Source organism: Rhodococcus sp. MH15, assembly GCF_019266045.1.
GTDB classification, from domain to species: Bacteria; Actinomycetota; Actinomycetes; order Mycobacteriales; family Mycobacteriaceae; genus Rhodococcus_F; species Rhodococcus_F qingshengii.
Window position 1 is genome coordinate 403,700 of the sequence record NZ_LPNP01000071.1, and the last position, 57,671, is coordinate 461,370.

The following is a 57,671-nucleotide window of genomic DNA, read 5'->3' on the forward strand; positions in this document are numbered from 1 at the left end:
CGCCCTGGAGCGTGTATCGAGCGAGCTCGGAGTTGGTGGTGCTGTCCACGAGACGGCAGAAAGCGTTGGAGACCTGCTCGAACGTGTGTCCGCGGTACGAGGTCACGGTGAAGATCACGGTGGTCACGTGAGCCGGGACCCGCTGCAGATCGACGAGCATGACCTCGTCGTCGCCGTCTCCGTCGCCGGTCAGGTTGTCACCCATGTGACGGACCGAGCCGTCCTTGGACGTCAGCTGACCGTAGTAGCAGACGTCGACGAGGTTGCCGTCGGCGTACAGGAGCGCCGAAGCGTCGAGGTCGACGTCGGCGGTACGGCTTCCGAACAGGCCGCTCTTCTTGATCGGATCCCAACCCAGACCCATCTGGATCATGGTGAGCGCGACGCCGCCCTCCTTGCGGAGTGTGACCTTCTGGCCCTTGGTCAGGCTGACGGGGCGTCCCTTGACCAGGCTCACCTCGGGCTGCTGCGCCGGCGGCTGGTTCTGCACGGGAGGCGCCGGGGGTGCCTGGTTGTACGTCGGCTGCTGGTTGTACGCAGGCTGTTGGTTGTAGGCAGGCTGCTGCGCCGGCGGGTAGGCCGGCGGCGTCGGTCCCTGGTTGTAGGCCGGCGGCTGGTTGTACGCGGGCGGGGCCGGCGGAACCGGCGGCGCGTTGTACGAAGGCTGCTGCTGCGGCGGCTGGTTGTACGCCGGCGGTGTAGGAGCGACGGACGAGGGCGGGGTGATCGGCGCCGGAGCCGCGACCGGAGTGGGAGGCGGCGGTGGTGCATCGTCGACGGACACACCATGATCGGTGACCAGCGCGGCAAATCCACCCGCGTACCCCTGGCCGACGGCGCGCACCTTCCACGCACCCTGGCGTCGGTACACCTCGAGCGCGATGACGATGGACTCGGTGGTGAGGCCGTCGATCACGTACTCGTACAACACGTTCCCGGCCGCATCGGAGACCCGAGCGGTCGGTGCAGCAGTGCGCCCGAAGTTCGACGAAGCGTCGTCGAGCGTGATGACGGCGCGAACCTGCTCGATATCGGCGGGTACGCCGGCGAGTGAGACTCGGAGTGAGGCAATGCCACCCGGGTTGGGTACCAATTGCACGCCGGGTCCGGTCGGCTGGTTGAAGAAGACGAAGTCGGCGTCGGAACGAACTTTTCCGTTGCTCGTCACGAGGAGTGCAGACAGGTCAGCGGCCGCAGCCAGCTGAACCGAGACAACTACATCCGAGACGTCCAGCGGGCCGTTCTGCCCTTTGGCAAGCGATACAGACAACTAAATCCCCTTCATAGAGAGCGTGTATTACCCGAGCGCGGAAGAGAACCACCGCAAGATCTCCGCGCTCGCTGCGATACCGGACCTTTCTGTCACAGTAACGGTCGGCCGTTGCCAATTCAGTTCTTCCAGCTCACCGTGCCTGGGCCGGATCGCGAAATCGGAGTATTCGAGCATGTCCGCATCCAATGCGCCGTCACCAGCCGAGATCACGACGGCGGACTGATCCAGATCACCCGACTCGACCAGTCTGCGGCGCACCTCTGCCAGCGCGCGTGACTTCGAGACCGCGTCGGGCATCGTGTAGATCTTGCGGCCTTGACGCGAGACATTCCAGCCCCGCGTCACGCACCACCCATTCCATTCGGTCTCGAAATCACTCGGCATCACGGCCAGATCGACGACCAGGTACGGAAACAGATCGTCGGCAACACGAATGGAGCTGACCCAACTCGAGTCGATCCGCGATTCCAGTTCGGCCTGAACCTGCGGCAACTCGGCGCCGGACTTACGGGTCGAACGGTCGATCTCGTTTCGCCACTCGCGATCGGCCTCGCCGTCCACCAGGATGTTTCCGCCGTTGCTCGTGATCGCGTACTTCCACGGTCCGCCGGGAAGATCGATCCGCTGAAACTGTGCGATGGTCCGGGTCGTCGTCGGAATCACCGGAACCCGCGAGCTGAGCGCAGTCAGCAGTTCGATCGATTCGACGCTCATGTGCGAGAGCGGACCGCCGTTGTAGTACTCGACGCACAGCGGGCTCGGTGCCGAATCCAGGTCGGAGCCACTGGGATCGCCGCCGATCGCGGCCTGCGAATAGATCATCGTGCGGTCCAGATCCGTGGCGATCAGGACCTGGGACGCAGCGGTGTCCACACGGCTCACGTGATGTCCTTGATCAGGCCGACACACGAGTAGGCGAGATCCGGGACGACCTCGACCGGGACCCCACGGGCCTGTGCCAACAACCGGATGTGTGCGTGCTCCGGGGCTTCGAGTTCGCGCACCAGAACCTTCCAGGGAAGCCGGCGCAGCAGCACCCTGGTTGTTTCTCCGACACCGGGTTTGACGAAGTTGACCGTCGAGATCCCGTACTCGGCCTGCACCTTCTCCACCGACTCCCAACCGGCCCAGGTCGGCGTCCGATCGGAATCGAGCACTGCAGCAAGAGAATCCGCTGCGTCGCCGCGAACCGAATCGAACTCGGCCGAGACCACGTCGAGCAACCTGTTGGAAACGTCGACGTCGGCGAGGTCGGCGTAGAACTTGGCGCCGTGGAAATCGCCGGGCCCGATGAGGGTGTCGTTGAGGACAGTTCGTGAGACCAAGCCGGACACCGTCGAATTGAGGCACGCCGACGCGATCAGGAAGTCGTCACGGGTCCCGTACGTTCGCACGCAGTGTCCGGGGTCGGCGAGAACAGCCAGATCGGAGTCGAACTTCGCTCCGCCTGCCTCGTGGTACTCCGTCAACGCTGCGTCGAGTTCGCGGGCGATGGCGCCCTTGCCCGTCCAGCCGTCGACGAAGACGACGTTCTCCGAGTCGTGATGGTGCGCAAGATAATCGAGTGCGACGGAATCGATTCCTTTGCCACGGACGATGGACACCGCATAGTGCGGCAACGTCAACCCGCGGGTCTGCTGGGCCCAGCGCCGCATCAGAATCCCGATCGGTGTTCCGGCCCGGGCGAGTGAGACCAGCGTGATGTCACTCCCCCGCTCGGCCAAGACCAGGTCCATCACGGTCCCGACAGCGCGCGCCAACCGTGGAGCGCTCTCGGCGAGCACCGTCTCGAAAAGATCCCGGTATGCCTGATCGGGTTGGTACTCGATGGGGAGAGACTCGGCATAGTGCGCCTCACCCGACTGAATACGCTTCTCGCGCACGGATACATCCGCTTCGAGATCCACGTGCGAGAGATCCTTGAGCAGCCACTTCACTTCGCCCGGCGCGTACGAACCGAATTCGGGCCCGACCAATGGTTCGTTCATGACGAGCTCCCTGCTCTGGAATCTCGCAGCGCCGACGGATCGGCCCCGCGAACGGTGGCGACCAGGACGTCGGTGCCGGAGTTCCGCAACACCTCGACCACTCCGTCCATCGCCGTCAACCGATCGGTGTCGGCGGGCTCGTCGATGACCAGCAACGCAAGGGCGTCGACCGCCGCATCAGGCCACTGCGCGTTGTAGACGAATCGAGGGTCGTTCTCACCCAGTTCGGGCGCCGGAAAGGTGAACCCGCGACGCAGCGGGTATCCCGGCACGTCGACGACGTACGCGGGTGAGCGCGTCGTGGTCTGGTAACGAACTGCTCGCCCAGAGCTTTCCAAGCCCGCAGCGATGCGCAGTGGCAGGTACATCAACTCCTCGTGACCGATCACGATCACAGCACGCGACGCGTCGATCGACGATTTGAGAATGGACACCGCTGCCTCGACGGCTGACTCGAATGCCGCGGTGTCGCCATCGAGAAAGCCGTGCCTGCCACCGTCGGGGACATGTGCCGGCCACGGCAGATCCATCTGAGACAGCGTGCCGCGGCGATCACCGACCGGATTGAGATCGGGAGCATCCAGCGCCGTGACGCGCTCGGTCAGGCCGTCGGGCAGGACCGTCGAACCCGAAGCGAGAGAGACGTAGTCGATTCGTACATTCAACTCTGCCGCCGCGGCTTCGCCGGCGACTCGGTGTTCCTCGGTTCTCATGTCCACCAGCGAGGCCACGACGTAGCGGCTTCGCGGGCATTGCCCGTGCAGCGCCCGGATGGCATCGATCGCGGTGGCGCCGGTGGAGATCTCGTCGTCGACGAGGACCAGAGGCAGGTCGTTCTCGAACAGTTCGGCGGACGTCGGCTGCATCAGATGGCTCGTGGCGTGCGAGTGCCCCTCCTCGAATCCGGCGAGCGTCGTAGCCCCTGGTACGTCTCGGCGCGTGGAGTGCAGGTAGCAGTGAGCGTGCAGGCGAGCTGCGACGCAGTGGCCCAAACCTGTTGCGGTTTCGGCAAACCCGAGAACGACGACGTCGACACCCTCACCGAGGGTGGTCCGCACCAGATCGCCGAGGTCGTCGGCAGCGCCGATGACCACGGACGGCTCGGTGGGCACGTGCTTTCCCAGCACGGTGGACACCAGCAGATGAGCGCGACGCGGATTCCGCCGAAGTCCCGGGATCACCAGATCGGGCACCGAATGCCCGAGTGACGAATCACCGTGAACGAGGTCCAAGCCGAATTCTGCTGTAGCCCAGGGAACGTCCTTGGACTGGACAAGCTCTGTCATCGATCGACCAACGCCGTCAGCAACTCGACGAACGTGATTCCCTTGTTGGTCACACCGAACACGTGAGCTCGGAGCGCAGTCTGATGGGCCCAATTGCGGTGCGGCTTCATCTCGTTCATCTTGTTCCGGTAGCCGGACGCCTGAACTCCCCCGGCGTCGGCACCGAGAATGTCGAGGGCATCGTGATATTCCTCGTGCGTGACAGCGGACAGTGCATTGACCGCTGCGACGTGCGACGGGTGGATGACCGTCTTGCCCTGGATTCCGTTGGCTCGGTCCAGCGCGATCTCACGGAGCAGACCGTCCAGGTCGCGGCTGACGAGATGCTGACGGAACCGGACGGCGTCGTGTTCCTCGAACGGGGTGGCGCGCAGCATCGGCCGGAACATGCGTTCGTGATCGGCGAAGTACTCCCACACGGGCCCGGTGATGACAAAACCCGAACCGTCCGCGCGCCCGAGATAGTTGACGATGTCGGCGATGACGTCGACCACCACGCGCACGTCGTAGATGGTCAGATCGCGGTCACGACGGATGCCGAAGGTGCTGCACATGTCGGTGGCGCCGATGCGGACGGCAAGGATTCGATCGCGGTGTTGCGCGAGAATCCCACTGATGGTGCGCAACTCGAGATCGCGAGTATCGCGGTGCACAAGCGCGGGTGATTCGAGTACCGGCATCGCGTAGAGATGCTTGCCCAGCAACTCGGATGCGTCCGCGACGGCGTCGAGGAACACGGGGCCGGACTCGCTGCCGAACTTGGGGATTACGAACCCGGTGAGCGCGGCGCGCCCCTCGGTCAACGACGCGGCGACCTTGTGGATGTCCGCGACTTCACGAACCCGCACGAACAGCAGCATGCCGACGGCGTCGGTGGACGCGATCTTGTCGAGAGCGTCAACCGCGTTCGCTCGCGCCGACTCCACCTCGTGATCCGCGACGGCGTCCTCGAGATCAAGCACCATCGAGCTGACGCCCTCGGACGCACGCTTGACCACGATGTCGGCCAACCCGGCTCGGGTGGCAGGAACGTAGAGAGTTGCACCCAGAGCAATCGCGAGCAGATCCCTCTCGTCGGAATCCGCGAACGATCGAGGCGCATGCAGGAACAGTTGCTCCCGCACGTCATCCTCGAGATGTTGAAAGTGCTGCATTTCTCTTCTCTCTGTAACCGCAATCAAGTCCATGAAACGACCCCCTGTGACAACGCGTCGAGCAACTCCGATCCCCCGATCGGCCCGACCATTCAGTTTTTGCCGGCTCGCGCCCGCATCTTCTCGACAACTTCGGTGATGAACGTCGATACCGAGTCCAGCTGTAATACATACGACCAGTAGTCCGGATGAGTTCCCGACAGTGACGCACTCGCTCGCTCGATCCGTGCTAGTTGAGCATCGAGTACGGAGCCCCACTCCGCCACCAACCCTTGGTTAACAGCGAACATCTGGGCGTCTTTCAGCCGGAAACGAACCTCACGTTCCTTTTGGCTCGGATCTGCCCGGACTGCACGCAGAGTAGCGAGACGGTCCGTCACGGCGTCGGCACACGCTTCGGCGTCGGCGAGGTGCACGCGGGCTTCGGCCATCAAAGCCAGTGCATGTTCGGGGTTTCCCGCAGCCAGCGACTGCTTCGCTTCCTTGAGATCGATGTCGGCCTGATCGATATGCGCTCGGCTGCGACTGCTGTTGTCGACGAGGTCAGCAGAACTCGCGGCGTTGAACTCGCGCAGCAATGCGGAGTACGCCGGATCCAGGCGGTCCACTCGAGTGCGCACTGCCGACAACCTGGTCGAGACCGAGGAAATCGTCATCTCGGCACGGTGCTGGGTCGACGGGGCTTCTGCCAATGCTTCCTCGAGCGCCGATACCGCTTCGCGGACACTCTCGGCCCGCGTGCGGACTGCGTCGGCGCGACCGGATGAGCGCGCATTGTCGAGCGCTGCAACCGCGTCGTCGAGGTGTTCGGAGGCCGTCACCACCGACGGGTACTCGCGATAGCGCTGATCGGTGGCAGCCAGTTTTTCCCGGACGGCGTTCGCCAGGGTTCGGGCCTGCTGGCCGAGGACGGGAATGGCGGACATCGTGACCGTCGCCTGCTCGAGGTGCGCACGATGCCCGTTGTAGAAGGCGTCGACGCCCTTTGCCGCCTCGACGAGTTCGGCTACCGACTTTTCGAACGCCGCCCGAGCACCGTTCGGGTTCTGGTGGAGTACCTGATCGTTGCCATAGCGCTCGGATGTGTCGAGGTAGTCCGACGCAGCCTGGAAGCACCGATCCCGAACGGGTTCCCACGCAGCGCGCAGCCCTCGCTCGGGGTACAGCTCGGCGGAAGCGTCGACTGCTGCCGACGCGATGGTCTGCCGCTTGTCCATGTCGAGGAACGCCGAAACCATGGCCGTCTGCGCCTCCCGCGCACGACTGACCGACTCCCCCACTCTTGCCCCCCGATTGAAGCGCTCCGACCATCTTCCCACCACGATTGAATCCTACGGGTCCAGCACTTCGCTTCTCGGTTCGTAAGTCTGCTGTTACGGCGAACACACCGGAACTGCGGTTAGGGTGGTGGAGGTAAACACACTCCCAAGACGACTTCGCGTCGTAGTGGGCCTTGTCTCTCCTCTTGAAAGGACCCCTGAATGGGCGTCAGCTTGACCAAAGGCGGCAATGTCTCTCTCACGAAGGAGGCCCCGAACCTGACTGCAGTGGTCGTCGGCCTGGGCTGGGACGCACGTTCCACCACCGGAGCTGCTTTCGACCTCGACGCCAGCGCAATCGGCGCAGGCTCGAACAAGAAGGTCCTCTCCGACCAGCACTTCATCTTCTTCAACAACCTCCGTTCGCCCGACGGCTCGATCGAGCACAAGGGTGACAACACGGACGGCGAAGGCGAAGGCGACGACGAGCAGATCGACGTGAACCTCGCAGCGGTTCCTGCCGAGGTCGAGAGCGTTGTCTTCCCCGTTTCGATCTACGACGCAGAAGCTCGCTCGCAGTCCTTCGGCCAGGTCCGCAACGCGTACATCCGCGTCGTCGACAAGTCGAACGGCAACGAGCTCGCTCGTTACGACCTCTCCGAGGACGCTTCCACCGAGACCGCCATGGTCTTCGGTGAGCTGTACCGCAACGGTGCAGAGTGGAAGTTCCGCGCAATCGGCCAGGGCTACGCGTCCGGCCTCGCGGGCATCGCGCGCGATTACGGCGTCAACGTCTGATCTTCGCTCTCGACGAGCTGACTCGGGGAAGGTTCCGCAGTAGTCTGTGGAACCCTCCCCGTTTTCACGTTCGGATGCGGTGAGAGACCGCTTGCAGTAACCACTCTGCATTGACCAACTAGAAAGGGCCACGCTCCGTGGTACTGCGAATATTCGGTTTATCCATCGCAATTTCGATCCTCGCGATGATCGTTGCGTTCATCTACGGCGGACCCGAGGCACTGTTCCTCGTCATCATCCTGTCGATTCTGGAAATCTCGCTTTCCTTCGACAACGCCGTCATCAACGCCACTGTTCTGCAAAGAATGAGTGAATTCTGGCAGAAGATCTTCCTCACCATCGGCGTCATCATCGCCGTCTTCGGTATGCGTCTGGTGTTCCCGCTCGTGATCGTCTGGGCTGCATCCGGTCTCGGACCCGTAGCTGCACTCGACCTCGCACTGAACCCGCCTGCGGACGACGCCGCGTACTTCGCCAACGGCGAGCCGAGCTACGAAACCATCCTCACCGACGCTCACCCGCAGATCGCTGCCTTCGGTGGCATGTTCCTGCTGATGCTCTTCCTCGGATTCATCTTCGAAGAGCGTGAGATCACCTGGCTGTCCTGGCTGGAGAAGCCGCTCGCTCGCATCGGCAAGCTCGATCAGCTCTCCGTCGTCGTGGCCGGCATCGTCCTGGTTCTCAGTGGTTCTTTCCTCGCTGCTGACGACAAGGTCTCCACCGTCATGATCTCGGGCGTTCTGGGCATGATCACCTACATCGCGGTCAACGGATTGGGTGAACTGTTCAATCTGCCGGAAGAAGGCGAAGAGGAAGAAACCGCCAAGTCCGGCGGCCCCACGCAGCTCGCGAAGGCGACCGGTAAGGCCGGCTTCTTCCTGTTCCTCTACCTCGAGGTCCTCGACGCGTCCTTCTCCTTCGACGGCGTCATCGGCGCATTCGCCATCACAGCAGACCCGATCATCATCGCCCTCGGCCTCGGCTTCGTCGGCGCGATGTTCGTCCGTTCCATCACGGTCTTCCTGGTCCGCAAGGGCACGCTCTCCGATTACGTCTACCTCGAGCACGGTGCGCACTGGGCCATCGGCGCTCTGGCCGTCATCTTGATGGTGTCCATCGGCGTTCACATCAACGAGATCATCACCGGCCTGGTCGGTGTCTTCTTGATCGGCGCTGCTTTCATCAGCAGCCTCATTCGCAACAAGCGAATCGCGAACGCAGATCCGAAGTTGGACGAGAACACTCCGGCAACTGTCTGACGTTCTTTTTCACGAAACGCCCGCGACCAATTGGTTGCGGGCGTTTTGTTTGTTATGCCTGAATTGAAACTCTCTGCATTCCCAGCCGCGCGCCAATTGTTCCGCCGCGCGCCAAATTCAGCCTGCGGCTGAACAATTGCCCTGCGGGTGCGAAAAACCTATTCGTAAGGGAAACCATGAACGAGATAGTCATAGAGCGCGCAACGGACGAGGACGCCGCGGAAATCCTTGTTCTACAACGCTGTTGCTGGGTTTCGGAAGCAATCTCCAACAACAGCATGGACATACCCCCGCTCCACGAGGACCTACCCACGGTCCGAGCCTGGGTTCAGGAGTCGACTGTCTGGACCGCACGACGCGGCGGCCGGCTCGTCGGGGCCGTGCGAGGAACCGCGGACGGAACCGCATGGCAGATCGGTCGCCTCATGGTGGCACCGGACTTGGCGGGCAACGGCCTCGGCCGACGCCTCTTGCAGCACGTGGAACAGAACGCTCCGGAGCACATCACACGTTTCGAGCTGTTCACCGGAAGCAGGAGCCTGCGGAACATTCGCCTGTACACCCGAGCGGGCTACTCCCAATTGCCGCCGGACCCCAGCCACATCCCCGGAGTCGTCTACCTGTCCAAGCCGAACGCCATCAACTCCGACTGAACGGCGATACTGACTTCTGTGGTGAACATTCGCGTCGCAGCGCAGACAGACTTGCCGTTCTTACGTGAGCACGACTCACACATCGCAGCCGAGGAACTCGCGTCAGTGATCCAACGCGGCCGGATACTCGTCGCCGAGGACAACGGTAATCCAATCGGCTGGCTGCGCTGGGGCTTGTTCTGGGACGAGATTCCGTTCATGAACATGCTGACCGTCCTGTCTTCGAACCGCGGCCAAGGCATCGGGCGCGCTTTGGTCACAGATTGGGAAAAACGCATGAGCCGCGCGGGACACTCGCAGGTCCTCACCTCCACACTCGCCGACGAATCAGCCCAGAACTTCTATCGCGCAATGGGATACACCGACGCGGGAGTTCTGTTACTCCCAGGCGAGTCCTCCGAAATCTTCCTACGTCGAGACCTCGATACGACGACCGATCTGACCGATCCCCACATTACCCACGAGTAATATATGGTGGTCGTCACACCACGATCTCAGGGTGGGGCGTGGCACACCAATGTGGAGGACGAGTATGTCGTCAAGGGTTTTATCTCGCGCAGTTGTCGGAGTACTCGCGCTTGCACTGACAGGCGTCGGCGCACCGGTAGCGCTCGCGCAGCCAGTCCTTGCCAAGTCCCCCGATGACGGTTTCTACAGCTACGAGGGCGCGGCACCCCTCTCGTCGTACGCCCCGGGTGCGGTACTCGAGACTCGCACCGTGCCGTACACCGTGCTCAACATCCCGACCCCGATACAGGCAGTCCAGGTTCTCTACCGATCAACCGACGCCCTGGGACAGCCGTCCGCCAACGTCACCTCGATCCTGCGCCCGGCCAACGCCCAACCGAACAAAGTTGTTTCGTACCAGTCCTTTTACGATTCGCTGAACCCCGACGACAGCCCGTCGCGAGCCATCGCGGGTAACACCCCGATCGGCGACTGGACTCCCAGCGGACGCAACTTCAACATCGGCGGTACCTTCACGTCCATCGAGGCAGCCTTGTTCGGGCCGCTCTTCGCATTGGGCTACACGATCGTCGTCCCGGACACCGAGGGCCCGGATGCAAACTTCGCTGCCGGACCCGAATACGGGATGATGACGCTCGACGCTCTGCGTGCCGCCCGCGATGTCCCGGAAACCGGAATCACCGACGACGCAGAGATCGCGCTGATGGGTTACTCCGGCGGAGCGATCGCCACCAACTGGGCTTCGATACTCGCTCCCGCATATGCACCGGAGATCAACGACAACTTGATCGGTGCCGCGCAGGGAGGCGTGCTGGTCAATCCGGCCAACAACCTTCGCTACGCGAGCGGAAGCATCGGGTGGGGCGGCGTTGTCGGCATGGCAGTCGTCGGCGTTGCGCGTTCGTACGACATCGATTTCGGGAAGTATCTCAGCGACCGTGGACGCGACGTCATGGCTCGACTCGAAGACGCGTCCATCGGCAATGTGCTGGCACAGTATCCCGGACTGACCTGGCAGGATCTGGTCAAACCCGAGTACGCCGATCCCAATACGGTTCCCGAGTACGTCGATGTCGTGAACAAGATCAACATGGGCACCGCGGCGACACCGACCATTCCGATGTTCATCGCGCAGGCGGCCAACGGCACCATCGAGGGCACCCAACCCGGCGGCCCCGGTGTCGGAGCGGGAGACGGCGTGATGATCACGGGCGACGTCCGCACCCTCGCACGCAAGTACTGCGACGCCGGCCTGGCGATTCAGTACGACCAGTACGACACCATCAGCCACTTCCTCGGCGCCATGCTCTGGCTCCCCGGTGCGCTCGCCTGGGTCGACGACCGCTTGAACGGCAAGCCTGCACCGTCCAACTGCGCGAACATTGCACCGGGGAACTCACTTACGCCGCAAGAACATGCGCGCTGACTGACAGCGACCCCGAATCTACTTCGACGGCTCCACCTCCCAGCGAACGTGAGTCACCAACGGTTCCAGGCTAAGCCGGCTGACGGCGGATTCCAGGAGTCCGTCGTCACGCTCCGCGGCAGCCAGTTCGGCCACCACCCGCACGCGGTCGCTGTCCGGGATGTCGAAGGACTGCACTGACCGGAGCTGAAACTCGGGCCTCGAAATGGACTGCACGGTAAGACCTCTGATGTGAGCTTCGGCGTCGCCGTGACAGGTCACCTCGAAGGTGTAGTCCGCGGGTGGTTCTTCGCGTCCGGTTCGGGCAGGCTGGTGATCCATCATCCGACCCAACGGCCTCAACAGCGTGTTCGCCAACATGATTGCGCCGGCACCGAACACCGCGACCCAGTACATTCCGCCGCCTGCCAGTGCGCCGACGGCGGCAGTGGCCCACAGAGTGGCGGCAGTGTTCAGGCCGGTGACCGACGCACCCTGCTTCATGATCACTCCAGCACCGAGGAAACCGATCCCCGAGACGATCTGCGCTGCGACGCGCGTCGGATCAGCGTCCGGGCCCTGAAACCCGTACGCGCCCATGATGACGAAGAGCGTCGCACCCAAGCTCACCAACGCGTTGGTTCGCAGACCCGCCATCCTTGCGCGCCATTGCCTTTCGATCCCGACGGCAGCGCCGAGGACGAGCCCGAGCGCTATCCGCACAAGGATGACGTGGATTTCCACGGTGAACTCCTAGAGCCAGGTCGCGAATCGACGGATGAACATTCCTTTGGCCACCTGCGTGACGACGCAGTATGCCCCGAGGGTGAGGACCAGCCACGGGAAGTAGTTCCACGGCAGTGAAACCAACCCGAGGGAATGACCCCAGGACGTGAACGGGAACACCAGCGCGAAGACGCAGGCAGCGCCCGTGCTGAGCAGTACCGGCAGCGATGCACGCGACTGGATGAACGGGATCTTGCGGGTGCGGATCATGTGAACGATCAGCGTCTGCGAGATCAATGACTCGATGAACCAACCCGATTGGAACAGCGCTGCATGCTCGGGAGAGTTGGCGGCGAACACGAACCACATCAGCGCGAACGTCGAGATGTCGAAGATCGAACTGATCGGGCCGATGAACACCATGAACCGGCGAAGGCTCTTGGTCTCCCACTTGCGGGGCTTCGCGAGGAAGTCGTCGTCGACACGGTCCCACGGGATCGTGAGCATCGAGAGATCGTAGATCAGGTTCTGCAACAACAGAACTACGGGAATCATGGGGATGAACGGCAGCAGGGCGCTGGCGACGAGCACCGAGAAGACGTTCCCGAAGTTCGACGACGCAGTCATCTTGATGTACTTCTGAATGTTTCCGAAGGTACGACGCCCTTCGATGACTCCTTGTTCGAGTACGCCGAGGTCCTTCTCCAGCAAGATGATGTCCGCGGATTCGCGGGCGATGTCCGCCGCTGTGTCGACGGAGATGCCGACGTCCGCCGCCCGAAGTGCGGGTGCGTCGTTGACACCGTCACCGAGGAAACCAACCGTGTGGCCGACCCGGCGCAGCGATTCGACAATGCGTGCCTTCTGCATCGGATCCGTCTTCGCGAAGACGGTTGTCCGCTGCACCAACTCGTCGAGGGCGTCGTCGCTCAACGCTTCGATCTCGGCGCCGGATACAACGGTCCCCACGTCGATACCGACTTTGCCGCAGACGGTTTCGGCGACCAGTTCGTTGTCACCCGTCACTACCTTGACCGCGACTCCGTGGCTCGCGAGGGCTTCGATCGCCCCGGCCGCAGATTCCTTCGGCGGGTCGAGGAATGCCAGCAGCCCGACCAGGGTCATGCCCTCTTCGTCGGCCGTCGAGTACTCGCGGCGCTGCTCTTCGACGACTGTCTTGGTTGCCACCGCAAGCACTCGCTTGCCTTGACCGTTCAGCTCCGCGACCAGACGGTCGACTCGGGCCAGCCATCCCGGTGTCAATTGGTGGGTCACCCCGTCCAGTTCCACCGATTCACAGATCGAAAGGAGCTCTTCCACTGCACCTTTGGTTACGATCAGATCGGCGTCTCCGTGGTCGACCACCACGGAGAGTCGACGGCGCTTGAAGTCGAAGGGAATCTCGTCCACCAACCCGTGGCGACGCGAGATCTCCTCGACCACTTCGGGACCGGCGGCCTCGATCACCGCGTCGTCGAGAAGACTGCGCAATCCGGTCTGATTCACGGAATTGACCGCCGCTAGCCGCAATACGTCCTCGGACTTACGTCCGGCAGTATCGAGATGCTCACCGAGAACGATGCGGTCCTCGGTGAGAGTTCCGGTCTTGTCCGTGCACAGAACGTCCATGGCACCGAAGTTCTGAATCGCGTTGATCTGCTTGACGATCACCTTCTTGCGCGACATGTGGAGCGCACCCTTGGCCAGGTTCGCCGTCACGATGAGCGGCAACATTTCCGGAGTCAACCCCACCGCGGTGGCGACGCCGAAGAGTAGTGCTTGGCTCCAGTCCTTGGTCAGTCCGTTGATGATGAACACCGCGGGAACCATGATCAGCATGAACTTGATCAGCAGATAGCTGACACTGCGCACCCCGACGTCGAAGCTGGTTTCGGGTCGCTTGGACGCCAATTGTGCTGTCATGGCACCGAAGTAAGTCCGCTTGCCGGTGTGCACCGCAACGGCGGTGCCACTGCCCGACACGACGGAAGTACCCATGAACCCGATGTTCTCGGCTTCGAGCAGCCGATCGACGTCGATCCCCGACGACGGGTCCGCCGACTTCTCGGCCGGCATCGATTCACCGCTGAGCATGGACTGATTGACCTGTAGATCCTTGGCCCGAATGATGCGGACATCGGCCGGGATCATGTCGCCGGCGGCAAGCTGGACTACATCACCTGGCAGTAACTGCTCGATCGGAATCTCAGCCGTGACCACGGTGTTGTTGATCTTGCGGGTGGCCGCGACGGTCGTCGTAACCATCGCCTTGAGCGCCTCGGCGGCGCGGCTCGAACGGTATTCCTGCCAGAACCTCAGTGAGACACTGACAAAGATCATCAACCCGAGAGTGATGATGCCCTCGTAGGAGGGACCGTCTTCCGGGTCTGCCCACACCACGTCGGTCCCGACCATGATCAGGGCGAGGAATACCAGGATCAAGATGAACGGGTTCTTGAAGGCCCCCGCGAACTGCACGATTGCCGGCGCCGGGCGGTCGTGGCGGACATCGTTGCGCCCGTATTGCCGACGAAGATCGTCGATCTGATCGTCGCGAAGGCCGTTGGCCGTCGTGGTCAGATCGGCGAGGACGGTGCGCGTGTCCGAGGCCGAGTAGTCGACCAATTCCTGTGCGCTTTCCTTTGCCAGGACTGTTGAATGTGTTTGTTGTGCACTGTTTCTCGTGTGCCGTGGCCGCAATGCGAGAACGGAAAATGACATGACGAATCTCCTCGGCTGCCCGAACACGCCGGACCATGCCAGTGCATGAGGGCAGCAGAATGCGCTGAGCGACAATGGAAGTCGTCAGCGGACGCGGCAAAGCCGCGCAGACGAAGCCGAGGATGCAAAGAGTCAGTGACTGAAGAGCAAAAGACCGGGGTGAGCATCGTCGGCAAGAACAGAAGGATGGGTCGAATATCGACTCGGCGGGTCGTCCACGATGGTCACCTCCTGAAAGTTCGGGGCGTCCGATGACGCCACAATTGTGTGCGCACAGCACACGCCAGGAGAACCGAATATCGACGTACTCTCGCCTTCGCCGGAAGAAACCGGCATCAAGCTGCGAAAACACCTCCACGTCCGAGTTTTGGCACTGCACGACGTGTCCCGATCGCGACCGGGAAGCCACTTTGGATCACCCCTTAAGCCGGGGAGATCTGTCCTAACCTTGGGCGTCTCTCGACGTCGTGAGATCAGTGGCCTGTGTTCGTGCAGAAGCCTCACCTAACGAGGTACTGCACCCAGAGGGTAGTTCTCAAATCCGTTGCCTGTCAACCGAGCAACTCAGACGGCGGACAATCCTGCCCGTGCGACGGCGCCGGCGAAGAGTGCCGTCACGGCGGCACCCATCACGCTCTGATCAACTTCTTCCGGATCCACCGAGTGTTCGAGAACGAGCCCGGATATCAAGGCCATCAACGAGATTGCAGTGGTCCGCACATCGAAGGAATCGTCCACTCCCCATTCACGGGCACGTTCACCGATCAACTCCACGAGTTGACTGCGCAAGTGGCGACGCTCACGTAAGTACGCCTGAGCGATCTGCGGATCACGCCCGGCGAGCACTCCGAATTCGAGGACGAGAAGCGACCACCCCGGGTCGTCGACCATCCACGTGGCAATGGCCTCGCCACCTTTGCCCGCCGCGTCGGACGGGTTCATCCCGGCGATCTCGGCGAGCACCCGGCCGGCCAGTTCGAGAGACCGCTGCGCGAACAGTTCGGCGAACAGATCCTGTTTCGATTCGAAGTTGGAGTAGACGGCCCCCTTGGTGAAGCCCGCTCGGCGAGCAACTTCAGTGAGACGTGCAGCACTGAATCCGCGCTCCGCAAACTCTTCCGCCGCAGCGTCGAGCAGTCTTTGCCGCACCACGTCACGTCCGGGGCGGGTTACCGGCGTCCAGTCCGGTTGACGAGATTCAGTCACGATACCTAGAGTATTCAATACCTCGGGTATTGACAAGCTCTTTACTTTCGACAAGATCAGGACTCTTCGTGACCACTACGCATCCGGCACACGCCGCACCAGACAACAGCTCCACCCACGACGAACACCACCACGACAATCTGCTCGTGAAGTACGGCGCACCCAAGGTGATGGCCGCGTTGTTCGTCGGCGTGCTCCTGCTGCAGATGGGCTTCATCCTCAGCTACGTCGCCGCCTTCCATCAGCCGACTCCGCGAGACATCGAAATCGCGGTCATCGCCGATCAGGGCACACCCGACGGCATGGATCAGCAGATCGCCGACAAACTCAACGCCATCGACGGCAGCCCGCTCGACGCTCAGGTGGTCGACAGCACGGCGACCGCTCGCCGCATGATCAACGACCGAGAGATCCAGGGCGCGTTTGTCATCAACCCGGCCGGGCCGGACACCCTGATCACCGCGAGCGCGGGCGGCAGCTCCATCGCGACGTCACTCGAAGCGGTGTTCACGAAGGTCGAGGCGACACAGGACCGACAGTTCGTCGTCCGCGACGAGATCCCCGTCGGAGCACACGACAACCGCGGCCTCTCCGGCTTCTACCTCTCGGTCGGCTGGGTCGTCGGCGGCTATCTCCTTGCGGCAGCCATCGGACTGTTCATCGGTGCGCCGAAGACTCTCCGCCAGGCAAGCGCACACACGGGCGTGATCGCGATCTACTCGATCATCTCGGGAGCCCTCGGCGCCCTCATCACCTCACACGTACTCGGAACCTTCGCCGGCCACTGGTTCCCGCTCTGGATCCTGGGAACAGCCGTGGTGTTCGGCACCGCCATGTTCACACTCGGATTGCGCGCCGCCATCGGCGTTCTGGCAGTCCCGCTGGCTATCGCCGTCTTCGTGATCCTCGGCAATCCCAGTGCGGGAGGCGCATTCGGCTCCAACGTGATTCCCTCGTTCTACGCCGCCATCGGCCGGTGGATCACACCCGGCGCCGGCACCGAAGGCGTGCGGAGCATCGTCTACTTCAACAACGTCGGCGTCGGCCAGCCTGCTCTGACGCTGTTCCTGTACGCGCTGATCGGTGCGGTCATGCTGTTCGGCTTCACGATCCGTCGTAACCGAAAGTCCACCGACACGACGCCGACTCCAGCTGTGGCGAACGCCGACTAGTCCTAGTCTGAACTCATGACGAGCCTCCTCCACCCCAACGCCTCGCACGTCGCCGAAACACTGATCTCGCGGGGTCACCACGGCGTCATCGTCACGCAGCCCGACGCCACGCACACCGCGGCCGAGGCAGCGGCGGCCGTCGGGGTGGAGGTAGGCGCGATCACCAAGTCACTGGTGTTCCTTCTCGACGACGATCCGGTCCTGCTGCTGGTCTCCGGCGCGCATCAGGTGAATCTGAAGGCCACCGGCGAACGCCTCGAAGGCAAGCTCACGCGGGCGCCGCTGGAGATGGCGAAGTCCGCGACGGGCCAGCCGATCGGTGGGGTCGCTCCGCTCGGGCATCCCACCAACCTGCCGACGTACATCGATACCGCCCTCGAGCAGTACCCCGAGTTGTGGGCAGCCGCCGGGCACCCCAACACGGTCTTTCGCACGACGTACTCCGAACTCCTCCGAATCACCGCCGGCCTCGCCGTCGACATGGACTGAAGCACTTCATCCAGCCCGGTCCGAAACCACTCAGACGTGCGTCCACCTATAGTTGGACGCACCATGTGCACTGCAACCAGGACCCCGGCCGGCAACCACTGGCGTCGACGGCACGTAGATCTGTGCCGCACCGACGCCTGTCTGTGTATGCCGAGCGCAGTCACCTCGACCACACCGCACACCTCGAGTTCCAGCCGGAGAGTTCCCGTTGTCTGACAAGCCGAATGCCGTTTCCAGCCACACCACCCCCGACGTCCCCGAAGTAGCGGTGACGCCCGAGTTGTCCACCGGCATCTGCGCCGGTGACTACCGCGCTGCGCTTCGCCGCCACCCCGCCGGTGTCACCGTCGTGACCCTCGATTCGGGTACCGGCCCGGTGGGTTTCACCGCCACCTCGTTCTCGTCCGTCTCCCTCGAGCCGCCGCTCGTCTCGTTCAACATCGCGGAGACGTCGTCGAGCATCAATGCACTCAAGGCAGCCGAGTCCTTGGTGATCCACCTTCTCGGCGAACATCAGCAGCATCTGGCCCAGCGCTTTGCGCGTAGTGCCGATCAGCGTTTTGCAGACGAGTCACTGTGGGCAGTGCTCGACACCGGGGAGCCGGTGCTGCACGGCACCCCCAGCTGGATGCGCGTCAAGGTCGACCAGCTGATCCCTGTCGGCGATCACACGTTGGTCATCGGTCTCGTCACGCGGGTGCACGCCGAAGAGGACGACGAATCCGCTGCCGCGCCCCTGCTCTACCACGAGGGCAAGTACTACCGCCCGACTCCGTTGGGTCAATAGACAACTGTGCGCCTTTATTAACCGCCCGCGGTTAATAAAGGCGCACAGCAAGTTAGAGCGCTACGTACTTGGTATCGAGATACTCGTCGATACCCTCGGTTCCGCCTTCACGGCCGAAGCCCGATTCCTTCACCCCACCGAACGGCGCGGCAGCATCGGAGATCGCGCCGCGATTGACGCCGACCATGCCGGTGTCCAGCTTGGCCGAGACGCGCATCGCCCGGTCGATGTCGCGGGTGTAGAAGTACGCCACGAGGCCGTATTCGGTGTTGTTCGCAGCCGCGATCGCTTCGTCTTCGGTGTCGAAACCGACCACTGCCGCAACGGGTCCGAAGATCTCTTCCTTCAGCAGGCGCGCATCGGCGGGCACCTGGTCGAGGACCGTCGGGGTGAAGAAGAATCCGGGGCCTTCGGGTGCCGATCCACCGGTGCGAACGCGAGCACCCTTGGACACGGCGTCGTCGACGAGTCCGGTGACGGTTGCGAGCTGCTTGGTGTTGATCAGCGGTCCGATGTTGGTGCCCTCGGCGTCACCGGCGCCCACCTTCAAGGCCGCAACCTTGGCGGTGAACTTGTCGGTGAACTCCTCGCGCACCGAGTTGGCGACGTAGATGCGGTTGGCCGCGGTGCAGGCCTCGCCGCCGTTGCGCATCTTCGCGAGCATTGCGCCGTCGACAGCTGCGTCGATGTCGGCGTCGTCGAAGACGATGAACGGCGCATTGCCACCGAGTTCCATCGACGTGCGGAGCAGCTTGTCAGCAGCATTGCGCACCAACAACTTTCCGACGCCAGTGGAGCCGGTGAAGGTGACCTTGCGCAGACGCGCATCTTCCATCAGCGGTCCACTGATGGAGGCCGCGTCGGACGTCGGGAGGATCGAGAGCACACCGTCGGGCAGACCGGCATCGGCGAACACCTGACCGAGGAGCTGCATGGTCAGCGGCGTGTCCTCGGCGGGCTTGACGATGATGGTGCAACCGGCAGCCAGCGCCGGTCCGATCTTGCGTGTGCCCATGGCGAGCGGGAAGTTCCACGGGGTGATCGCGAGGACCGGTCCGACGGCTTCCTTGGTGACCAGGATGCGACCGTTGCCGGCCGGAGCCTGCGTGTAACGTCCGCCGATGCGTACTGCTTCCTCGCTGAACCAGCGCAGGAATTCGCCGCCGTAGTTGACCTCACCGCGGCTCTCTGCCAACGACTTACCCATTTCCAGGGTCATCATCAGCGCGAAGTCCTCGGCGCGGGCGTGCAGCAATTCGAAGGCGGTGCGCAGAATCTCGCCGCGTACACGTGCCGGAGTGGCCGCCCAGTCTTCCTGCGCCGCAGCGGCGAGGTCGAGCGCACGGATACCGTCGGCAGCGGTGGCGTCGGCTACCTGGGCGAGTTCCTCACCCGTTGCCGGGTTGTAGACCGCGAAGGTCTTCTCGGCCGGAACGAGCTTGCCGCCGAGCCAGAGACCCTTGGGTACCGAGTCGAGAAGATCCGAGACGTTGGACATGTCAGTTCCCCTGTGCTGCAGTGCGGATGGCGGTCTCGAGGACGGTCAACGCGTCGTCGAGCAGCTCTTCGGAGATGACCAGCGGCGGGAGCAGACGGATGACGTTGCCGTAGGTACCGCAGGTGAGGATCACGACGCCGGCAGCGAGGCATTCGGCGGCGATCTTCTTGGTGATGTCGGCGTCCGGCTCCTGCCCACCGGGCTTGACCAGCTCGATGGCGAGCATGGCGCCGCGACCGCGAACGTCGCCGATGACGTCGAGTTCCTTTGCCAGTGCGTTCATTCGGCCGACGACGGTCGACTCGATGGTGCGTGCGCGGCCACAGAGGTCGAGCTCACGCATCTGGTCGATGGACGCCAATGCAGCGGCGCAGGCGACGGGGTTACCGCCGTAGGTGCCACCGAGGCCGCCGGGGTGGACAGCGTCGATGAGCTCGGCGCGGCCCGTGACAGCGGCGAGCGGCATGCCGCCTGCGATGCCCTTGGCGAGCGTGACCAGGTCGGGCACGATGCCCTCGTGATCGCTGGCGAACCAGGCGCCGGTACGAGCGAAGCCTGCCTGAACCTCGTCGGCGATGAAGACGACGCCGTTCTCCTTGGCCCACGCGACGAGCGTCGGGAGGAATCCTTCTGCGGGAACGATGAATCCACCCTCACCCTGAATGGGCTCGATGAGGATGGCGGCCGTGTTGGCAGCGCCGACCTGCTTCTCGATCATCGTGATGGCGCGCTGTGCGGCCTGCTCACCGGTGATCTTGGAGCCGTCGACATTGAGGCCCTCGCGGTACGGGTAGGACATCGGGACGCGGTAGACCTCGGGGGCGAACGGACCGAAGCCGCTCTTGTACGGCATGGACTTCGAGGTCAGTGCCATCGTGAGGTTGGTGCGGCCGTGGTACGCGTGGTCGAAGACGACGACTGCGTCGCGACCGGTCGCGTGACGGGCGATCTTGACTGCGTTCTCGACAGCTTCTGCGCCGGAGTTGAACAGCACGGAACGCTTCTCGTGGTCACCGGGGGTGAGTTCGGCGAGACGCTCGGCGACCTCGACGTAGCCCTCGTACGGAGCGACCATGAAACAGGTGTGGGTGAAGTGCGCGACCTGATCCTGAACCGCGGACACGACGGCCGGGTTGGAGGCGCCGACGCTGGTCACCGCGATACCGGCACCGAGGTCGATCAGCGAGTTGCCGTCGACGTCGACGATGACTCCGCCGTCTGCGTCGGCGACGTAGACCGGGAGGGTGGATGCGACGCCGGCGCCGACGACCTTCTTACGGCGTTCGGCGAGCGCAGCCGAGCGCGGGCCCGGGAACTCCGTGACGATGCGACGCTCCTGCGGAAGCCGGTATTCGATTGCACTCATGTGACCACCCTCTCGGTTGTGTATTGCATTCGAGTATGCGACGCGCGAAGCATCGCAAGCACTGCCGAAATGGATACCCGGAGCTCCAGGGCTACTCCATATCGGCAACGACAGCTAGCCTGATCAGGTGACGGTTCCGATCTCGTGGCTCTTGCGCCAGAAACACCTCTCGCTGGCTCTGCTCACCGACCGAGCAGCTGCCACCCACCCCGTCACGTTTGCGCAGGCCACAGAGCTGACGGACCCCACCCCGTGGCTTTCCGGCGGCGAATTGGTGCTCACCACCGGGCTGGCACTGGTGGGCGCGGACGCCACCGACTACAGCGAGTACATCGACCGTCTGGCCGCCGCAGAAGTATCGGCTCTGGGTTTCGGGACCGGCCTTTCCCACGAGAGTGTGCCCGCAGACCTGATTGCCGCCGCCCGCAGTCGCGGGCTCCCTCTGCTGGAAGTGCCGTTCACGACCCCGTTCGCGGCGGTCACGCGCGCGGTGATGACCCGTCTGAGCCAGCAGGAATACGAATCGGTACTCCGCGCGGCAGAAGTACAGACGCGCATCACCCGCGTTGCACTGCGCGGTGGCGTGTCGGCGATCGTGCGTGAACTGGCCACGGCCACAAAAACTTCGGTGGCGTTTGTCGGTGATCGGATCACCGCGGTGCATCCGGCAAACCAGAAGTCGTTGATCACCGAGGTTCGCGCGGTCGCGGCCACCACCCGCGATCCCAACGCTCCGGCGTCGATCTCGCAGAGCACACCCGAACGGACGCTGACACTGTCCCCCGTCGGCGTCACCGACAGTTGGCACGGCTACCTCGCCATGGCGGGCGCCGGGCCCCTGAGCAATATCGACAGAGTGTTGCTCGGGCATGCGGTCTCGCTGCTCACTCTCGAACTCGAGAAACCGGTTCGACTACGGGCCGAGCGAACTCGACTCAACGCCATGGCTTTCGGGCTCTTACTCGACGGCCGAATCCCCGAAGACAGTGTGCCGTCGTACTTGGACGAGGCAAGCGACACGCACGGCAACATTCGTGTCGTCCACGTTCGCGGATCCGGACTCGGCCCAGTTCTTCGCGAACTCGACAACGCTCTCGCGCGAGCAGGCCGGCCGTTGTTCGCGCAATCCGAGGACGGTTCGCTGACCGTCCTCCTCCGCGGAACCGACACAATCGACACCGCCAAAACACTACTGGCGCAGCTCTCCCCCACCGAAGCGAAAGCCGTGCGTGCCGGAATCAGCACCCCTCACCGTCTTCTCGACGCACCCCGCGCACTCGTCCAGGCCCGCGCCGCGGCCAACCTCACGACGGCTACGGCGCGTATTCTCGAGTTCGACGCTCTGAGTGGTTCGACGATTCTGGCATCCGAGTCTGCCCGTGAGGCATTGATCGCCATGGCTGCGGACACCATCCCGGTGCTGACGGAACACGACCAGGCACACGGAACCGCACTGGCCGCGTCTTTGCGCGCCTATCTCGAGGCAAACGGCCAATGGGAGTCGGCTGCAGCCGAACTCGGTGTTCATCGGCACACCCTCCGAGGTCGCATCGCACGCATCGAGGAACTGCTGCAATGCGACCTCGGGCAGGCCAGGGTCAGAGCCGAACTGCTGCTATCGCTACTCGCCTGGGAGGGCCGCTGAACGCTCCGCGGCGTGTACCGAAGCGAAACTGGACGCACCGCGAACGAGTAGTTCGAGTTCGGCGTCGACCGTGCAGAGACGGGCGGTGTCCAGCGCTCCACTGCGGCTCACGCTCGACATCAAAGCCGTGAACCGGCGCACCGTTTGCGGATTGGCGGCGGTCCACAACTCGACGACCTCCGGAATACCTTCACCGAGCGCACCGGACACGAGGTCCGCGAAACGCGCCGTCAACCTGGCATGGACGGCAGCGCTGCCCATGACCTCCCAATGCGAGGCACCGACGGCGACGTCGACGCCGCCGAGAACATCGCCCAGGTCGAGAGCGTCGGAGAGTTCCCGATAGATCGCGGCTGCGGCCGCGGCCGTCGTATTCTCCTGCAGTGCAATGTCTGCCAGGGCGAGCGCTCCGAAAGACGCCTCGATGCGCTCGCTGGCCGACAAACCGTCGGTGAGTTCCCGCACCGGGGCTGCCCACCGATCGATGTCGGCGCGCGGGTTCACGGTGAACCGGCCGGCTGCTCCCGGACGACGCAACACCCAGCTCATCTCGGATTCCAACAACTGCTGCAAGCGATCGAGAGCCTGCAACTGCTCGGTGGCGCGCAGCTCCGAGTTCAAGATCTCGCGCCGAAGTTCCTCGGTGCCGAGCACTTCGCTGACCACTGCGTAGGCCAGAGCCGCTTCCGGACTGTGGACTCCGAGGTGTTCCTCGAGCCGGAACAGCACGCCGGGTCCGACGCGGTTGACCAGTTCGTCGACCACCGAGGTGATGATGATGTCGCGGCCCAACCGATGTGCGCGGACCGCGTCCGGTGCTGCCTCGACGACGGAGAGCGGGAAGTACTGCGGGAGACGATCGGCGAAGATCTGATTGTCCGGGACGGTCGACGCCCCCAATTCCGCCGTCAGCACGTTCTTCGACTGCGCCACCAGCACAGCAAGTTCCGGACGGAGTAGGCCCTGCCCGGCTCGCGCCCTGACCGCCAGCGCCTTGGCGTCGGGCAGAGATTCTTCCAGTCGCTTCATGGCGCCCGCCGAGACGAGGTTCTCGATCAACCGCTCGTGCTGATCGAGCAGGGCCGGTGCGCGGTGCTCGGCCAGGCTGATCGCGAGGGTCTGATCTTCACTGGCCTCGAGCACCGATGCGGCCACCTCGTCCTGGGCCGCCGCGAGTAGTTCATTGCGCGAGGTCGAGTCCAACGCTGCGAGTGCGATCTTGATGTTGACCTCACGGTCCGAGGTAGCCACGCCGGCCGCGTTGTCGATGAAGTCGGCGTTGATTCGGCCTCCGCCAGCGGCATATTCGATGCGGGCACGCTGGGTGAAGCCGAGGTTGCCGCCCTCACCGACCACCGTCGCACGCAACTCGTCAGCGCTGACGCGAACTGCGTCGTTGGACGGATCGGCCGCGTCGACGTTGCTTTCGGTCGACGCTTTCACGTAGGTACCGACGCCGCCGTTCCACAACAGGTCCACCGGAGCACACAGGACCGCTCGGATCAGTTCCTGCGGGGTCAAGTTTTCCTCGGTGATTCCGAGGGCCGCACGCGCCTCGAGCGGAAGGCGGATCGACTTCGCGCTCCGCGGCCAGACGCCACCGCCCGGCGACATCACGGTGCGATCGAAGTCGTCCCAGGACGAGCGCGGCACGGTGAAGAGGCGAGCGCGTTCGGCAAAGCTCGTCTCGGTGTCGGGGTTCGGGTCGATGAAGATGTGGCGGTGATCGAATGCCGCGACCAAACGGATCTTGTGCGAGAGCAACATTCCGTTGCCGAACACGTCGCCGGACATGTCACCGATGCCCGCGACGGTGAACGGATCGGTGTCGACGTCGAGGTCACGCTCGGCGAAGTGGCGTCGTACCGCTACCCAGGCGCCGCGAGCGGTGATGCCCATCGCCTTGTGGTCGTATCCGGCCGAACCGCCGGAAGCAAAGGCGTCGCCGAGCCAGAAACCACGCTCGACGGCGATGCCGTTCGCGACGTCCGAGAACCGTGCGGTCCCCTTGTCTGCTGCCACGACGAGATAGGAGTCTTCACCGTCGTACTCGATTACTTCTGCCGGGTGTACCGCAGCGCCGTCGACGATGTTGTCCACCACGTCCAGCAAGCCGCGAATGAAGGTGCTGTACGACTCCTGCACCTGCGCCGGGGTTGGTGACGACGTGCCCCGAACCACGAACGCGCCCTTGGCACCCGAAGGAACGATCGGGGAATTCTTCACGCTCTGGGTCTTCATGAGGCTCAGGGCCTCGGTGCGGTAGTCCTCGTATCGATCCGACCAACGCAGGCCGCCACGGGCGACGGAGGAACTACGCAGATGAACGCCTTCGACATTGGGTGCGCTGACGTAGATCTCGCGGAAGGGAACGGTCTTCTGCGGGGTGGAGAGCAACTGCGAGTCGATCTTGAACGACGCGTACGGCAGCGGGTCGCCGGACTCACCACGCAGGTACCAGTTGGTGCGCAGAGTCGCCTGCAGGAACGAACGAACGCCGCGCAAGACGCGATCCTCGTCGAGAGTGTCTGCATCGTCGACTGATTCGTCGATGGCCGCCGCCGCGGTGGCCACTGCTGTCTCCCGCAATCCTGCTACGGCGGGATCGAAACGCGCAGTGAAGAGTTCGATTGCCTGCCGTACGAAGAGTGGCTTCGCTGCCAACACTCCGACGATGTAGCTCTCGGACAACCCGATACGAGCCTGAGCGAGGAAACGGCACGCAGCGCGCAGCAACTCTGCGTCGCGCCACGTGATGTCTGCTCGTCCGATCAGACTGGAGAATGCGTCCATCCGGGTCTGTCCGGCGATGACGGCTTCGAAGGCGTCCGCCATCTTCTCCAGCGCACTGCCGTCGAAGGTGCTCGGCTCGAAGGTGAAGTAGTGCGCCGAACCCAGAACGGTCGGAAGGGGGCGGTGCGTCGAAACTCGGAGTCCGAGGGACTCGAAGTTCTCGCACAGATCGGAGAGGGAGGGCTCTCCGGACGGCCACAGCACCACACAGGTCAGATCGTCACTGCTCAGGGCATCGCTGTTCAAGTCGTCGCCCTGACGGAAGACGAGTCGCTGGCCCGCTGCTGCCAATTCGGCGACCAGTTCGAGCGCCGGGTCACCGGATCGATCACCGCCTGCCGGTCTCGATTCTGCAGCTGCGGTCTTGGTCGCCGATGATGTGCTCGCCATTGAACACCCTCCTGGAAATTATTGGATCCGAACACTTTCCAGTGTTGCGTGGATCACCGGAAAGAGGTCGTGCCCGATAGGAGTACCAACCCCCATCGGGCACGACATTTCGGCAGTTGCGGTGAGCTCAGTCGCCCAACCTGATCGGAGCAAGCTCCTCGAACACGTCGCCGGGTCCGGGATTCTCGGCAGGCGCAGCGCCGCCGAGATGGTTGACGACGCCCCATACCGCGTTGATCGCGGTCTGGATCGCGCCCTCAGCCCAGCCGGCGGTCCACGACACGTCGTCACCGGCGAGGAAGATTCCCCGATGACGCGGTTCGAGATCATTCTGCACGAAGTGGGAGAACAGGCGCTCCTGGTAGCGGTAGTGCCCCGGAAGGTTCGCCTTGAATGCGCCCATGAAGTCGCGCTCGGTTTCCCACGACAGCGTCACCGGGCTCGAGATGATGTGGCTGCGGAAGTCAACGCCGGGGTAGATCTCTTCGAGAGAGCGCAGCATGATGTTCATGCGCTCGGTGGCGTCGAGCGCCAGCAGCTTCAGCGAATCGTCCGACCAGGTGTACGACAAGCAGATCAGGCCTGGCTTGCCCTCGCCTTGATCCAGCAGGTAGGTGCCGCGACTCATACGGTCGGTCAGTGTCATCGACACCGAATCACGGCCGGTCACGGGGTCCTTGTCCTTCCAGAACGGGCGGTCGACGAGAACGAACACCTTGGTCGAACCCATGTAGTGAGTTCGCTCGATCGCAGTCCAGTGGTCGATCGGGAACAGATCGTCGTCACACCTGATATTGTTCAGCAGCATCCAACTCTGCACTGTCACAACGGCACTCGCATACGTGCGAATGAAACCTTCGGAGTCCGTCACCGTGATGTTGCCGGGCTCGGTACGCCGGAGTTCGGTGACGCGGGGACGCGTCTCACCGTCGTTGAGCGAAGCGACCGTAGTACCGGCAGGCCAATGCGCCATGTGCGCCGGGGCGCGGTTCCACAACCGCATCGGCAGCTGCTGCGATCCACCGACGATGCCGCGGTGGTCGTCGTCGGCGGCCGTGATGACCACACGAAGGATTTCGAGGATCGAGTTGGGGTAGTCGGTATCCCAACCGCCCGTACCGAATCCGACCTGTCCGAACACTTCCCGCATGTGGAAGGACTTGAAGTGCTTCGACGCGGCGAGGAATCCGTAGAACGTCTGGTCGTCGTAGCGCACCACGAGGTCGTTCCAGATCCGCTTGATTTCTGCGGTGTCGCGGTCACGAATGGCCTGCTGCAACGGAATCAGATCGGCATGCTCTTCGAGAGTGCGCTGCCAGGCCTGCGCCACCTCGGTGTAGATCGGCGGCAGATCCTCGAGAGTGTGCGCGTAGTGGCTCTCGCCCTTGAGATCGATGACGGTGCTCGGCGTGACCTCGGCAAGGGGATTGGGGAACTCTTCGGTCTGCAGACCCAGTTCGTTCAGGTAATGGAACAACGTTGTCGACGACGGTGGGAAACGCATTGCGCCCATCTCGGCGACAACCCCGGGGTGCCCGTCGAACTCGACCGACCGCATCCGGCCACCGATCTGATCAGCTTCGTAGACAATCGGTTTGAGACCGATCTTGAGCAACTCGTAGGCCGCGATCATGCCGGAGAGTCCGCCACCGATCACGGCAACTTCGGTACCCAGTGCCAGATCGGGCACCGAGCCGAGTCCCGCCGGACTGGAAACGTAGTCGTCGTACGGGAACGGAAAATCCGGTCCGAACATCGTGAGGGGCGGCTGCTTGCCGGGTTCCGAGGAACTGTCCGGAGCTACTGGGATGGTCATCTACGGTTCTCCTTGGAGACAGTCGTGACAGGAAGGTCTGGATACAGATCGAGGCGTCGATCGTCGAGATGTGTATTGAGAGTGCGCGATTGCGCGACGGTGGCGGCGGCGATGTCCGCGAAGAGCAATTCCTGGTCGCCGCCGGCCCTCGCCAACTCGGCACCGTCGGGCGCGATGGCGCACGAGAGACCGCAGTAGGTCAGCTCGGTTTCGGCACCGCAGCGATTAACGTAGGTGACGAACATCTGACTCTCGTATGCGCGGGCCGGAACCACTTGCTGCGCAATGTGTTCGTAAGGAGTCATCAAGCCTGTCGGCACGATGAGCCATTCTGTACCGGCGTCGGCGTGTGCCCGAACCGCTTCGGGAAACTCCACGTCGTAGCAGATCAACAATCCGCAGCGGATACCCTCGAAATCGAACCCGACCACCAAGGTCTCACCTGGCCGAAAGTGCTCACGGTCGAGCGTGCCGAACAGATGCGTCTTGCGGTAGTGCGCAAGCGAAGTGCCGTCGCGGTCCACCACCTGCACACTGTTGTAGACATCTCCCCCGTCGAGTTCGGGGTAGCCGTAGACGACTGCGATGCCTGCACTTCGAGCAATCTCGGCGACGGAATCGAAGATCGGGCCGTCGGCCGGTTCCGCGCGTAGCGACACCAGTTCGCCGATGTCGTAGCCGGTTGCGGACATCTCCGGCGTCAGCAGGATCTTCGCACCGGATGCTGCAGCCTCGCGGGCAGCAGTGTCGATTGCAGCGAGGTTGAACTCCACCGACGCAAAGGTGTCAGGGGTGGTGAGCGGACCTTGGAACAGGCCAACTCGAACTGAATCGACATGCATGGTGCGCTCCTTCAGGAGTTCCGTGACGCCAATTTTCGACGGTGTGTGTGACGGGGACAACTACCAGCGTGACGGGTGCCGCCAATCATGTCAACTCTTGTTTCCTAAGAATCAACATTCACGGATTCGAGTCTCGCGAAGGCGACGCGCGTGGCCCTTCCGGCAATGCCGGATTCAAGACCCACAGAACCTTCGCCAGAACCGAGCCTTCGGCCTGAAAACTATGGTTGTGCGTCGGCGTGAATGTGAAGGAATCGCCCGCCGCAAGTACGACGTCTTCGGCATCGACGGCCTCACCGTTCGGATCCGTCCGACCGCCCTCGAACGAGACCCGCAAGCCGCCCTCGAGCACGTGCACGAAGTTCACGTCGATCGGCAGACTGTAGAACTCCCGACCACTTCCGCCGCCTGGTTCCAGCTCGCCGAGCAGCACCTGAATTCGACGCTCGTTGGTAGGCGTGAGCAGGTACTCCGTCATCTTTTCGCCACCGAAGCTGATTTGCGGCATGGCGTCGGCGCGGACTACTTCACCGGCGGACGCATTCTCGAACAGGGATCCGACGGGGATCTCGAGCACCGCGCACACCTTTATCAGGGTCGCCACCGACGCGTTGACGTGATCGCGCTCGAGTTTCGAGAGATACCCCTTGGTCACACCACAGGCCTCGGCCAGGTCGTCGAGGGTCAACCGCTTCGATTGACGTGCCGCCTTGAGCCTCGCCCCGATGCGCGGTCCGACCGGCTCGACCGCTTCCTTCGCCTTGGCCACTGAACCCACTCCTTCACGACCGCCGTGTCCCTTTCAGGAAACAGGGGTTGACAACCGAGCCTCTTGAAGAAACCATACTTGCTCAGAGAGCTACATCACTGAAGGGCGCCCGGTGTGCGCCGAATCGAGAGCAGGGACCTCTGCACATGGCTACCAACAACCCCGGATCGTTCATCGGACCCGTCGACGCCACGCGCGTCCCCCGCTACGCCGAGCCGACCACCTTTGCGCGGCTCCCGCGCCTGGACGAGGTCTCGCGCGCCGACGTGACGATCCTCGGCATCCCCTTCGATTCGGGTGTCAGCTACCGCCCCGGTGCCCGGTTCGGTCCGGGGCACATCCGCGCTGCGTCGAAGCTCCTGCGTCCGTACAACCCGGCGCTGAAGGTCTCGCCCTTCGCCAACCAGCAGGTAGCCGATTTCGGCGACATCGGCGTCAACCCCTTCGACATCCAGGAAGCTCTCACGACGGTTCAGTCCGCCGTTACCGACCTGCGCGCCGACGGTTCCTCCGTGCTCACGCTCGGCGGCGACCACACCATCGCACTGCCGATCCTGCGCTCACTGGCCCGCGATCACGGCCCGATCGCCGTCCTGCACTTCGACGCTCATCTCGACACCTGGGACACCTACTTCGGTCAGCCTTTCACCCACGGCACCCCCTTCCGCCGCGCCAGTGAAGAGGGCCTGATCGACATGGAGCGTTCGCAGCACATCGGCATCCGTGGACCGCTCTACAGCGAGAAGGACCTCGAAGACGACCGCGTCCTCGGCTTCCAGGTGATCCGCAGTGACGACTACGAGGTCGACGGTGTCGCCAGCATCGTCGAGCGCATGCGTAAGCGCCTCGACGGTGGGCCGGTGTACGTCTCCGTCGACATCGACGTACTCGATCCCGCCCACGCTCCGGGCACCGGAACACCCGAAGCGGGCGGCATGACCTCGCGCGAATTGTTGAACACACTGCGTGGGTTGGTGGGACTCAACGTGGTCGGCGCCGACATCGTCGAGGTAGCGCCGGCGTACGACCACGCCGAGATCACCGGTATCGCAGCGGCCCACGTCGCTTACGAGTTGCTGTCGGTGCTCGCACTCAATCGCTGAAGCAGCACAACGGTATCCGTCGTGTGATGCATCTCGGGGTTCGCGGGAAGATCACGTTCCCGCGACTCCGAGACCAACACCTTCCAACCATCGGTGAACAGCGACTCCACGTATTCGGGTGTATGGAGCATGGCCCGATGGTGCTCGGTCGGCGACTCGTGAGGTGAGTGGCCCACGATCAGCAAATGCCCGCCGGGCGCGACCAGATCTCCGAGAGCACGGAACAATTCCCCGCGCGCGGGTTCGAGCATGTGGAAGAACTGCGCGGACACCAGATCGAACGAGCGCCCCTGCGGATCCCACTTCGTCAGGTCGGCTTCCAGCCATTCGATGTCGACGCCCTCGCCCTCGACGTGAGCCTGGGCGCGGCCGAGCGCAACCGACGAGATGTCGGTGCCGGTGACCTTCCACCCGCGACGCGCCAACCACAAAGCGTCGGCACCTTCGCCGCAACCGACGTCGAGTGCCGTGCCCGGTTCCAGGTCGGAGGCTTCGGCAATCAACTGTGGGTTGGGATTTCCGCTCCAGCGCGCGGGGCGTTCCTCGTACAGCGAGTTCCAGAACTGTGCGTCCGCCTTGGCGTACGGATTCTCGGTGGTATCGGAGTTTTCGTGGTGATTGTGGTGTTCGTGGCTCATGCACCCAGGATGAACGACCTTCCACAACTCACGCAACCATCTTTGCTGAAACAGCAACTTCTCCATTTCGACGCCCTGCTAACGTCACGTCGTGGCCGGTGGATTTCCCGTGTTTCGTCTCTACTGCAACTCAGCAGGCCCATACGTTTTGTGTTGTGCGCATTTCCCCGAGTTCACCGGTTCGAACTCGGACGAAGAGTTCAGCGTCCAGCAGAGCTTCGACCGCGCAGTCGAGAAGATTCTGCGCGATGCATCCTTCGAACCGACTACCTTGACTTTGGTCGGCGAGCAGCAGGGCTATCCCGTCGGAGATCGACTGTTCGATACGACAATTCCGCGTACCGGAACCGTCTCGTACGCGTTCCAAGAAGCCGGACCGCCGTGGATCGTTCTCGGCCTTGATGTTTCGGCGGACGAATTCTGGTCCGAAATCGACGACGACGCAGACCTCCACGGTCTCGGCCCCACCTCCCCGTTGAGGTCAGTTCCAGCAACCGTGCTCACGGAGACCGGGTGGCCACGACGAAGTGACCTCGACTCCCCGTGAACTGAACCAGAACTCCAACCTTCGTGAAATCGAACAAAAATCCGCCCGATTTTCGTGAGGATCGACCGAGATGCCCGTCACGTCCTACGCCAAGATTTAGCGGTCACACTCGACTGCGCCCTCACGATTCACTCCCGGGCCCCGGCTCCTTCACGGAGGCACAATGAAACACCGCTCCTATTCGACGCTTGCCGCGACCGCGGGGCTCGCGCTCGTATTGTCGGCTTGCAGCTCGGGAGGCACGTCCTCGGGCTCCGGCGGCGGTGAGCCTCTGACTGACGGAACCTTCCGGTACGCGTTGCAAGGCGATCCAGGTGCACTCAACCCGATCATGTCCGGCTCTGCGGCAACCGCGGAAATTTCGAAGCTGGCGTACGACTCCTTGGTCTACCAGGATCCTGAAACCAGTGAATTCAAACCATGGTTGGCCGAGAAGTGGGAAGAAACGCCGACCTCCGCGTCCTTCACCATTCGTGAAGGCGTGACCTGTACCGACGGGTCGACGCTGACTGCGCAGACCGTCGCGAACAACATCAACTTCGTAGCCGATCCAGCCAAGGGTTCACAACAACGCGGCACCACAGTTCCCATCGGCGCTTCGGCCACTGCCGATCTCGCCACCCGCACCATTACGGTAACCACTCCGGCGCCGACCCCGTTCCTCCTCCTCACCATCAGTCGCCTCCCGATCATGTGCGATGCCGGACTCGAAGATCCGACCGCCTCGAACAACAAGTCGCTGGGCTCCGGCATGTTCGAAGTCACCGAAGTCTCGGCCAATGACCACTACACGTTCGAGCGTCGTGACGGTTACAGCTGGGGGCCCGACGACACCACCTCCGACACACCGGGTGTCCCCAAGACAGTCATTGCTGTCATGGCACCCAATGTCAGCACCGCAGCAAACCAGCTTCTCTCAGGCGAACTGAGCGCATCTCCGATCGCCGGTCCGGACAAGGATCGCATCGATGCCGCCAATTTCGACTCGGTCCAGCGCCCACTTCCCGCCGGTCAGATGTACTTCAATCAGATTGCGGACAATCCGACCAGTGATCCCGCCGTTCGAAAAGCTCTCGTCCAGGCTGTCAATCTCGACGATCTCGCTGAGGTCATCACCGGCGGCCAGGGCACCCGTGCAACAAGTCTTGTCTCCGTCGAGCCCCGAGCCTGTGTGTACGACTCTGTCGCAGGCAACATTCCGGACTTCGACCTCAGCGCAGCAAAGGCAACACTGGACGCTGCAGGTTGGACCGCCGGCTCCGACGGCAAACGAAGCAAGGACGGAAAGCCGCTGACCCTCCGCCTCTTCTACGCTGCCGGCGAAGATGCGCGCAGCGCGGCGGCCGAGCTCACCCAGTCGGCATGGTCCGACCTCGGTGCGACCGTCGAGGTGACAGGAGCCGACCAGACCAAGGTTGTCGACGTCATGCTCAGTGGCAAGGACAACAACCAGTGGGACATCGCGTGGATCCAGATCAACAATTCGGTTCCCAGCGGGTTCGTCCCGTTCTTCTCCGGTCCTGCTCCGGCAGCAGGTAAGAACTTCTCTTCGATCAACAACCCCGCCTACGAAGCAGCCGTTGCCAAGGCATCCGGCTTGACCGGCGACGCAGCGTGCGCGGAGTGGGCGGACGCCGAGTCACAGATCACCAAAACGGTGTCCGCAGTCCCGTTTGCAGATACGGTCTTGAGCTTCTACTTCAACAAGGCCGGACTCGCATTCGGTAAGACCTTCATCGGTTCTGCGTTGCGCCTCTACCAGTAGGCCGGTCGACCGAACGCGGTGCGTCAACGAGATACGTCAGATCATTGTGATCTGACGTATCTTGTTGCCACACCGATCGTCTCGTTGTCGAGTTCGACGTAGGTCAGCTGAGGAATGCTGGAGGCAAGTTCAGTGAAAGCCCACTTCGAGACATTCTCGAATGACGGACGGAAATCGAAAATCTCCGGCCAGGCACCGCTCGCCAATTGCTCGGCACATCGATCGACGGACTCGTCCAGAGCGTCCGTGTCGACAAACCATCCACGTTCTCCGAGTTGGTCGTCCTCGAACGAGAACGCCACTCGCATCGTCACGCGAAATCCCTCGGCAGGCATCAGCGGCGGCAAGTTCTTCGCGTCCCGCACCGGTGCCGGAAGCCCCTGCCTCACAGCGAATGTACGACGGATCTCGATACTGAACATGCGCACCAAGGTATCAATGTTCATCACAATTCTATGAGCGGACCAATCGCGCAATCGCGTCGTTCGCTTCTTTGATCTTCGCGTCCGCCTCGGGCCCACCGGCAACAGCGGCTTTGACGACGCAGTGGCCGATGTGGTCCTCGAGCAGGCCCATGGCCACCGCCTGGAGGCCCTTGGTCATCGCCGACACCTGCGTCAGGATGTCGATACAGTACTTGTCCTCGTCGACCATGCGCTGCAGGCCGCGAGCTTGACCTTCAATGCGACGCAGACGCGCCAGGTAGTCGCCCTTGGCGGTGATGTAGCCGTGCGAATCTCCCGTGCAGCACACATCGCCGGTCGCATCACTGCCTTGGACACTGTTTGGAGCGCTGCTTGGCGCACTGCCAACTTCTGCCGCTTCCGACATTCGATGTCCTCCTGTTCGTCAACGCATGACTTCGCAACAATTCTCGTTACCGGTGCGATGTGCGGATACTCTTCGACTTCCCTTGTCTTGCAGAGCAATCACTGTGCACATCGCCACGCACTTCGCTACTGCACGAACAGATGGGTGCATGGCGATTGCCCATGCCCGTTTTCCCGCTGCTGCGAAACGCATTCGGTCTCAGTGCCCGTGGTGCGCGTGGTTCGCATGTTCGGACGCAGGTGGGGTCGCATTGTCGGCCGTCAGCGTGAATTCCGCCGTACGCACCACTCCGCCGTGCTTGAAGTCCAAAAACAACCGGTAATCCTCGGCGCTCGGCATGTTGGCGTAGAAGGTGATTGCCGGTCCTGCCGGCGTGACACCGTCACCGGGGTAGCCGTCCGGATGGACATGGAGATAGGCGAGGTCGGAGGCACGTAACGCGACCAGATGCCCGTATGCGGCAAGGTAGGGCTGCAAGTCTGTGACCGGGATTCCGTCACGACTGACCGAGAGTGTGAGCTTCGATGTCTGCCCTGCGTGGGCCGCGCCTTCGAGAGAGACTGCGTAGCCGTCGACCGTCGTGGCGGCAGTAGCGGCGGGCAACGACCGAGGATCGTAGGATCCGGCGACGCGCACATCCGCACTGAGCGTGATTCCGTCACCACCGTCCGGAGTGAAATCAGCGAAGACTCGATAGTCTCCCGCATGATCGAAATCGACTGACACATGCCAGTTTCCGTTCTCGTCCAATTCGGGATGCACGTGCTGGAATCCGGTCAGGTCCAGACCGACCACGATCAGATGCAACTGCTTGTCGTGGGTGTCCGTGTACCGGATCAAGGGAGTTCCAACCGGATCCAGGATCCGGAACTGCAAGGGGACATGGTTGCCGACGGTCGCCTCCGACGTTGCCAATTCCAGTGTGTAGCCGTTGTCGCTGAACATCTTGCCCTCCAAAGTTTGGGTCGGCAGCACTCTCGTTGCCGTCTGCGTCAGGTTCTGCACTCCTTGACATCGAACCTGTTGCAATTTGTACCATACCCCCCTAGGGTATGCAACGAACTACTCGAACACCCTGAATTCACTCGAAGGAGATCCGATGCGCATCTACGCAGAGCGCCGGCCGAATGAGTTCCAAGAACAGCATTTCCCCGCGCACCTCAACGAAGCGCTGCGCCGATGTCGCCCCGGCTCGCTTTCGACACCCCCCGACCACACGAGCATCACCTATACCCCGTACAGGTAAGGAACTCAGAATGTCCACACAACCGAAATCCACCCGTAAGTGGTGGGCGTTGGCGTTGATCGCCGCCGCTCAGTTCATGGTCATCATGGACACCTCCATCATCGGCGTCGCTCTCCCCCAGATGCAGAGCGATCTCGGCTTTTCCCAAGAAGGCCTGACCTGGGTCTTCAATGCGTACGTCATCGCGTTCGGCGGGCTACTCCTCCTCGGCGGCCGCCTGTCCGACCTGTTCGGCGCCCGCAGAGTGTTCTCCGCTGGTTGGCTGATCCTGCTGATCGGTTCCGTTGTCGCCGGTGCCGCCGGTAACGTCGCCGTCGAACTTGCGGGCCGTGCAGTCCAGGGCGCAGGCGCCGCACTCATCGCGCCGTCGGCGCTCACCTTGCTGATGATGCTGTTCGGCAGCACGCAGAAAGAGATGACCAAGGCGCTGTCCATCTACGGCGCTGCCGCCCCGGCCGGCGGTACGGCCGGCGTGTTCCTCGGCGGCGTCATCACCGAATACACCAGCTGGCCTTGGGTGTTTTACCTCAACATTCCCATCGCTGTCATCGCGCTGATCGCTACTCCCCTCCTGATGCCGAACGCACCGGCACGTACCGGGTCGATCGACTTCCTCGGCGCACTCGCTGTCACCGCAGGTCTTGCTGTCGGAGTCTTCGGCATCGTCAGAGCACCTGATGTCGGATGGGGATCCGGGCAGACGTGGCTGGCGCTCGCCGTTTCGGCCGCTCTGTTGGGTGCATTCGTGTTGATCCAGTCCAAGCGTCGGGAACCTCTGGTGCGTCTGGGAATCTTCAAGGCGCCCAACCTCGGTGCCGCGAACATCGCTCAGCTCGTCCTCGGCGCTGCCTGGATACCGATGTGGTTCTTCCTGAACCTGTACCTGCAGCAAGTGCTCGGATACAGCGCCTTCCCGGCCGGTGCGGCGCTGCTGCCGATGACGATCTTCGTCATGCTCGGCATGGTCGTCGTGGCACCACGGGCCATGGCACGCTTCGGTGCAAAAGCGATGATCGTGACCGGATTGCTGGTACTGGGAATCGGTTTGGGTTGGATGTCGTTGATCCAGCCCACCGGCAACTTCTGGGTCGACGTACTGCCGGCATCGCTCGTGGCTGCGGCAGGTATGACGCTGGCGTTCATTCCCTCACTCGGTACGGCGATTTCGGCTGCGCGCCCGGAAGAGGGCGGATTGGCTTCCGGCATCGTCAACGTCAGCTACCAGGTCGGCTCGGCTGTCGGCCTCGCGGTGATGACCGCGATCGCAGCAGTGTTCGGCGCTGATCAACTCGGTGACCTGACGGAGTTGACGAACGGTTTCTCCGCCGTGTTCCTCGGAGCAGCCGCCATCGCAGTGGTTGGCGCAGCAATCACCGCGATCGTGATGCGGTCGACCAAGGTCGACGATCCTCGACCCGTTCAATCCACCGTCAATTCTTGACCAACTCCGGTGGTGGGTTCGGCCGGCTGTCACCAGCCGAACCCACCACCGGCGGAACCACTTAGGACTCGTTATGTCGCGCCTTGCTTCTCTCACGCCCACCACCGCTGTCGGTGCATCGAAAGACCTTCTCGCCGAACTCGTCAACCGTCACGGACAGGTCGGTGACATGGTCGCGGCGATGGCTCATTCGCCCGCTGTGCTGGGCGGCTATCTGCAACTCAGCCGAGCAATGAAGCGAGCGAAACTGAGCCGCAAGATCACCGAGCGAATCTCTATCGCTGTGCAGGTCCAGCAAGGTTGCGCTGTTTGCCTCGAAGCCCACGTCGCCGCCGCGCGCGCCAACGGCGTCGAGGCGGACGAGATCGAGCGTGCCCGCGCCGGCACCTCGGCCGATCCCGCCATCGCGGCAATGATCGACCTCGGACTTCGCGTCTATCGGGAGCCTGCCTCGATTTCAAACGAACACATCACGGGCCTTCGAGCGCACGGCTACGGTGATCGCGAGATCGCCGACGTAGTCGGAATCGTCGCCCTCAATGTCCTGACCGGAGCTTTCAATCTTGTCGCGGGAGTGAAACCAAATGAACCGGATCGCTAAGTCCGCACCGGAACGGAACATTTTGCGTCTGTTCTTGATTCGCGACTATCGCCTGCTCTTCAGCGCCCAGATCATCGCGCTGTTCGGCACCGGGTTGGCGACGGTTGCGCTGGGTCTACTCGCCTACGAACTCGCCGGACCGAGCGCCGGAGCCGTGCTGGCCACCGCGCTGACGATCAAGATGTCCCTGTACGTCGTGATCGCTCCACTCGCGGCGGCGTACGTAGACCGGTTGCCGAGACGGGCTTTCCTCGTTGCCCTCGACGCCATTCGTGCAGCAGTCGTGATCGCATTGCCCTTCGTCAGCGAGATCTGGCACATCTACGTGCTGGTGGGCGTTCTCCAAGCTGCGTCGGCAGCGTTCACTCCCACGTTCCAAGCGGTCATCCCTGACATCGTGACCGACGAGGCCGATTTCACCCGCGCACTGTCGGCATCGCAGGTCGCTTACACGATGGAAAGCCTGCTCAGCCCTGTTCTTGCCGCAGTCGCACTGTCCTTCATGACATTCAACCTGTTGTTCGTCGCCACCTCCGTGGGCTTTGCGGTCTCGGCACTGCTCGTGCTGGCCACCCGAATCCCCAACGCTCGCCGAAGTACTCACCGCAAAGCGTGGGATCGGATCGCGTCGGGGGTGCGGATCTTCGTGACCACGCCGCGACTGCGCGGCATCATGGCACTCAATCTCGTGGTGGCAGCAGCCGGATCGATCGTGGTGGTCAACACCGTCAACTACGTCCGCGACGAGCTCGGTGGAACCCAATCCGACGTGGCGTGGATGCTTGCCGCGTCAGGCACCGGCACGTTGGTGACCGCGCTTCTTCTTCCACGCGTTCTCGACAGAACCGCTGAACGAACTGTGATGACAGCAGGTTCCGTTGTCCTGGTCGTCAGCGCCGGCGCGGCAGCAGCCCTCGCCGTGGCCGGTGTATTCACGTGGATGCTCACTGCCGCAGTGTGGGCGCTCGTCGGCGCCGGCATGGCCATGATCGTCACTCCGACCGGAAAAGTACTTCGGCGCTCCGTCGAACCCGCAGGTATACCGGAGGTGTTCGCAGCCCAGTTCTCCCTGTCGCACCTTGCCTGGCTTGTCACCTATCCGATCGCCGGATGGGTTGGTTCGAGCGCGGGATTTGCGGTCACCTGGAGCATCCTTGCAGCGCTTGCCGCAGTGGGAGCCGTTGCAGGATTTGTACTTTGGCCTCGGGAGACGGTTGTTGAATTGCCCGGACAGGCGACGTACGAAACCACCCGAGGCGAATGCACCTTGGCGGCTGCCCAGTGCGCGTGCGCTCGCACCGTCTGACGTCGACGGTCCGACTGAACCCCGACAGCGCTACAACGAAAGTGGTGGTGCAGCCATCGCCTGCACCACCACTCTTGGCTCAACTCACGTCGGCGTACTTCCTCGGATTTGCGTCGAATCGAGGACCACATCCCTTGCAGCAGAACCAGTACCGATTACCTTCGAAGTCACGGAACAGGCCTTCCGCTTCGGCACGCACCTTCTCGATCACGCTGCCGGGCATGACCCGACATTCGACAAGTTCACTACTGCCAGCGGTGAGTAGGTCTTTCACACCGGTCGGCATCGCCGAACCGACAGCGCCGACATCGCCTTTGGCGTCAGACTTCGGGGTGTTGCCACAGCCACAACTGCTCATTGGGATTCCTGTTCTTTTGCGGGACGGATGCGGCCCGCAAAGCGAGCCCGATACAACCGCCAATATACCCCCTATAGGTATCTTTGACTGAGCCTAAGGGTGCGTTCAGTTGACATCTCGCCGTATAAACCATTGCGGGAGAAAGAATAATGCGTCACCAGTCTCGGATCACCTGCAGCATCACGACACAGTCAACCTTATACCTACTGGGGGTATAGGGTAGGTCTGGCATCAACCAGCCATGTCCGCGAGGTCGTCGACGAAGAGGAGCAATGAAGAACTGGAAAGCAATCGGCAGCAGCCGATTCGCCGTAGTTGGAGCTTTGCTGTTGGTCGGCATGCTCTGGGGAAGCTCGTTCCCCCTGGTTGCTGTGGCAGCACCAACTCTCGGCGCCGTCGGCACGACGCACGGCCGCTTCATTGTTGCAGCGTTGGTTCTCGCGCTGATAACTGCTTCCAGCAGATCGACCTGGCGCGCGGTCGGTCATCGGTTTCCTGCATTCCTACTGCTGGCTGCCCTCAACGTCGCTGGGCCCCTGACACTTGTCGCAACTGCGATCGTCGGCCTCAACTCGTCGACGGCGTCGATCCTGAACGCCACGACTCCGATGTTCACCGTATTCGTCGCCGCTTTCTGGCTTCGACAAAAGATCACCTGGCGAAAACTCTCGGGGGTCGCGATCGGCATCGTCGGCGTCTCGGTGCTTGTCGGCGGAATTCCGTCAGCGATCGACAGTCGCGCAATGCTGGCCATTGGCGCATCTTTGACCGCGGCGCTGCTGTACGCAGTCGGAGGTGTCTACGCACGAAAGTCGTTCCAGGACACTCCACCCCTGACGCTGGCCCTCGGCCAACAACTTGCCGCGGTCGCCCTCTTGGTGCCGGTGTCCGCCGTCGCTCCCCCTCCGGGGCCCATAACCGTCGGCCCACTCATCGCCGTGGTAGCCCTGGGGCTGGGGGCTACCGCCGGTGGCTACCTGGTCTACTTCTGGATAATTCGTCAGGCGGGTCCAGTCGCGGCATCGGCCGTCACTCTTCTCGTTCCGATTTCGGCATCAGCTATCGGAGTGCTGTGGTTGAACGAGCCTGTTACCTTCGCGCTCGTTGGCGGTCTTGTCATCATTCTTGCCGGAGTCGGCTTGCTCCTGGATCTTCCGCCGACGCGAGATCCATTGCGCAGGGTTGCCCCGGGGCGGGCGGCTAGCGCGGACAAACGGCCGGTCAGCGGCTGATCGGAGCCGTCCAAAGTCCGACCAGCGCGTCGACGAGGTCGGTCGTGAAGTCCTCCCATGACGTGACCGCGTCCGGCCCCTCTTCGGCAAGCGTGCGCTCACGTTCGGCGAACATGTGCACGATCGCATTGCGTCCGATGTCCGCGCGGGCGCGTCGAACACTCATCGGCATGTCGGCCAGACAGTCAGAGAGTCCCCGAAGCGTCTCCTGCAGGGTGGGCGAGGCCAGTACCTCGTCGTAGACGATTTTCCGCAGGACCGGGTCGGTGAGAATCTGTGCACTGAACCGCGCGTACCAAGTCGGGCCACCCATTTCGGCGTAGTGATCGGTCGACGCCCGAACCAGACACGAAATCCAGTCACGAACGTTTGTGGACCCTTCGATCTCACACAGCAGTTCGCCACGCTTCTTCTCGACCTGCTGGGAATGCTTGTTCACGATCGCGCGGACCAGATCGGTCTTGGTCCCGAAGTGGTATCCGACGGCTGCATTGTTGCCCTGACCCGCCGCTTCACTCACCTGGCGGTTCGAAACCGCGAAGACACCGTGCTCGGCGAACAACTGCTCGGCGACGGCGAGAATGCGGTCTCGGGTTGCAGCAGAGCGCGCGGAATTTGCGGCGCCGCCGACGTCGGCCGACGCGTCCTCAGTCCTCGTAGTCATGGGCACCATCATCCTCGACCATCCGAAGCTGCTCGGCACCGGAGATATTCGTCACGATCGGAGGCGCACCCTTCCGTTAAGTCAGTCACTTGATTTAACTTTAGTTCAATCAACTGACTTAAACCATTATTCGTTCTTCCTCCGATGGAGTTACCGCAATGTCGTCAACCACTTCTCCACCACCGACAACGCCGCCACAGACAACGAAGTCGCCAGCCACCACCGCAGTGGTGGCTGTTCTGGCGTTTTCCGGCATCGTCGTCTCGCTCATGCAGACGCTGGTCATCCCGATCATCCCGCATCTGCCCGAGTACCTGAACGCGCCGGCGTCCGATACCGCGTGGGCTGTGACCGCCACGCTGCTCGCCGCCGCCGTCGCCGTCCCGACCATGGGCCGCTTGGGCGACATGTTCGGCAAACGGCGTCTACTCCTGATCAGCATGGCGCTGTTGGTCACCGGTTCGGTGGTCGGAGCCCTCAGTTCGAGCGTTATCCCCCTCGTTGCCGGCCGAATCCTGCAAGGCCTTGCTGCCGGCGTCATTCCGCTGGGTATCAGTGTGATGCGCGATGTACTTCCGCCCAAGAAGCTCGCCGGCGCTGTTGCGATGATGAGCGCTTCGCTGGGAGTCGGTGGCGCTCTGGGGCTTCCGATCGCGGCTTTGATCGCCGAGTACGCCGACTGGCACGTCCTGTTCTGGGCGTCAGCCGTGCTCGGCGCTCTTGCGGCCGTTCTTGTTGTCGTCCTGGTCCCCGAATCGGCGGTTCGCACAGGTGGCACGTTCGACTTCGGTGGGGCAATCTCGCTCTCAGCCGCCCTCATCGCTCTACTACTGGCCATTTCCAAGGGTGGCGACTGGGGTTGGACGAGCACGCTCACGCTTTCCTTGTTCGGCGCCGCGATCCTGATATTCGGATTCTGGGCTTGGTGGGAACTACGCACCCCCAAGCCGCTGGTGGATCTACGCGTATCCATCCGCCGCCAGGTGCTCTTCACCAACCTCGCATCGATCGTGTTCGGATTCGCGATGTTCGCCGCCAGCATGGTCTTTCCCCAGGTAGTCCAGTTGCCTGAAGTCACTGGTTACGGCCTAGGCGGTTCGATGCTCACCGCAGGTCTGGTCATGGCTCCCTCCGGCATCATCATGATGCTGATCTCTCCGCTGTCCTCACGCATCACCAATTCGCACGGCCCCAAGGTGACGCTCATGCTCGGCGCCGTTGTCGTCGCAATCGGTTACGGCATCGGCATTTTCGCCATGCACTCGATTTGGGAACTGATCGTGATCGCCGTGATCATCGGCGCCGGTACCGGTATGGCTTACGGCGCGATGCCCGCTCTCATCATGGGGGCTGTTCCTCCGTCCGAGACCGGTGCAGCCAACAGCTTCAACACCCTGATGCGCTCCCTCGGTACATCATTCGCCAGCGCCATCGCGGGTGTCGTCATCGCCCAGATGACCATGTCCATCGGTGGGGCAACGCTGCCGTCGGAGAACGCTTTCCGCGTCGTCATGGCCCTCGCTGCCGGATCCGCCGTCGTCGCACTCGTCCTGGCCGGTTTCCTCCCTCGGTTCAACAGCTCCAACTCCCGCAAGGAGATTGGTAGCCAGCACACCGATACGTCCCCGACCACGTCGAAGGAATCCGTTCCGACACACTGAGCCAGCGCGCAATACATACTGCGCTGTACACACAGCCCGGCCCCGGCGGAGTCCAACTCCGTCGGGGCCGACGCGTTTCACACATTTTGCTGTTGATACACCTGCGGACGACAGTTTCGTGACATGCTCCGTTGAGATGGGTGCTCGTTCGATACTCGGGGAAAGGATGCCGCGATCGCCGCTCCTCGTGCTGACGTAGCCCTTGCTGTCGCCGCCGCTGCCGTCCTGGGCATAGGCGTCGGTGTCCTTCTTGCCGATGTCGTCGCCGGCCTGGCTGCAGGTGCGGGTGCTGCAGTGGTATTTCGGTTTGCTCTTCGGATGATCAATACCCGAAAGTGAGCGGTTGTCGAGGGTCCTACTTCAGGACACGGATCGCCGAGCCCGGAAGGATTCCGCTCGATGGCGGGTAGATCGACGTTGCGCCGTTGAAGAACATGTGAGCGGGAGTCGTGGATACCGGCAGCAGGTCGATGTCGTTGAACAACGCGCGCTCACTTTCCTCCCAGACCTTGCAAGACTCGTCACCGGGAAGAAGCGAAGCCTCAGTGGACAATTCGATGTACTTCTTGTTGTCGAGGGAAGCGAAGTTCACTCCTTCAGGTTTGGGCGGGCCGGTGAAGTACTTGGCAAAGATGCTCGGCGTATCACTCCCCAGCGTCAAACCGATGGAAACGTCCCACGACGACAGGTCGGTGGTGCTGAATGTGTTGGCGATGACAAAACTGTAGTCGCCGCCGGTCAGTTTCACATTCGCGCCCAGTCCTTCCCACTGTGTTGCCACGTATTCCGCGGCGGCAGAGTTCGTATCGCGTGAGTTGTTGAAAATCACGTTGAGGGCAAGCGGTCGACCGTCCTTCGTCAGGATGCCGTCGGGACCCGCCTTCCAACCTGCGTCGGACAGCGTTTTCTTTGCTGCATCGACGTCGAAATCGGGGATCGTCCCTTCGACACTGTTGTAGTCGCAGGCAAGGGGTTCCGAAACCGCGAGGGCGCGTGCGCGGGTTCCTTTACCGCCGGTGGTGATCTCGGTGTAGTCGTCCAGGTCTACTGCCTGCACGAGGGCCTGCCGCACAGCACGGTCTGCCGTGGGTAGGGCCGCGAAATGATTGAAGATGAACTCGCCGGACAACGTGGTGTAGGTCTTCGAATCCAGACCCGCGGCCAAGACTCGTTCCTCGTCCGAACCGGTGACCGCTGCGGCATTCACTCCGCCGGTGAGAACAAGATTCGCCGTCGTACTGGGATCGGTGACAATCTTGATCGTCACTGTCTTCGGCACTCCGAGAGTGTCGGAAGTGGTCTCGCCGTTCGGACTCCAGGTGTAACCGTCGCGGCGTTCCATCGTGATGTGATCGTTCGGAACAACTTCGGTGACCTTGAACAGACCCGTTCCGTTGCTACTCGAACGGATGCTGGCCGGGTCTTCGAGCGTCGCAGCGCACGGAAGCCGCAACGCGCCGATTCGAGAGAGCAGGAAGGGCGCTGGCTCGGCGGTAGTCACCGTCAGTTCGTCACCGTCCGCTGAGGCCGAAGTCGACATCGGCACAGTGGATCCGCGTAGCGGTGAAGCGTTTTCAGGATCCATGACCCAGTTGATGTCATCGGCCGCGGTCTGTGCGGTGAAGGAAGTGCCGTCGGCACAAGTGATGCCCTTCTTGAGCACGAACTTCAGCGTGTTCCCTTCTTCACTCCAGCTCTCCGCCAGATAGGGACGCACAGTGCGTGTTTGCGCGTCGATGTCGATCAACGAATCGTACGAGTACGCGTTCACGATCTGAGTCGACGTAAGGTTGGTGATCAGAGGGTGCAGATTTCCGGGATCGGCGTTGATGACAGTCGTGAAACTGCCGTCCTTTGCATACTCACCGACCGAACCTCCGGGACTGGATGCGCCGCCACACCCGGCCAGGGTGAAAACCCCAACGCTGATAACTGCTGTCGCGGAGACAGAACGGGCTTTCATACGAGCCGCCATCTACTAGGAGTTGCCATGGCGACAATCGTGCGGGATTGACGTGGTCTGTATCTCGTTGAAGTTCCCCATACAGTCGGCCGTACTCTGTTCGATTGTCACTATCGACCGGGCAAGCGCAGACGCTAAGTACGACGCTGCCGTTGACGGTGATTCGCGACGTTGATTCGGTTGCCGCACAACGCCGGCATGCAGTAGCGGCGTCGCCCTCCACGGCTTGTATCGACGAACACCCCGTTGCACGTCGGCGAGGCGCATGGGCGGAATCGTTCGTACCCCAATGTGCGCAGAGTCCCCAGCAACGAGTAGCCGATCAACAGCGCAAGTTCGCCGGTGAGATTGATTCTGCTGTCCGGTACCGCATTCCATCGATAGTCGGACCGGGCATCAGGCACGAGTCGGACGTGATGCGGGACGGTCTGCAGGAGTCGATGAGTGCGATCAACGAGCTCATCGGAAGTCGGAGCATCGAGAATCGAACGAATCCCCTCTCTGAGTTCCTTGACCTCAGCAAGTTCACCGCTGGTAAGCCGACGTCCGTTGGTGAGCGCATCCGGCGAGAGTCCATGTTCGTCCAGTAGATCGTGAAGCGCCTGAGGGGCAGCCAACGCGTCACCTGCCTCCACCCACACGCGGGGCGAGGTATTGACCAAGTCGGTCGCAAACGACGCACCGGCGACGTAATCGTCTAAAACTACTTGCATCCCTTACCTCCCTGCTTTACCGTAATTGAATAACCTAACTTTACACCTTACGGAGGCGGCGGGATGGAACATTGCGCAGACCACAGGCTGCCCGAGATACTCCGAGACACTCACCACCGATTGCGCCGCGCCGGTACCGTGGCATCGCAGACACCCGTCGTCGCTGCCGATCTCTACTGGTCGATCGGCGCGCTCGCCCAGTGCCTGACCGCGATGGACGAGGTCATTTCACAACTTGGAATCAATGCCCGAAAGCAGTTGCGCGCTGGAAAGTTCGACGTCCAGAGCGGACCGTTCGAAGGAGAGCCCGACGCCGCCCTACTCACCGCAGTTCTTGCGCTCGCCAGAGCATCGAGTAGTTGCGAACCGGTTCAGGCGGCAATCGGCAACGCTCAGATCGCGGTGAGTGATCTCGTCGTCTCAAGGCCCACCAGCGCTTGACGCCCGCGCTCGCAGCCTGTCCCAATAGAGACTGTATGGTTGGTTTTCAGGCAGCCATCGAGAGCATCGACCAGCAGGAACCGGGTTATCACTGTGAGTGCAGGAACATCGACAATCTACGAGGACCGAACCGTCCGGATCGACGATCAGGGCGTCACGATCCGCCACTACTACTTTCCGTTTGTCAGCAAGTTCGTCCTGTACTCGCAGATCGAATCCGTCGACCTCGGAGTCATGTCATGGCTGAGCGGACGCCTACGAATCTGGGGAACAACAGATTTCAGCTCGTGGTACAGCCTGGATCTTTCACGCCCGTGGAAGGAGACCGCGGTGGTACTCACTCTCGCCGGCCACGGATCGCCTTCGTTCAGCCCCAAGGACGCCGATCGCGTCGAGACCGAAATCCGCAGTCGCATCGGATCACACGCCGCGAACTGACTAGCGGAACTCGGATTCGACGGTGACGATCTCACTCCAGTCGGTTCGATCGAACAACCGCGCCAGCGCAGTGAACAGAACTTCCGGGTCGACGACGCTCTCGGGTGAGTGCACACCGATCCGATCCGAAATCGTTCCGTCGGCGAGCCGGGACACCACCTGAGCAAGGCCGAGCGCCAAGGGGATTCCGGTTGCACCGGCCATGTCCGACAGCAACTCCGACACCGGTGAATCGTCGGCAATCCGGGCCACGACGCGCATCGCTCTTCCGTCGAACATTCCTGTCGCCGAGGCGAAGAACAACGGCAGGGATCCGTGGCCGGCGCGCGTGAGCATTCGAGGCGCAGCACGGATCATCCGTCCGAGCGAAGGCTTGCCCAATTCTTCGGCGGCCGAGTCGAGATCGATTCTCCCCTTGTCGATGTCGGCGCGGAGAACGTCGAGAAACGCCACGGTTTCCGGTGTGATGACCATCAGATTTGCCGAATGCCCCGCAGGATTGATGGTCCGATGAAACATCACCGGCTCCGGATGCCCGACCACGTAAGCGTTCCCCCGACGTCCGCCGGGCAGTTCGAGTGCGATGGAACGCAACGGTTCTTCGTTGACGATTCGCCCCGCACGAACCACCGGAACCTGGCCGCTGATCTGCTGCATCCAGTGAACGGCGGCTGCACTCAATGTGTCCACCGACTCGTCCTCGCCCTCGACATCAACCGGCCAGGCTGTATACAGATCGTCGACCACGTCCAATCGCGAGACTGCCATCGCGGCCAGGAGGTTACTCATCCCGGGACTTGCGCCCATGCCGACTACCGCACAGATTCCGGCTCCCCTCGCGGCACAGTCCAATTCCAGCATGTCGACGGCCGGCTCCCAGTCGTCGCAGATGTCGAGATAGTGAGTCCCGGTCCCGATCGCTGCCTGGAGAATGCCGACGCCGAAACGGAAAAACGGTCCGACCGTATTGACGACCACGTCTGCGCCGTCAAGCAATTCACGTAGCGTGCGACCGTCCGTGACGTCGATGCGGCGCGCCTCGACTTCCGCTGACGCCTGCGCCAGTTCAACTGAAAGACGCTTCGCAGCATCGATATCGCGATCCGCGACTACTACCTTGCTGATTCCCGGCAATGTTGCGGCCAGACGAACTGCTGCCGAGCCCATGGCACCGGCACCACCCAGTGCGACAACCGTGATTCCGTCAGCCATGAATTCCCTCCAAAAATGCAGTCTGATCCGCTAGATAGCCGGGAGCGAAGATCGAACGGGGAGCAAGGACGGCCACCAGAGCGGACCTCACTTCCGAGTCTTCGAGATCCTTGTCCACGATCGAATGCGTAGCGTCGGGGTACTTCTTGACCACCAATTGCCCTGGAGTGTCCAACAATTCGCGATACACCCTTTCGGTATCAGCCACGTCGACGTTGACGTCTTGTCCGCCGATGATCAAGAGCACCGGAACCTTCACGGTTTCGAGATCGGCTCGCGCATCCGAGAGGTAGTTCTTTCGGATGAAGTTCCACCGGTCTTCGGTGAGACCGTCGGCCTCGCCGGAGGCCACTAGATCGTCGAACGATGCATCACGGGCCAACTGATCCAAGTTCTTCGCACGATCGACCCGCGCTTTCTCGAACTCGTCGGCCGACGCATTTCTCTCGGAAAGTTCGGCTAGGGTATTGAATTCGCCTTGTTGGAGCCAGTTGATCGCGGGACCCACGGCAATGACGAACGCTACGTCCGGGTCGAGGTTCACCACCTTGGGCATCACCCACCCTGCCTGGCTTGCACCCCACAGACCGATCCGAGACGGATCGATATCCGAACGTCCCCGCGCCCACTCGATTGCCGCTTCCGTTTCTGCCGCGCGATCGTCCATGCTCTGGTCGAGCCAATTGCCCGGTGCCCCATTCACCCCCGGCTTGTCCCAGGAGAGTGACGCGTACCCCGCCTTTGCGAACGCCTCCCACACCGGTCGATAGAACGTCTCATGTGTTGCATCGACCGGGCCGTCTCCGTGGACGAAAACCACGAGCCCGAAGGGACCGTCACCGTGTTCGGGCAGTGCAAGGACTCCCTGGAGCGGCACCGATCCCCCGGTGATCGTCACTTTTTCCTCACGGATGTCATAGGTGTTCTGGTACAGCGTCCAGCCCACCAGAGTCGCGATCAGAACAACGACCACCGCCAGGGAAGTAACCATCCACCTGCGTAAACGAGGCTTACTCTTGCCCTCGCTCATCGATTCCGCTGCCATCTTCCCGCCCTAACGTACGAATTTGAAACGATCGTATTGCATTCGATAGTACAGTTGTGGGCGAAGATGTCGAGAAGCGAGGAAAGGACATGGCGATGACCGACAGGGACGTCGATGTACCCACGAGGATCTTGATCGAGGGACTACTGCGCACGGACGGAACTGTCGACGGGCACACCCTCTATGCCACCGCCGACGCCCTCGGCAAAACTGATCAACAGGTTCGGCTGTGCATCAAGCGGTTGGTCACCGAGGGGAAGTTCACTCAGGAAGGTCGCGGGCGGCAGGCCACGCTACGAGCAACGCCGAAAGCCCTGCGCGAGATGGAACCCGACGTCGAATTCGTTCGGCTGGCCTATCGACAAGACCGCGACACTGTGACGCCGTGGGACGGGTATTGGCACCTGGCCGGATTCGCAATTCCGGAGTCGTCACGGAAAGCGCGAGATGCGCTGCGCACCAGGGTCGTTTACCTCGGCGGCGCGCTCGTCCAGGGCGGTCTGTACGTCTCGCCGCACGCCTGGGAACCGTATATTCGCGATGCGGCCGCCGAACTCGACGTCGAACAGCACCTGTCTTCTCTCACCACTCGAGATCTGAAAGTGGGCACTCTCGAAGACCCCGTGAAGATTGCCGCGCAGTTGTGGCCACTGGACCAGATCGCTGACGGATACGAACGGCTACTCGACGTAGCGACCGCACGCCTGCACAAACTGCAGAACAGTCCGGGTACCGATGCTGTCACGATGACCATCGAACTCGCGGCGGAATTCACGCGAGCCATGGAACCGGATCCGCTGTTGCCGCCGGAACTACTGCCCACCAACTGGATCGGCACGAGGGCTCGGTCGATCACTGCGCAGTGCTGGACGCTTCTGGCACAGGTGGACGGTGCCGACGAATTACCGTCGCTGTTCCACCTGTACGCAGATGCAATCGGTGACGATCAGGACGCAAGCGTGCGATGACGGGGCGGCAGTCCGAAACGCCCGAGAACCTCGTCGACTGCGGTGGACGGTGTGACAAGTCCGCGATCCTGAAGCCACGGAATGGTGCTGTCCACCAGATGCTCGAGCGTGCGAGGCAATGCGAGAGGCAGCAACGTAACGCCGTCGGCGACCTCCGCAGCTCGGATATCGGCGATCAAACTGCCGAGACCGGAAGGCGTTCCGACGTAATGAAGCGAAACGGGAACCCGCGGCGAGGTCAACGCGCTGTCCAACTGCGCAAGCTCCTTACGAGCGGAGCGAGCCTCCGGCGCGATCAGAATCTCGAGATCGACCAGCACTGCGACGCTGTCGGGATCGCGTCCTTCTTCAGCGACGGCAGCGCGTATCCGTGCGCGTTCGAGCTGTGCCTCACGCAGATCCGCAGCGCGAATCCGAACCACATTGGTAGGGAATGAAGCCAAATCGAGAGCCTTTTCACCCTCGGTGAGGTCCACCCAGTAGTCGCCGCCGATGATGGGCAGGTTGCCGGGTGCGCCCTCAGCGGCCGGATGGTGACCGGATCCGGTCAACTCGACCGCTACGTGCAGAGAATGCGAAGCGAGTGAAGACATGTGAGACCTCCGAAAATCAGAAAAGTATGGGATGAGCGAGACGAATCGTCAGCTCGAACACATTCCTGAAGAGGTGCGACACAGATCGACATGGCGACGGCACCACTGACCGAGAGTGATGCTCACTCTCGAAGGGGTGGCGGGAAAATCCGCTGGTGCCATGGCTGCCATGCTAGTTGTCCGTTCGAGTTTTCGGGGACCGAGCTCAGCTCAGACGCACTCGGCTGCGCCGGCATTGTCGTCTGCGGCTCCGAGCAAGGGGCGGGTCTCGGGCACAGGGTTCCACGCACCTGCCGTCTTCGCGTACTTCCAATCACGCTGATTCGAAACCAGGATGTTCACGGCGTCGACCAACCGCGTCACGTCGTCCGAGCTGCTACCGAGGCCGAGGCTGGCGCGAACTGCACCGCCGGAGAGGCCGAGGCGCGCGAGAACCGGATGTGCGCAGAAGCGACCGTCGCGAACTCCGATGCCGTGCTCGGCGGAGAGGAATGCGGCGATCTCGCCCGCTTCGAATCCGTCGACGGTGAAGGTGACGATTCCGACGGCGTCGGGAGCGTCGTTCCACAGTCGCACGAGTGAGACGCCCTCGATGGCGGACAAGCCGTCAGTGAGCTGGGCGGTGAGCGCCTTCTCATGCTCGGCGATCACGTCGAAGTCCAGGGCGTGCAGGGTTTCGCAGGCGGTCGCGATGGCTGCCGCACCGAGCACGTTGGGGGAACCCGCCTCGTGGCGTGCGGGCGCGCAAGCCCACTCGGTGGATTCGATGGTCACCTCACGCACGGCGCCGCCGCCGGCGAGGTACGGCTGAGCTTCGTCGAGCCAGTCACGGCGGCCGACGAGAACGCCGGCGCCGAAGGGCGCGTACAGCTTGTGGCCCGAGAACGCTACGTAGTCGACGCCGCATTCCTGCAGGTCGATGCGACGGTGGGGAGCCAACTGAGCAGCGTCGACGAGAATACGTGCGCCGCAACGGTGAGCGATGTCAGCCAAACGTGCAATCGGCAGGATCTCACCGGTCACGTTGGAGGCCCCGGTGATTGCGAGCAGTGCGGCAGGCTTGGTGCACAGTTCACCGATCAGACGCTCGATCGTTTCTTCGATGGTGTCTGCGGCGGTGACGATACGAGCGTCGTTCCACGGCAACAGGTTTGCGTGATGCTCGACGTCGAGGACGACGGTGCTGCCGGGGACGCACTGCGCAAGCAGGTTCAGCGAATCGGTGGTGTTCCGGGTGAAGACGACAACCTGATCGTCGGCACAGTTCACGAAACGAGCAACGGATTCACGAGCGTTCTCGTAGGTGAGCGTGGAGATCCGGGACGCGTAGCCGGCACCGCGGTGGACGCTGGCGTACGTGGGCAACAATTCGGCGATACGGTCGGTGACCTGGGCCAATGCCGGCGCACTCGCGGCGTAGTCGAAGTTGGCGTAGGAGCATTCGCCGCCCTGAACCAATGGAACCTGCAGGTCGGCACCCGAAACCTTGGCAATCGCGGTGGTGCAGCAGGTGTCGGCACTCAATACAGCAGTCATCGAAGACAATCCTCACGTTCAAGGACTCGTTCGTCGGGAGATGGCCCCGGAAGAGTCCGCGCTTGCCGCATTCGTTTTCGAACGCAGCCGGGTCGTCACCCGGAGCACCCCACCGCGGAGGAGGGTTGCCGACCAGCAAGCCGGGGCTGAACACTGGTACTCGTGACCTGGCAACGAGGATGGCAGGAACCTCCCGTGCTTGTCAAGACGAAGCCGCGAAGATCTCCGTCAGGGCGCGATGGTCCGGCAAGCAAGGTGGAGCGCGAGTCTCGTTTCCGGATCTGCGAGATCCACCGAGAGAAGGCGCTGAATTCTATCGATCCGACTCGATACGGTGTTGCGGTGCAAGCCCATTCGGGTTGCGGTGTGAGCCAGAGACGATTCTTCGTCGAGGTACGTCGACAGAGTCTCGAGCAACTCTCCATTGGAATCGCGTAGCGGTGCGAGCAATGCCGCGGCCGCAGGCTGGAAGGTGTCGGTTCGCGTCCACGCCAGCAGCAACTGCGCCAGCCCGAGGCGGTCCACGTGCAGGAATCGACCTGTTTGAGATCGGGAACCGGCGAGCCGAGCAGCATCCCCGGCCTCCGACAGGGACGAACCGATTCCAGCCGGACCGTCGTGTGCGCGTCCCACACCTACCCAGGTCTCCATCGTGGGTTCCAACCTCGCCTGAGCTGCACGGATGCACTCGGCGATCCTGGTGATCGCCTCCGGTCGCGGCTCGCCTGGCAGAGTCGTCCATGCCGCCCAGCCGTCAGCCTGTTCCACGACATTGGCGTCGATTCCCTCGGCGGCGAGAGCATCTGCAACCTCGCTGCGTCTTGCCACCAGGTCGACCTCACCGACCGCCAGGACTTTGATGCCGATGTGCCATCCGTCCAGCATCCAACCCGCGTCGAGTGCGCGCCGGAGCAGTCCGGGTGTGGCGTCTGCTGACGTGTCGATCAGTTCACCGAGCAACGCGCTACGCCGGCGCGCTTCACGCTCGTCGACCATGCGCGCAACGGCCAGTCGGTGCCCGACAGCCAACGAGGCCACGTCGAGAACCACTGAGAGAGAAGCCTCTTCGACGCTTTGACGCACCGGGAGTAGCACCGCCAGCCAGGGCTCTCGGGCTGCGCCGGACATCACCGGGCACGCGATCAGGACCCCGCCGGAGTCCAATTCGACTGTGGTGGGCGCCCCGCGACCCGACAACATACCGGCGGCTGCTCGATCAGTGTCTGACAACAGGTCGGCGCCGGTCATCGGACGTCCGGACGAGTCCAGGAGAAAGAACGAACGCTGAAAGGTGTTCAGTAGCACCGACAGAAGATTCTCGACGCTTCCTCCGGCTCGTTGGCCCGCGTGTGTCGCCCGCAGTACTGCGTCGGCCATCACCGCCCGCGAATTCGAGAGAAGATCACGAAGATCCACGCTGAACAGCCACGGGTCGGATACTCCGAGCACCACCAGTCCGAGCCGATCGGCAAGCAACGAGAGATTCGCATCCTCCGCCGCAGTGCTGTGCACAGCGACCACCTGGCAGCCGGTCGCCGCTGTGCGCCGAAGGAGAGCGTCGAATCTCCACTCCCCGATGTCGATTCGATCGAGAATCACCAGAACTGATCCTGAACTCGCCGCACCCGACACGGCCTCGGCCGACTGTGCCGATTCCCCGGTGAGTGCTCCCACTGTCGTCACGACGGGATCACCCTCCCCGGCCAGTCGATACAGCCCGACAAAGGCCGGGTTGTTCAGCAACGCCGAAACACTCGCGCTCATCGCGCCTCCATCAGCACTGCGTCGTGGTCGATCCCGAATGCCCGCGGGCCGACAACTTTCAATCTGCCCACTTCTTCCGCCCACCACTGTGGACCGGGAAGAACCAACACGGCCACATCGTGCCCCTGGTGCACGGATTCACACGAGACGAAGGCGCCGGTCCGCACGTCGAGCAACGTCACGATGTCCGGGCACGTTGCAATCATCTCGCCGTCCAACGCGACGGTCAGGAACTCACTCTCGAATTCGACTCGTATCACCGCAGAACCGTGCTCGAGAATCACGCTGCCCCGACGATCGCCGGTGTCCGGACGACTACGACGGACCGCACGCACCCGGCCAGTCCCCATTACCAGGGCCCCGGAGCTCTCCGCGATCTCCTGCCAACTGCCCAGGGCCCCGATGTGCTGACCCAGTTCGTATGCTCGGGAGAGAGTTCCCGGAATGCACGCCTCCTGCACCGTCCGCGCATCGATCGAGGCGATCGCCAGAGCGCCCCAACCGCTGGTTCTCCCGATCAACGACCGCACTGCTACCTCGGCGCCGAGCACATCCACTCCGTCGACGACGGTAATGAGGCCGCCGGGCTGGGCGAGTGTGACCGGGCACAATTCCAACCCGGCTGCGGCGAGAGAGAAGTGATCGAGCCGCGGCATCGCTCGACCCAGCAGGTCCGCGTCGACCACGGGAATTCCCAACGCCAACGCCGCCGCAATGCCGGAGAGAGCGTTGAGTCCACCGCCTTCGAAAGTCATCACCGCGGTCGGACGCTTCCCGGTCCAGCGCGTCAAAGCTGCTGCAGTATCTGCGAACTCACGCCCGGAGGGCAATTGCTCCTCCAAAGCCAGGGCCGATCCGACGATTCCCACCGGCATCACCAATGCCTCCTCCGGCAACTGGTCCGGCGCGATGACCTCCACCGAAGTAGACGTCATCAGTGGACGCAGCAATTCCACGAACAAGCGTGGATCGCCGCCCCCGCCGCAGCCCAGGACCACCGCCCCCGCTGCGATCGCGTCGAGGTCGGCCTCCCGGACCGCGTGCAGCCTGCTCACGGCTCGCTATTCTGCCAGTACAGGTTGCTCGAGTGTCTCCACCGGCAGGAACGGGCGATCGAGCCCGAAGCTAGCCGGGCCGAAGACCGCCAGTGCCTCCGGGGTTCTCATGATGGGTGGGGTCGCGATCCCGATGACCGCAACGCGCTGCCCGTACCGCAAGCCCTCGGTGGTGATGGGTTCGGCGGTATCGGCCTCGACGATGCAGATCAGGTCTGGCACGATCGCCACCATCACTCCGGATTGGACGGCGATCAGATTTTCGTTCTGGAACTGAACTTCCAGCTCTTCGTCTCCGACGCCGGCGATCCGCACCGAACCGCGAGCGAACCCCTCATCGGTTCGCCTGTCGACATCGATAACCTTGCCGTGAAAGAGAACTCGCCCGTATCCGTAGAGCGTGTCGGCGAGACTGTCGACAAGCGCCTGCACCGGGTCCACCCGCTGCTCACGTGAAAGTCTGATGGACCGGCCGATGGTCATGGCCAACGACAGAGTCCGTGGGATCGCCGTCCGCTTCACATCTGCACCCGTCATCGAGTACTGCGCGATGTGCGCCATCCCACCGAACCTCGACGTCACCCCGCGGGCGAGGCCCTCCAATCTGCTGTTGTCACTTCCGGTGTCGAAGATCGCCACCTCGTCGTGCTCGTTCGCCATGGCGAGCGGACTCGCCGAAATCCCGTACACCGAGAAGGTTTCCATCTCGAGCTGAGGAAAGGCTCGTCCCATCCCGTCGGCGTCCACAACCGGCAGGCCGCGCCGCGCGGCCACCAGCAACGGAATCATCGAATTGATTCCGCCGCACTCCATCGGCATCGTGGCATCTGCAGTTCGACCCGTGTGCTTCTCCAACGTGATCAGCGCCAGCTCGGGTTCGGTTCCGCGCGGCATCTTTTCGACCACGACGGTCGGGGCACCCATCTGCGCGACGGGAATCACCCACGCGTCGTCGTCAAGCTCCTCCGGATCGAGAATTGTGATTTCACCGGCCTCACCGAGCGCCTGCGTGACCAACATCTTGCCGACGAACGGATCTCCCCCGCCGCCGGTGCCCAACAAGGCTGCGCCCCTGGCGAGGTCGTCGAGATCCGCCGTTCGTAGTGTCCAACTCATCGTGAGCCCTCCTGACCGGTGGAGACCAAACCACTGTGCAGTGCCAAGTCACCGACTGCCTTCACTCGAATACGTGTTGCGTTGCCCGGCAGATACGGAATCGGGACCTCGTCGAACTCCACGATCTGCACCGACTCGGGCCGTGCGCCTGCGGCGACTGCCCGATCGATCGCCTCCTGGCGAGCATCGTCGGCAAAAACCTGCCGGTGCCCGTCCCGCACCGCTTCGACTCGATCTACCTCACCACTGACCTGCGCGATCGCAGCGCCGATCGCATTGGCAACATCGAAACGCTCAGGACGAATCACCGTTCCCAGGCCCGGGAGTTCACGCTCCAGCAGTACCGATCCCCCGCCAACCGCCACAACGGGAAGTGGATCCGACGTGGTCCGCATCTGTTCCACGGCGTCGGCGACTCGGCGCGAGATCCGGTCGAGTGCCGTCGACACCAGGCCGCGGTCGAGGTGCGCCACCGCACTGCGATCTCCTACGTCGGCCAAGCCTGCCGCGACGGCTATGTCGGTGGCCGTCAACGTGTCACCGCCGAATACGAGTGCCCGTGAACCCAATTCGTATCCCACAGATTCGGGTCCGACTGTGAGTCCGTCTGCATCCACCAGCGAACCACCACCGATACCGATCGAGAAGACGTCCGGCATACGGAAATTGGTCCGTACCCCGGCGACCGTCACCTCCGTGGTGGCTTCTCGCGGGAAACCGTTGGTCAATACGCCCACGTCGGTAGTGGTACCTCCGATGTCGATCACCGCACAGCTGGCCAGACCGGACAGCACAGCGGCGCCTCGCATGGAGTTGGTCGGTCCCGATGCGAAAGTCGCCACCGGATAACGCCTCGCGTACTCGATGTCCATCAAGGTTCCGTCGTTCTGGCTCAGGTACAGCGGCGCGACAATGCCGTGCTCGACCAAAGATCGGGCAAGACCGTCGACGATGTGATCGGCGAGCTCGCGCAGCGCAGCATTGATGATGGTCGCGTTCTCCCGCTGGAGTAGACCCACTCGACCGATCTCGTGCGAGAGCGAAATTGCGACGTCCGGGCCGAGTTCCTCACGCACTATCTCCGCGGCGGCCGCTTCGCATTCGAGATTGACCGGAGAGAACACCGAAGATATTGCGACCGAACGAGTACCGCTGCGAGCCATATCGGCGGCATGGCGGCGAATCTCGTCGGGGTCCAGCGACGAAATACGACGACCGTCGAACTCGTGCCCACCGTGAGCGAGGTAGCGCCTTCCTTGCACAGCGGAGACCAGGTCTCGCGGCCACCCCACCATCGGAGGAAGCGCCGCGGTCGCCGGAAGCCCCAATCGCAGAGCCGCTGTCGGTGCAAGTCCGCGTTGCTCGATGAGAGCGTTGAGAAAGTGCGTCGTGCCGATCATCACTGCTTGAACAGCGCTGGGAGAGAACGAGTACTGCTGCTGCAGCGCCGTCAGAGCTCCGCCGATTCCGCCGGTGATGTCCTTGCTGGTCGAGTGTTTGACATGCCCGATGACGGTGGTCCCGTCCATCAGGACCGCATCGGTGTTCGTACCACCGACGTCGATTCCGATTCGCATCGCGAACTCCCTTCTACAGTGTGTGCCGTGCTAGTGCGTGAGCGCAGATCTTCCCGAAGTCTCTTGCGGCGCTTCGGTTGCGGTGCGTCCGACT

At 62.6% G+C, this 57,671-nt stretch carries 52 protein-coding genes and 2 riboswitches (2 of these 54 running past the window's edge); of the genes, 20 read left to right on the forward strand and 32 right to left on the reverse strand.

Annotation, left to right across the window (positions count from 1 at the left end; all coding sequences use genetic code 11):
- The 6 genes from ATN37_RS20925 to ATN37_RS20950 form a co-directional block, all read right to left on the reverse strand.
- On the reverse strand, window positions 1-1,270 hold the 5' portion of the coding sequence (locus ATN37_RS20925; protein ID WP_054187881.1) for a TerD family protein. It extends 140 nt beyond the left edge of the window; the window shows 1,270 of its 1,410 coding nt (coding positions 1-1,270); the start codon lies at window positions 1,268-1,270; its stop codon lies off the left edge, out of view.
- A 27-nt stretch (window positions 1,271-1,297) separates the two neighbouring features.
- Complete coding sequence (locus ATN37_RS20930) at window positions 1,298-2,095, reverse strand: HAD family hydrolase (RefSeq protein ID WP_205907936.1); 798 nt, start codon at window positions 2,093-2,095, stop codon at window positions 1,298-1,300.
- Between the two features lie 56 nt (window positions 2,096-2,151).
- On the reverse strand, window positions 2,152-3,261 hold the full coding sequence (locus ATN37_RS20935) for a cysteine protease StiP family protein (protein ID WP_003941082.1): 1,110 nt from the start codon (window positions 3,259-3,261) through the stop codon (window positions 2,152-2,154).
- Window positions 3,258-4,547 carry a phosphoribosyltransferase family protein gene (locus ATN37_RS20940; protein ID WP_218695571.1) on the reverse strand — a complete coding sequence of 430 codons (1,290 nt, stop codon included), beginning with the start codon at window positions 4,545-4,547 and terminating at the stop codon, window positions 3,258-3,260. The genes ATN37_RS20935 and ATN37_RS20940 overlap by 4 nt, the downstream gene beginning before the upstream one ends.
- Window positions 4,544-5,701, reverse strand: a complete 1,158-nt coding sequence (locus ATN37_RS20945) for an HpcH/HpaI aldolase/citrate lyase family protein (protein WP_042950575.1) — start codon at window positions 5,699-5,701, stop codon at window positions 4,544-4,546. The genes ATN37_RS20940 and ATN37_RS20945 overlap by 4 nt, the downstream gene beginning before the upstream one ends.
- A gap of 92 nt (window positions 5,702-5,793) precedes the next feature.
- Window positions 5,794-6,939, reverse strand: a complete 1,146-nt coding sequence (locus ATN37_RS20950; RefSeq protein WP_007727045.1) for a hypothetical protein — start codon at window positions 6,937-6,939, stop codon at window positions 5,794-5,796.
- 243 nt (window positions 6,940-7,182) lie between these two features.
- Between ATN37_RS20950 and ATN37_RS20955 the strand changes: the two genes are divergently transcribed.
- The 5 genes from ATN37_RS20955 to ATN37_RS20975 all read left to right on the forward strand — a co-directional run bounded on the left by ATN37_RS20955 (window position 7,183) and on the right by ATN37_RS20975 (window position 11,564).
- The gene (locus ATN37_RS20955; protein WP_003941199.1) at window positions 7,183-7,758 is read left to right on the forward strand and encodes a TerD family protein; all 576 of its coding nucleotides are present in this window, start codon (window positions 7,183-7,185) and stop codon (window positions 7,756-7,758) included.
- A gap of 137 nt (window positions 7,759-7,895) precedes the next feature.
- Window positions 7,896-9,017 (forward strand): DUF475 domain-containing protein, encoded by a 1,122-nt coding sequence (locus tag ATN37_RS20960; RefSeq protein ID WP_003941145.1) that lies wholly within the window; start codon window positions 7,896-7,898, stop codon window positions 9,015-9,017.
- A gap of 176 nt (window positions 9,018-9,193) precedes the next feature.
- Window positions 9,194-9,670: a GNAT family N-acetyltransferase gene (locus ATN37_RS20965; RefSeq protein ID WP_042922718.1), complete on the forward strand. Its 477-nt coding sequence runs from the start codon at window positions 9,194-9,196 to the stop codon at window positions 9,668-9,670.
- Window positions 9,671-9,688: 18 nt separating this feature from the next.
- Window positions 9,689-10,138, forward strand: a complete 450-nt coding sequence (locus ATN37_RS20970) for a GNAT family N-acetyltransferase (RefSeq protein WP_050655992.1) — start codon at window positions 9,689-9,691, stop codon at window positions 10,136-10,138.
- Between the two features lie 64 nt (window positions 10,139-10,202).
- Window positions 10,203-11,564 (forward strand): lipase family protein, encoded by a 1,362-nt coding sequence (locus ATN37_RS20975; protein WP_218695572.1) that lies wholly within the window; start codon window positions 10,203-10,205, stop codon window positions 11,562-11,564.
- Window positions 11,565-11,582: 18 nt separating this feature from the next.
- Here ATN37_RS20975 and ATN37_RS20980 read toward each other — a convergent pair whose 3' ends face one another.
- The 3 genes from ATN37_RS20980 to ATN37_RS20990 all read right to left on the reverse strand — a co-directional run bounded on the left by ATN37_RS20980 (window position 11,583) and on the right by ATN37_RS20990 (window position 16,196).
- Entirely contained in the window at window positions 11,583-12,287 is a 705-nt protein-coding gene (locus ATN37_RS20980; RefSeq protein WP_003941187.1) for an MgtC/SapB family protein, read from the reverse strand.
- 9 nt (window positions 12,288-12,296) lie between these two features.
- A complete protein-coding gene (gene mgtA / locus ATN37_RS20985) occupies window positions 12,297-14,990 on the reverse strand; it encodes a magnesium-translocating P-type ATPase (RefSeq protein WP_218695573.1) in 2,694 nt (897 codons plus the stop codon).
- A gap of 345 nt (window positions 14,991-15,335) precedes the next feature.
- A riboswitch (M-box (ykoK) riboswitch) is annotated at window positions 15,336-15,509 on the reverse strand.
- Between the two features lie 45 nt (window positions 15,510-15,554).
- Window positions 15,555-16,196: a TetR/AcrR family transcriptional regulator gene (locus ATN37_RS20990; RefSeq protein WP_218695574.1), complete on the reverse strand. Its 642-nt coding sequence runs from the start codon at window positions 16,194-16,196 to the stop codon at window positions 15,555-15,557.
- A gap of 68 nt (window positions 16,197-16,264) precedes the next feature.
- Between ATN37_RS20990 and ATN37_RS20995 the strand changes: the two genes are divergently transcribed.
- The 3 genes from ATN37_RS20995 to dszD all read left to right on the forward strand — a co-directional run bounded on the left by ATN37_RS20995 (window position 16,265) and on the right by dszD (window position 18,644).
- Window positions 16,265-17,368: a membrane protein gene (locus tag ATN37_RS20995; RefSeq protein ID WP_003941129.1), complete on the forward strand. Its 1,104-nt coding sequence runs from the start codon at window positions 16,265-16,267 to the stop codon at window positions 17,366-17,368.
- 15 nt (window positions 17,369-17,383) lie between these two features.
- Complete coding sequence (locus tag ATN37_RS21000; protein ID WP_003941167.1) at window positions 17,384-17,857, forward strand: YbaK/EbsC family protein; 474 nt, start codon at window positions 17,384-17,386, stop codon at window positions 17,855-17,857.
- A 208-nt stretch (window positions 17,858-18,065) separates the two neighbouring features.
- Complete coding sequence (gene dszD, locus ATN37_RS21005; protein WP_063315097.1) at window positions 18,066-18,644, forward strand: NADH:FMN oxidoreductase DszD; 579 nt, start codon at window positions 18,066-18,068, stop codon at window positions 18,642-18,644.
- A 52-nt stretch (window positions 18,645-18,696) separates the two neighbouring features.
- Here the strand turns inward: dszD and ATN37_RS21010 are convergent, their stop codons facing one another.
- Together ATN37_RS21010 and gabT are read right to left on the reverse strand one after the other, a co-directional pair.
- A complete protein-coding gene (locus ATN37_RS21010; RefSeq protein WP_058227969.1) occupies window positions 18,697-20,142 on the reverse strand; it encodes an NAD-dependent succinate-semialdehyde dehydrogenase in 1,446 nt (481 codons plus the stop codon).
- Between the two features lies 1 nt (window position 20,143).
- Entirely contained in the window at window positions 20,144-21,508 is a 1,365-nt protein-coding gene (gabT, locus tag ATN37_RS21015; protein ID WP_007727077.1) for a 4-aminobutyrate--2-oxoglutarate transaminase, read from the reverse strand.
- Between the two features lie 127 nt (window positions 21,509-21,635).
- Between gabT and ATN37_RS21020 the strand changes: the two genes are divergently transcribed.
- Complete coding sequence (locus ATN37_RS21020; protein WP_007727079.1) at window positions 21,636-23,153, forward strand: PucR family transcriptional regulator; 1,518 nt, start codon at window positions 21,636-21,638, stop codon at window positions 23,151-23,153.
- On the opposite strand, the gene ATN37_RS21025 is transcribed toward ATN37_RS21020, so the two are convergent.
- The 4 genes from ATN37_RS21025 to ATN37_RS21040 form a co-directional block, all read right to left on the reverse strand.
- Entirely contained in the window at window positions 23,130-26,336 is a 3,207-nt protein-coding gene (locus tag ATN37_RS21025; RefSeq protein WP_218695575.1) for an NAD-glutamate dehydrogenase domain-containing protein, read from the reverse strand. The genes ATN37_RS21020 and ATN37_RS21025 overlap by 24 nt on opposite strands.
- 127 nt (window positions 26,337-26,463) lie before the next feature.
- Window positions 26,464-28,152: an NAD(P)/FAD-dependent oxidoreductase gene (locus ATN37_RS21030; RefSeq protein ID WP_007727084.1), complete on the reverse strand. Its 1,689-nt coding sequence runs from the start codon at window positions 28,150-28,152 to the stop codon at window positions 26,464-26,466.
- Window positions 28,149-28,994 (reverse strand): carbon-nitrogen hydrolase family protein, encoded by an 846-nt coding sequence (locus ATN37_RS21035; RefSeq protein ID WP_054827723.1) that lies wholly within the window; start codon window positions 28,992-28,994, stop codon window positions 28,149-28,151. The genes ATN37_RS21030 and ATN37_RS21035 overlap by 4 nt, the downstream gene beginning before the upstream one ends.
- A 118-nt stretch (window positions 28,995-29,112) precedes the next feature.
- Entirely contained in the window at window positions 29,113-29,763 is a 651-nt protein-coding gene (locus ATN37_RS21040; RefSeq protein WP_218695576.1) for a helix-turn-helix domain-containing protein, read from the reverse strand.
- 146 nt (window positions 29,764-29,909) lie between these two features.
- Here ATN37_RS21040 and speB point away from each other — a divergent pair, with 146 nt between their 5' ends.
- Window positions 29,910-30,866 (forward strand): agmatinase, encoded by a 957-nt coding sequence (gene speB, locus ATN37_RS21045; protein ID WP_003941134.1) that lies wholly within the window; start codon window positions 29,910-29,912, stop codon window positions 30,864-30,866.
- Here the strand turns inward: speB and ATN37_RS21050 are convergent.
- Window positions 30,830-31,504: a bifunctional 2-polyprenyl-6-hydroxyphenol methylase/3-demethylubiquinol 3-O-methyltransferase UbiG gene (locus ATN37_RS21050; RefSeq protein WP_007727092.1), complete on the reverse strand. Its 675-nt coding sequence runs from the start codon at window positions 31,502-31,504 to the stop codon at window positions 30,830-30,832. The two genes, speB and ATN37_RS21050, sit on opposite strands and share 37 nt — an antisense overlap.
- A 91-nt stretch (window positions 31,505-31,595) precedes the next feature.
- Between ATN37_RS21050 and ATN37_RS21055 the strand changes: the two genes are divergently transcribed.
- Together ATN37_RS21055 and ATN37_RS21060 are read left to right on the forward strand one after the other, a co-directional pair.
- Window positions 31,596-32,051: a hypothetical protein gene (locus ATN37_RS21055; protein WP_228401782.1), complete on the forward strand. Its 456-nt coding sequence runs from the start codon at window positions 31,596-31,598 to the stop codon at window positions 32,049-32,051.
- Window positions 32,052-32,214: 163 nt separating this feature from the next.
- Window positions 32,215-33,816: an ABC transporter substrate-binding protein gene (locus tag ATN37_RS21060; RefSeq protein WP_050655997.1), complete on the forward strand. Its 1,602-nt coding sequence runs from the start codon at window positions 32,215-32,217 to the stop codon at window positions 33,814-33,816.
- Window positions 33,817-33,857: 41 nt separating this feature from the next.
- Here the strand turns inward: ATN37_RS21060 and ATN37_RS21065 are convergent, their stop codons facing one another.
- The 3 genes from ATN37_RS21065 to ATN37_RS21075 all read right to left on the reverse strand — a co-directional run bounded on the left by ATN37_RS21065 (window position 33,858) and on the right by ATN37_RS21075 (window position 35,652).
- Window positions 33,858-34,262 (reverse strand): 6-carboxytetrahydropterin synthase, encoded by a 405-nt coding sequence (locus ATN37_RS21065; RefSeq protein WP_054801109.1) that lies wholly within the window; start codon window positions 34,260-34,262, stop codon window positions 33,858-33,860.
- Between the two features lie 7 nt (window positions 34,263-34,269).
- A complete protein-coding gene (locus ATN37_RS21070; protein ID WP_064074536.1) occupies window positions 34,270-34,647 on the reverse strand; it encodes a metal-sensitive transcriptional regulator in 378 nt (125 codons plus the stop codon).
- A 198-nt stretch (window positions 34,648-34,845) separates the two neighbouring features.
- Window positions 34,846-35,652 (reverse strand): hypothetical protein, encoded by an 807-nt coding sequence (locus ATN37_RS21075; RefSeq protein WP_064074537.1) that lies wholly within the window; start codon window positions 35,650-35,652, stop codon window positions 34,846-34,848.
- 251 nt (window positions 35,653-35,903) lie between these two features.
- Between ATN37_RS21075 and ATN37_RS21080 the strand changes: the two genes are divergently transcribed.
- The 3 genes from ATN37_RS21080 (at window position 35,904) to ATN37_RS21090 (ending at window position 39,241) form a co-directional block, all read left to right on the forward strand.
- Window positions 35,904-37,334 (forward strand): MFS transporter, encoded by a 1,431-nt coding sequence (locus ATN37_RS21080; RefSeq protein WP_064074538.1) that lies wholly within the window; start codon window positions 35,904-35,906, stop codon window positions 37,332-37,334.
- A gap of 73 nt (window positions 37,335-37,407) precedes the next feature.
- A complete protein-coding gene (locus ATN37_RS21085; protein WP_064074539.1) occupies window positions 37,408-37,935 on the forward strand; it encodes a carboxymuconolactone decarboxylase family protein in 528 nt (175 codons plus the stop codon).
- Window positions 37,919-39,241, forward strand: a complete 1,323-nt coding sequence (locus ATN37_RS21090) for an MFS transporter (RefSeq protein ID WP_020906028.1) — start codon at window positions 37,919-37,921, stop codon at window positions 39,239-39,241. Before ATN37_RS21085 ends, ATN37_RS21090 begins: the two co-directional genes overlap by 17 nt.
- A 79-nt stretch (window positions 39,242-39,320) precedes the next feature.
- Here the strand turns inward: ATN37_RS21090 and ATN37_RS21095 are convergent, their stop codons facing one another.
- On the reverse strand, window positions 39,321-39,599 hold the full coding sequence (locus ATN37_RS21095) for a YHS domain-containing protein (RefSeq protein ID WP_041814605.1): 279 nt from the start codon (window positions 39,597-39,599) through the stop codon (window positions 39,321-39,323).
- A 272-nt stretch (window positions 39,600-39,871) separates the two neighbouring features.
- Here ATN37_RS21095 and ATN37_RS21100 point away from each other — a divergent pair, with 272 nt between their 5' ends.
- Window positions 39,872-40,831, forward strand: coding sequence for a DMT family transporter (locus ATN37_RS21100; RefSeq protein ID WP_054781974.1), 960 nt, complete (start codon window positions 39,872-39,874; stop codon window positions 40,829-40,831).
- Here the strand turns inward: ATN37_RS21100 and ATN37_RS21105 are convergent.
- The gene (locus ATN37_RS21105; protein WP_007727120.1) at window positions 40,821-41,495 is read right to left on the reverse strand and encodes a TetR/AcrR family transcriptional regulator; all 675 of its coding nucleotides are present in this window, start codon (window positions 41,493-41,495) and stop codon (window positions 40,821-40,823) included. The two genes, ATN37_RS21100 and ATN37_RS21105, sit on opposite strands and share 11 nt — an antisense overlap.
- A gap of 158 nt (window positions 41,496-41,653) precedes the next feature.
- On the opposite strand from ATN37_RS21105, the gene ATN37_RS21110 reads away from it, so the two are divergent.
- The gene (locus ATN37_RS21110) at window positions 41,654-43,156 is read left to right on the forward strand and encodes an MFS transporter (RefSeq protein ID WP_064074541.1); all 1,503 of its coding nucleotides are present in this window, start codon (window positions 41,654-41,656) and stop codon (window positions 43,154-43,156) included.
- Between the two features lie 355 nt (window positions 43,157-43,511).
- On the opposite strand, the gene ATN37_RS21115 is transcribed toward ATN37_RS21110, so the two are convergent.
- Both ATN37_RS21115 and ATN37_RS21120 read right to left on the reverse strand, forming a co-directional pair.
- Window positions 43,512-45,119: an ABC transporter substrate-binding protein gene (locus ATN37_RS21115; RefSeq protein ID WP_218695577.1), complete on the reverse strand. Its 1,608-nt coding sequence runs from the start codon at window positions 45,117-45,119 to the stop codon at window positions 43,512-43,514.
- Window positions 45,120-45,253: 134 nt separating this feature from the next.
- A complete protein-coding gene (locus ATN37_RS21120; protein WP_042450527.1) occupies window positions 45,254-45,832 on the reverse strand; it encodes a CGNR zinc finger domain-containing protein in 579 nt (192 codons plus the stop codon).
- A gap of 63 nt (window positions 45,833-45,895) precedes the next feature.
- On the opposite strand from ATN37_RS21120, the gene ATN37_RS21125 reads away from it, so the two are divergent.
- Together ATN37_RS21125 and ATN37_RS21130 are read left to right on the forward strand one after the other, a co-directional pair.
- Window positions 45,896-46,273 carry a hypothetical protein gene (locus ATN37_RS21125; RefSeq protein ID WP_042450525.1) on the forward strand — a complete coding sequence of 126 codons (378 nt, stop codon included), beginning with the start codon at window positions 45,896-45,898 and terminating at the stop codon, window positions 46,271-46,273.
- Window positions 46,274-46,366: 93 nt separating this feature from the next.
- Window positions 46,367-46,711, forward strand: a complete 345-nt coding sequence (locus ATN37_RS21130) for a hypothetical protein (RefSeq protein WP_042450522.1) — start codon at window positions 46,367-46,369, stop codon at window positions 46,709-46,711.
- Here the strand turns inward: ATN37_RS21130 and ATN37_RS21135 are convergent, their stop codons facing one another.
- A complete protein-coding gene (locus tag ATN37_RS21135; protein ID WP_192711815.1) occupies window positions 46,712-47,923 on the reverse strand; it encodes a saccharopine dehydrogenase family protein in 1,212 nt (403 codons plus the stop codon).
- A complete protein-coding gene (locus ATN37_RS21140) occupies window positions 47,916-48,914 on the reverse strand; it encodes a S9 family peptidase (RefSeq protein WP_042450570.1) in 999 nt (332 codons plus the stop codon). Before ATN37_RS21140 ends, ATN37_RS21135 begins: the two co-directional genes overlap by 8 nt.
- Window positions 48,915-49,057: 143 nt before the next feature.
- Between ATN37_RS21140 and ATN37_RS21145 the strand changes: the two genes are divergently transcribed.
- Window positions 49,058-49,936, forward strand: a complete 879-nt coding sequence (locus ATN37_RS21145; protein WP_050655932.1) for a phage repressor protein — start codon at window positions 49,058-49,060, stop codon at window positions 49,934-49,936.
- On the opposite strand, the gene ATN37_RS21150 is transcribed toward ATN37_RS21145, so the two are convergent.
- The 7 genes from ATN37_RS21150 to ATN37_RS21180 all read right to left on the reverse strand — a co-directional run.
- Complete coding sequence (locus ATN37_RS21150; protein ID WP_050655923.1) at window positions 49,915-50,529, reverse strand: hypothetical protein; 615 nt, start codon at window positions 50,527-50,529, stop codon at window positions 49,915-49,917. The genes ATN37_RS21145 and ATN37_RS21150 overlap by 22 nt on opposite strands.
- A 210-nt stretch (window positions 50,530-50,739) precedes the next feature.
- Window positions 50,740-52,065: an aminotransferase class V-fold PLP-dependent enzyme gene (locus ATN37_RS21155; protein WP_218695578.1), complete on the reverse strand. Its 1,326-nt coding sequence runs from the start codon at window positions 52,063-52,065 to the stop codon at window positions 50,740-50,742.
- Between the two features lie 53 nt (window positions 52,066-52,118).
- Window positions 52,119-52,233: riboswitch (SAM riboswitch) on the reverse strand.
- 60 nt (window positions 52,234-52,293) lie between these two features.
- Window positions 52,294-53,829 carry a CdaR family transcriptional regulator gene (locus tag ATN37_RS21160; RefSeq protein ID WP_218695579.1) on the reverse strand — a complete coding sequence of 512 codons (1,536 nt, stop codon included), beginning with the start codon at window positions 53,827-53,829 and terminating at the stop codon, window positions 52,294-52,296.
- Entirely contained in the window at window positions 53,826-54,884 is a 1,059-nt protein-coding gene (locus ATN37_RS21165) for a DUF917 domain-containing protein (RefSeq protein WP_218695580.1), read from the reverse strand. The genes ATN37_RS21160 and ATN37_RS21165 overlap by 4 nt, the downstream gene beginning before the upstream one ends.
- Window positions 54,885-54,890: 6 nt before the next feature.
- Window positions 54,891-56,000 carry a DUF917 domain-containing protein gene (locus tag ATN37_RS21170; protein WP_050655919.1) on the reverse strand — a complete coding sequence of 370 codons (1,110 nt, stop codon included), beginning with the start codon at window positions 55,998-56,000 and terminating at the stop codon, window positions 54,891-54,893.
- A complete protein-coding gene (locus tag ATN37_RS21175; protein WP_054187861.1) occupies window positions 55,997-57,577 on the reverse strand; it encodes a hydantoinase/oxoprolinase N-terminal domain-containing protein in 1,581 nt (526 codons plus the stop codon). The genes ATN37_RS21170 and ATN37_RS21175 overlap by 4 nt, the downstream gene beginning before the upstream one ends.
- Window positions 57,578-57,607: 30 nt before the next feature.
- On the reverse strand, window positions 57,608-57,671 hold the 3' end of the coding sequence (locus tag ATN37_RS21180) for a cytosine permease (RefSeq protein WP_218695581.1). Its footprint extends 1,304 nt past the window's final position; only the last 64 of its 1,368 coding nucleotides appear in the window; its start codon lies off the right edge, out of view; the stop codon is at window positions 57,608-57,610.

Coding starts and splice junctions, on each gene's coding strand:
- ATN37_RS20930 (WP_205907936.1), bottom strand. CDS start 2,095: ATGATCTATTCGCAGGCCGCGATCGGCGGCGATCCCAGTGGCTCCGAC.
- ATN37_RS20935 (WP_003941082.1), bottom strand. CDS start 3,261: ATGAACGAACCATTGGTCGGGCCCGAATTCGGTTCGTACGCGCCGGGC.
- ATN37_RS20940 (WP_218695571.1), bottom strand. CDS start 4,547: ATGACAGAGCTTGTCCAGTCCAAGGACGTTCCCTGGGCTACAGCAGAA.
- ATN37_RS20945 (WP_042950575.1), bottom strand. CDS start 5,701: ATGCAGCACTTTCAACATCTCGAGGATGACGTGCGGGAGCAACTGTTC.
- ATN37_RS20950 (WP_007727045.1), bottom strand. CDS start 6,939: ATGGTTTCGGCGTTCCTCGACATGGACAAGCGGCAGACCATCGCGTCG.
- ATN37_RS20955 (WP_003941199.1), top strand. CDS start 7,183: ATGGGCGTCAGCTTGACCAAAGGCGGCAATGTCTCTCTCACGAAGGAG.
- ATN37_RS20965 (WP_042922718.1), top strand. CDS start 9,194: ATGAACGAGATAGTCATAGAGCGCGCAACGGACGAGGACGCCGCGGAA.
- ATN37_RS20975 (WP_218695572.1), top strand. CDS start 10,203: ATGTCGTCAAGGGTTTTATCTCGCGCAGTTGTCGGAGTACTCGCGCTT.
- mgtA (WP_218695573.1), bottom strand. CDS start 14,990: ATGTCATTTTCCGTTCTCGCATTGCGGCCACGGCACACGAGAAACAGT.
- ATN37_RS21000 (WP_003941167.1), top strand. CDS start 17,384: ATGACGAGCCTCCTCCACCCCAACGCCTCGCACGTCGCCGAAACACTG.
- ATN37_RS21010 (WP_058227969.1), bottom strand. CDS start 20,142: ATGTCCAACGTCTCGGATCTTCTCGACTCGGTACCCAAGGGTCTCTGG.
- gabT (WP_007727077.1), bottom strand. CDS start 21,508: ATGAGTGCAATCGAATACCGGCTTCCGCAGGAGCGTCGCATCGTCACG.
- ATN37_RS21025 (WP_218695575.1), bottom strand. CDS start 26,336: ATGGCGAGCACATCATCGGCGACCAAGACCGCAGCTGCAGAATCGAGA.
- ATN37_RS21030 (WP_007727084.1), bottom strand. CDS start 28,152: ATGACCATCCCAGTAGCTCCGGACAGTTCCTCGGAACCCGGCAAGCAG.
- ATN37_RS21035 (WP_054827723.1), bottom strand. CDS start 28,994: ATGCATGTCGATTCAGTTCGAGTTGGCCTGTTCCAAGGTCCGCTCACC.
- speB (WP_003941134.1), top strand. CDS start 29,910: ATGGCTACCAACAACCCCGGATCGTTCATCGGACCCGTCGACGCCACG.
- ATN37_RS21050 (WP_007727092.1), bottom strand. CDS start 31,504: ATGAGCCACGAACACCACAATCACCACGAAAACTCCGATACCACCGAG.
- ATN37_RS21060 (WP_050655997.1), top strand. CDS start 32,215: ATGAAACACCGCTCCTATTCGACGCTTGCCGCGACCGCGGGGCTCGCG.
- ATN37_RS21065 (WP_054801109.1), bottom strand. CDS start 34,262: ATGAACATTGATACCTTGGTGCGCATGTTCAGTATCGAGATCCGTCGT.
- ATN37_RS21070 (WP_064074536.1), bottom strand. CDS start 34,647: ATGTCGGAAGCGGCAGAAGTTGGCAGTGCGCCAAGCAGCGCTCCAAAC.
- ATN37_RS21080 (WP_064074538.1), top strand. CDS start 35,904: ATGTCCACACAACCGAAATCCACCCGTAAGTGGTGGGCGTTGGCGTTG.
- ATN37_RS21085 (WP_064074539.1), top strand. CDS start 37,408: ATGTCGCGCCTTGCTTCTCTCACGCCCACCACCGCTGTCGGTGCATCG.
- ATN37_RS21090 (WP_020906028.1), top strand. CDS start 37,919: ATGAACCGGATCGCTAAGTCCGCACCGGAACGGAACATTTTGCGTCTG.
- ATN37_RS21095 (WP_041814605.1), bottom strand. CDS start 39,599: ATGAGCAGTTGTGGCTGTGGCAACACCCCGAAGTCTGACGCCAAAGGC.
- ATN37_RS21100 (WP_054781974.1), top strand. CDS start 39,872: ATGAAGAACTGGAAAGCAATCGGCAGCAGCCGATTCGCCGTAGTTGGA.
- ATN37_RS21105 (WP_007727120.1), bottom strand. CDS start 41,495: ATGACTACGAGGACTGAGGACGCGTCGGCCGACGTCGGCGGCGCCGCA.
- ATN37_RS21110 (WP_064074541.1), top strand. CDS start 41,654: ATGTCGTCAACCACTTCTCCACCACCGACAACGCCGCCACAGACAACG.
- ATN37_RS21115 (WP_218695577.1), bottom strand. CDS start 45,119: ATGAAAGCCCGTTCTGTCTCCGCGACAGCAGTTATCAGCGTTGGGGTT.
- ATN37_RS21120 (WP_042450527.1), bottom strand. CDS start 45,832: ATGCAAGTAGTTTTAGACGATTACGTCGCCGGTGCGTCGTTTGCGACC.
- ATN37_RS21125 (WP_042450525.1), top strand. CDS start 45,896: ATGGAACATTGCGCAGACCACAGGCTGCCCGAGATACTCCGAGACACT.
- ATN37_RS21135 (WP_192711815.1), bottom strand. CDS start 47,923: ATGGCTGACGGAATCACGGTTGTCGCACTGGGTGGTGCCGGTGCCATG.
- ATN37_RS21140 (WP_042450570.1), bottom strand. CDS start 48,914: ATGGTTACTTCCCTGGCGGTGGTCGTTGTTCTGATCGCGACTCTGGTG.
- ATN37_RS21145 (WP_050655932.1), top strand. CDS start 49,058: ATGGCGATGACCGACAGGGACGTCGATGTACCCACGAGGATCTTGATC.
- ATN37_RS21150 (WP_050655923.1), bottom strand. CDS start 50,529: ATGTCTTCACTCGCTTCGCATTCTCTGCACGTAGCGGTCGAGTTGACC.
- ATN37_RS21155 (WP_218695578.1), bottom strand. CDS start 52,065: ATGACTGCTGTATTGAGTGCCGACACCTGCTGCACCACCGCGATTGCC.
- ATN37_RS21160 (WP_218695579.1), bottom strand. CDS start 53,829: ATGAGCGCGAGTGTTTCGGCGTTGCTGAACAACCCGGCCTTTGTCGGG.
- ATN37_RS21170 (WP_050655919.1), bottom strand. CDS start 56,000: ATGAGTTGGACACTACGAACGGCGGATCTCGACGACCTCGCCAGGGGC.
- ATN37_RS21175 (WP_054187861.1), bottom strand. CDS start 57,577: ATGCGAATCGGAATCGACGTCGGTGGTACGAACACCGATGCGGTCCTG.